The organism is bacterium (genome assembly GCA_021372535.1).
GTDB lineage: Bacteria > Latescibacterota > Latescibacteria > Latescibacterales > Latescibacteraceae > JAFGMP01.
Genome location: JAJFUH010000069.1, coordinates 1 through 41,335 on the forward strand (window position 1 = coordinate 1; position 41,335 = coordinate 41,335).

At 53.0% G+C, this 41,335-nt stretch carries 35 protein-coding genes; 13 read left to right on the forward strand and 22 right to left on the reverse strand.

Annotated features, from left to right (window positions below; all coding sequences use genetic code 11):
* Positions 1–428, reverse strand: a 428-nt coding sequence (locus tag LLG96_06995) for a CsgG/HfaB family protein (GenBank protein ID MCE5249951.1), incomplete at its 3' end; no start/stop codon positions are given.
* Positions 429–784: 356 nt separating this feature from the next.
* Between LLG96_06995 and LLG96_07000 the strand changes: the two genes are divergently transcribed.
* From LLG96_07000 to LLG96_07015, 4 genes are all read left to right on the forward strand, one after another.
* Complete coding sequence (locus tag LLG96_07000; protein MCE5249952.1) at positions 785–1,789, forward strand: methyltransferase; 1,005 nt, start codon at positions 785–787, stop codon at positions 1,787–1,789.
* A 404-nt stretch (positions 1,790–2,193) separates the two neighbouring features.
* Positions 2,194–3,036, forward strand: coding sequence for an alpha/beta hydrolase (locus LLG96_07005; protein ID MCE5249953.1), 843 nt, complete (start codon positions 2,194–2,196; stop codon positions 3,034–3,036).
* Positions 3,033–3,428, forward strand: a complete 396-nt coding sequence (locus tag LLG96_07010; GenBank protein ID MCE5249954.1) for a DUF4186 domain-containing protein — start codon at positions 3,033–3,035, stop codon at positions 3,426–3,428. The genes LLG96_07005 and LLG96_07010 overlap by 4 nt, the downstream gene beginning before the upstream one ends.
* A 181-nt stretch (positions 3,429–3,609) precedes the next feature.
* Positions 3,610–4,029 carry a secondary thiamine-phosphate synthase enzyme YjbQ gene (locus LLG96_07015; GenBank protein MCE5249955.1) on the forward strand — a complete coding sequence of 140 codons (420 nt, stop codon included), beginning with the start codon at positions 3,610–3,612 and terminating at the stop codon, positions 4,027–4,029.
* A 62-nt stretch (positions 4,030–4,091) separates the two neighbouring features.
* Here LLG96_07015 and LLG96_07020 read toward each other — a convergent pair whose 3' ends face one another.
* The 8 genes from LLG96_07020 to LLG96_07055 form a co-directional block, all read right to left on the reverse strand.
* The gene (locus LLG96_07020) at positions 4,092–4,712 is read right to left on the reverse strand and encodes a LysE family translocator (protein MCE5249956.1); all 621 of its coding nucleotides are present in this window, start codon (positions 4,710–4,712) and stop codon (positions 4,092–4,094) included.
* A 409-nt stretch (positions 4,713–5,121) separates the two neighbouring features.
* Positions 5,122–6,216 carry an exo-alpha-sialidase gene (locus LLG96_07025; protein MCE5249957.1) on the reverse strand — a complete coding sequence of 365 codons (1,095 nt, stop codon included), beginning with the start codon at positions 6,214–6,216 and terminating at the stop codon, positions 5,122–5,124.
* Positions 6,217–6,297: 81 nt separating this feature from the next.
* Positions 6,298–6,762: a DUF3795 domain-containing protein gene (locus LLG96_07030; protein MCE5249958.1), complete on the reverse strand. Its 465-nt coding sequence runs from the start codon at positions 6,760–6,762 to the stop codon at positions 6,298–6,300.
* A 102-nt stretch (positions 6,763–6,864) separates the two neighbouring features.
* Positions 6,865–7,872, reverse strand: a complete 1,008-nt coding sequence (locus tag LLG96_07035) for a Gfo/Idh/MocA family oxidoreductase (GenBank protein ID MCE5249959.1) — start codon at positions 7,870–7,872, stop codon at positions 6,865–6,867.
* Positions 7,873–8,092: 220 nt separating this feature from the next.
* A complete protein-coding gene (locus LLG96_07040; GenBank protein MCE5249960.1) occupies positions 8,093–9,271 on the reverse strand; it encodes an EFR1 family ferrodoxin in 1,179 nt (392 codons plus the stop codon).
* A gap of 136 nt (positions 9,272–9,407) precedes the next feature.
* Positions 9,408–9,920 (reverse strand): hypothetical protein, encoded by a 513-nt coding sequence (locus LLG96_07045; GenBank protein ID MCE5249961.1) that lies wholly within the window; start codon positions 9,918–9,920, stop codon positions 9,408–9,410.
* 288 nt (positions 9,921–10,208) lie between these two features.
* A complete protein-coding gene (locus tag LLG96_07050) occupies positions 10,209–11,459 on the reverse strand; it encodes a hypothetical protein (GenBank protein ID MCE5249962.1) in 1,251 nt (416 codons plus the stop codon).
* Positions 11,459–12,739 (reverse strand): hypothetical protein, encoded by a 1,281-nt coding sequence (locus LLG96_07055; protein ID MCE5249963.1) that lies wholly within the window; start codon positions 12,737–12,739, stop codon positions 11,459–11,461. Before LLG96_07055 ends, LLG96_07050 begins: the two co-directional genes overlap by 1 nt.
* A 600-nt stretch (positions 12,740–13,339) precedes the next feature.
* Here LLG96_07055 and LLG96_07060 point away from each other — a divergent pair.
* The 6 genes from LLG96_07060 (at position 13,340) to LLG96_07085 (ending at position 20,763) form a co-directional block, all read left to right on the forward strand.
* Positions 13,340–14,083 (forward strand): hypothetical protein, encoded by a 744-nt coding sequence (locus LLG96_07060; GenBank protein ID MCE5249964.1) that lies wholly within the window; start codon positions 13,340–13,342, stop codon positions 14,081–14,083.
* A 416-nt stretch (positions 14,084–14,499) separates the two neighbouring features.
* Positions 14,500–15,387 (forward strand): glycosyltransferase, encoded by an 888-nt coding sequence (locus LLG96_07065; protein MCE5249965.1) that lies wholly within the window; start codon positions 14,500–14,502, stop codon positions 15,385–15,387.
* Positions 15,384–16,322 (forward strand): NHL repeat-containing protein, encoded by a 939-nt coding sequence (locus tag LLG96_07070; GenBank protein ID MCE5249966.1) that lies wholly within the window; start codon positions 15,384–15,386, stop codon positions 16,320–16,322. Before LLG96_07065 ends, LLG96_07070 begins: the two co-directional genes overlap by 4 nt.
* A gap of 228 nt (positions 16,323–16,550) precedes the next feature.
* Complete coding sequence (locus LLG96_07075; protein MCE5249967.1) at positions 16,551–17,552, forward strand: Gfo/Idh/MocA family oxidoreductase; 1,002 nt, start codon at positions 16,551–16,553, stop codon at positions 17,550–17,552.
* Between the two features lie 262 nt (positions 17,553–17,814).
* Positions 17,815–18,516: a hypothetical protein gene (locus LLG96_07080; protein MCE5249968.1), complete on the forward strand. Its 702-nt coding sequence runs from the start codon at positions 17,815–17,817 to the stop codon at positions 18,514–18,516.
* Between the two features lie 108 nt (positions 18,517–18,624).
* A complete protein-coding gene (locus LLG96_07085) occupies positions 18,625–20,763 on the forward strand; it encodes a T9SS type A sorting domain-containing protein (GenBank protein ID MCE5249969.1) in 2,139 nt (712 codons plus the stop codon).
* 57 nt (positions 20,764–20,820) lie between these two features.
* On the opposite strand, the gene LLG96_07090 is transcribed toward LLG96_07085, so the two are convergent.
* The 5 genes from LLG96_07090 to LLG96_07110 all read right to left on the reverse strand — a co-directional run bounded on the left by LLG96_07090 (position 20,821) and on the right by LLG96_07110 (position 26,082).
* A complete protein-coding gene (locus LLG96_07090) occupies positions 20,821–21,405 on the reverse strand; it encodes a RidA family protein (GenBank protein MCE5249970.1) in 585 nt (194 codons plus the stop codon).
* A gap of 196 nt (positions 21,406–21,601) precedes the next feature.
* Positions 21,602–22,471, reverse strand: a complete 870-nt coding sequence (locus LLG96_07095; GenBank protein ID MCE5249971.1) for a metallophosphoesterase — start codon at positions 22,469–22,471, stop codon at positions 21,602–21,604.
* A gap of 185 nt (positions 22,472–22,656) precedes the next feature.
* Positions 22,657–25,044 carry a DUF4962 domain-containing protein gene (locus LLG96_07100; protein ID MCE5249972.1) on the reverse strand — a complete coding sequence of 796 codons (2,388 nt, stop codon included), beginning with the start codon at positions 25,042–25,044 and terminating at the stop codon, positions 22,657–22,659.
* A gap of 51 nt (positions 25,045–25,095) precedes the next feature.
* Entirely contained in the window at positions 25,096–25,293 is a 198-nt protein-coding gene (locus LLG96_07105) for a hypothetical protein (GenBank protein ID MCE5249973.1), read from the reverse strand.
* Between the two features lie 42 nt (positions 25,294–25,335).
* Positions 25,336–26,082 carry a hypothetical protein gene (locus tag LLG96_07110; protein MCE5249974.1) on the reverse strand — a complete coding sequence of 249 codons (747 nt, stop codon included), beginning with the start codon at positions 26,080–26,082 and terminating at the stop codon, positions 25,336–25,338.
* A gap of 132 nt (positions 26,083–26,214) precedes the next feature.
* On the opposite strand from LLG96_07110, the gene LLG96_07115 reads away from it, so the two are divergent.
* Together LLG96_07115 and LLG96_07120 are read left to right on the forward strand one after the other, a co-directional pair.
* The gene (locus LLG96_07115) at positions 26,215–26,478 is read left to right on the forward strand and encodes a hypothetical protein (protein MCE5249975.1); all 264 of its coding nucleotides are present in this window, start codon (positions 26,215–26,217) and stop codon (positions 26,476–26,478) included.
* A 230-nt stretch (positions 26,479–26,708) separates the two neighbouring features.
* Positions 26,709–27,680: a metallophosphoesterase gene (locus LLG96_07120; protein ID MCE5249976.1), complete on the forward strand. Its 972-nt coding sequence runs from the start codon at positions 26,709–26,711 to the stop codon at positions 27,678–27,680.
* A gap of 19 nt (positions 27,681–27,699) precedes the next feature.
* Here LLG96_07120 and LLG96_07125 read toward each other — a convergent pair whose 3' ends face one another.
* From LLG96_07125 to LLG96_07140, 4 genes are all read right to left on the reverse strand, one after another.
* Positions 27,700–28,908, reverse strand: coding sequence for a pentapeptide repeat-containing protein (locus LLG96_07125; protein ID MCE5249977.1), 1,209 nt, complete (start codon positions 28,906–28,908; stop codon positions 27,700–27,702).
* Positions 28,909–29,376: 468 nt separating this feature from the next.
* The gene (locus LLG96_07130) at positions 29,377–30,060 is read right to left on the reverse strand and encodes a hypothetical protein (GenBank protein MCE5249978.1); all 684 of its coding nucleotides are present in this window, start codon (positions 30,058–30,060) and stop codon (positions 29,377–29,379) included.
* A gap of 1 nt (position 30,061) precedes the next feature.
* The gene (locus LLG96_07135; protein ID MCE5249979.1) at positions 30,062–30,784 is read right to left on the reverse strand and encodes a DUF5058 family protein; all 723 of its coding nucleotides are present in this window, start codon (positions 30,782–30,784) and stop codon (positions 30,062–30,064) included.
* 60 nt (positions 30,785–30,844) lie between these two features.
* Entirely contained in the window at positions 30,845–32,467 is a 1,623-nt protein-coding gene (locus LLG96_07140; GenBank protein MCE5249980.1) for a neutral/alkaline non-lysosomal ceramidase N-terminal domain-containing protein, read from the reverse strand.
* Positions 32,468–32,620: 153 nt separating this feature from the next.
* On the opposite strand from LLG96_07140, the gene LLG96_07145 reads away from it, so the two are divergent.
* Positions 32,621–33,544: a hypothetical protein gene (locus tag LLG96_07145; protein ID MCE5249981.1), complete on the forward strand. Its 924-nt coding sequence runs from the start codon at positions 32,621–32,623 to the stop codon at positions 33,542–33,544.
* A 189-nt stretch (positions 33,545–33,733) separates the two neighbouring features.
* Here the strand turns inward: LLG96_07145 and LLG96_07150 are convergent, their stop codons facing one another.
* The 4 genes from LLG96_07150 to LLG96_07165 all read right to left on the reverse strand — a co-directional run.
* Positions 33,734–35,113 (reverse strand): DUF4861 domain-containing protein, encoded by a 1,380-nt coding sequence (locus LLG96_07150; GenBank protein MCE5249982.1) that lies wholly within the window; start codon positions 35,111–35,113, stop codon positions 33,734–33,736.
* A gap of 166 nt (positions 35,114–35,279) precedes the next feature.
* Complete coding sequence (locus tag LLG96_07155; GenBank protein MCE5249983.1) at positions 35,280–37,190, reverse strand: hypothetical protein; 1,911 nt, start codon at positions 37,188–37,190, stop codon at positions 35,280–35,282.
* A 101-nt stretch (positions 37,191–37,291) separates the two neighbouring features.
* Complete coding sequence (locus tag LLG96_07160) at positions 37,292–38,713, reverse strand: DUF362 domain-containing protein (GenBank protein MCE5249984.1); 1,422 nt, start codon at positions 38,711–38,713, stop codon at positions 37,292–37,294.
* A 108-nt stretch (positions 38,714–38,821) separates the two neighbouring features.
* A partial coding sequence (locus tag LLG96_07165; protein ID MCE5249985.1) for a hypothetical protein occupies positions 38,822–41,335 on the reverse strand: 2,514 nt, incomplete at its 5' end.

Genomic DNA, 41,335 nt, shown 5'->3' on the forward strand with positions numbered 1-41,335 from the left:
GTATTCGCCGTTTCGATATCGATGATGCGGGTATTGATCGTATAGGTTTCCCCGACAAGACCGACCGAGCCGATGATGATACGTTCGACTCCGAGCACCTTTCCGACCTCGACCGCGCATTCCTCGTCGGTGCAGCCGGTACCCTGAAACTGCATCTCATCGAGAATCTTGTCCATCTGCGACCGTTCTATAACCTTGTACGAGAATCCCGATTTTCTGCTGAACTCATCGGAGGTCGCGGCTCGTGTGATCTGCCCGCGCATGTACTCGGACAGCGATTTTGCCTCTGCCTCGGATATTCCGTTTGCGACAAGGTCGAGAGCGGCGATCGTGTAGAATTTCTGTTGTTGTGCATAGGAAATGCGAACGGGGAATCCGGCCACGATAAGCAGTATTATCAACAGGGAGGACAGCAGTTTTCGTACCATGAACGCACCTCCATATGAAATTTTTCAATTCCGGAGAATATTTTTCAAACCTTCAATTGTAAACATTCTTCTATAATTTTATCATAATACTGAATATTGTCAAGATAAAAACCGATGAGAATCCGATACAATGTGTGTATCACAAGTTTCGTTATTTACCGTTGTCTGAAAGCTGCTGCCGGGTGAAGCATGACGGCATGGTTTCACAGTGTTGCCCCGAAGTCGTTTCGGGGTCTGTCATCCGGACGTCACAAAAACTTCCCGGGCGCACAATAATTATTGACCGGAGCGGTTCAATGTGTATACTATTCACAATAGCAAAAGGTCTTTCATGATCGTTTCGATAAGGAGTGCCCGTGACATCCCGTGAACGTATGCGAAAAACGCTCGAATATGCCCGCCCCGACCGGGTTCCCCGTCAGCTCTGGCTGCTGCCGTATGCGACTGATCACTATCCCGGTGCGGTAGACCGTATCCACCACGATTTTCCCGATGATATCACCAATCCGCCGGAGGTTTATTCGACACCGCCCCATACCGAAGGGGATCCTTATACGCCGGGATTCTACCGTGACGAGTGGGGATGTGTTTTCGAAAACCATCAGCCCGGCTACATCGGCGAGGTCAAGGAGCCTCTTCTCAGGGACTGGAACGATACCGGAAAAATCCGCACGCCCGATGAGCTCCTCACGCTCGATGTCGCGGCGGTGAACGACTACTGCAGGAATACGGACACGTTTGTCATACCCGGCTGTTTCGCGCGGCCGTTCGAGCGCCTCCAGTTCATCCGCACAACGGAAAAGCTTTTCTGCGATCTTATGGATCAGCCCCCGGAACTGTTTGCCCTCATCGGCCGTATCCATGCATTCTACATCAAACAGCTCGAGCTCTGGGCAAAAACCGATGTGGATGCCCTTTTCTTCATGGACGACTGGGGAGCGCAGCGTTCCCTCCTCATTTCTCCCGATCTCTGGCGGTCGATTTTCAAGCCGCTCTACCGTGACTACATAACCATTGCCCACGATCACGGCAAGTACTGCTTCATGCACTCGGACGGCTATATTATCGACATCATCCCCGACCTGATAGGGCTCGGGCTCGATGCGCTCAATTCACAGATATTCTGCATGGGCGCGGACAAACTCGGCGAACGGTTCAGGGGAAAACTGACTTTCTGGGGAGAAATCGACCGTCAGCACATCCTTCCCTATGCTTCCCCGGACGAGGTTTCAGCGGCTGTCCGGAATGTCCGTGAAGCGCTCTATTGCGACGGCGGGGCGATCGCCCAGTGCGAGTTCGGCCCGGGAGCCCGTCCCGAAAACGTTTACCGTGTGTTCGAGACATGGAATGAACCGGGATGATGAAACCATATCGGAGAATGAACACTGACCATAATGATTCAAAAAACGGTTTACCACAAAGACACTAAGGCACAAAGAGATATATTGGATTATCAGCCCGATCTGTTCACAAAATTCAATAGAACGCGGATTTGCACGGATTTTATTTTTTTATAAATTTTTTAGGTGTTAATGTTTATTAATTGTAAATAATAGTATAAATAATATGTTATATAAATTTGTGTCTTTGTGTCTTCGTGGTTTAATATATTCATGAATATCCCGGGTCAGTACTGCCTTATGTAACGATTAATCGACAACATCAAAAAAGATATAAAAAAGCAAATCCGTAAAAAACCAGTATTCTCATGAAATTCAAGAACAGATGTATCGGTTGGGTTTTTTATTGATGCTCAAGAGGATGTATGGATATTAATCTGCACTCGTTCTGGCATATCACCCGCCTGATTGTGCTGGCGGGATTGATTTTTTACCTTGGATTATCGACATTCCTGTTCATGATCCAGTCCCGTCTGGTCTTTCAGCCCGTACGGGATATCGAGCGGACACCCGGCAGTGATGGTCTTGCGTATGAAGATGTGACGTTCGGGTCGAAGGACGGCATCCTGCTGACAGGCTGGTTCGTTCCCGCCGAACAGGAGCGGGGAGTGGTGATATTCTGCCATGGCAACGGGGGCAACATATCCCACCGCATCGAATCGATCAGGATTTTTCACGATCTCGGGCTGAGCACATTCATTTTCGACTACCGCGGATACGGTATGAGCGGCGGGAAACCGGGCGAGCGGGGTATATACGACGATGCCGAAGCCGCATGGCACTATCTCACCGAAAACCGTCATATATCCCCCGAAAGAATAATCTTCTTCGGCCGTTCCCTCGGCGGGGCGGCCGCTTCGTGGCTCGCCCGCGAGCATACGCCGAGGCTCGTTATCATCGAGTCCTCCTTCACCTCGATACCCGACCTGGGCGCGAACCTCCATCCCCTCATGCCCGTGCGGCTGCTCGCACGGTTCTCATTTCCAACTGTCCGGTACCTGAGTGAAGTGCGGTGCCCGGTGCTCGTCATCCACAGCAGCGAGGACGATCTCATACCGTTCAGCCACGGGCAGGCGCTGTTCGATGCGGCGCACGAACCGAAAGAATTTCTCGAAATTCACGGCACTCACAACGATGGTTTCCTTGTATCGGGACAGATATATATCGATGGATTACAGGGATTTATCTCACGGTATCTCGCGCCATGAAACCGTATAAAGAACATGGAAAGCACACTGTCGGCGATGCCCGCATCATCGGGGAAAAACTGGAGGCGCTGAAGCGGTCGTCCTTCCGGGCACGGTTCAGGTTGCGGACGCCGGATATCGGGTATGTCACCTCGCGGGGCATGGAAACCATCAGAAACCACGCCGTGGATTTCATCACGGCACGTATTGCTCCGGCGAACCCCGCGAACGACGGCAGGCAGACACCGATGAGAAACCACCCGGTGTTTATCGCACAGCATGCGACCGCCACCTGCTGCCGGGGATGCCTCGAAAAATGGCACAACATCCCGAAGGGGAGGGCTTTGAATGACGAGGAAATCGGATATATCGCCGATGTTATCATGGCGTGGATAAGGGCACAGACAGAATGATACTTTCTTCCGATAGAATATGATTCCTCTTCCTGCGGCATCCCCTTTTTTAAAGAGGGAGCGTTTTTGGGGACACTATTATCCCCCTTTCTTTTATAAGGGGGACACGGCGAAGCCGAGGGGGATCAAACATGCAAGCTGATTTAACTGGATAACCGGAATAAACAATCGAGGCGTCTATATGGCTGTAATCACTCACCATCTTGAATTTCCCACACGCGGCAACGCGGAAATCATCGACATCACCCCGGATATCGGCAAAGCGCTCGACGAGGCAGGGCTCAGGAACGGAATTGTCACCGTATTCGTCCCCGGAGCGACAGGCGCGCTGACCACGGTCGAGTACGAGCCGGGGCTTGTCGAGGACCTCACCGAGCTCTGGGAGCGCATCGTTCCCTCGAACCGGAGCTATCACCACGACCGGGCATGGGGCGACGGCAACGGGCATTCACACCTGCGGGCGTCCCTTCTTGGGCCATCGCTCACGATACCGTTTTCCGGGGGCGCGCTCACACTCGGGACATGGCAGCAGGTGATATTCGTCGATTTCGATGTCAGGTCACGGCGGAGGAAGCTTGTTTTGCAGTTCATGGGGGAGTGAAACGAGACAAGTAAAACGGCGGCGAGTATCATGAATCTGTGTCTTTATCCGTTTCAAGCTCTTCATCCGGCCCACAGTTTCACCGCATCAACGATGAATTTAACTCCGAACACGACGAGAAATACGCCACAGACCCCGAATACGATACGCTGGAAGGTGACACCGAGCAGGTTTCCCCCCTTGTACGAAACCGCCGAGAGAACATAAAGCCAGATGAAGTCGCATGACCAGTGGACGAAGGCGAACACGAGAACGCCCGCAATCCCGAAAGCCATCGCCTTCGACAGCAGCGCCGCGCCGACCGTGACCCACCACAGGAGGAAGTAGACATTGCCCATGCTGAACAGAATACCGGCGACAAGGGGGGCGTCGTTGCGTTTTTCCGGGCCGGAACCGGCTTTTTTCATGCTCCGGAGCATATCGCCACCCATGAGCAGGAGAAACAGCCCGCCAAGCGAGAAAATGGCCACTTTCACCGGCACCATGCTGAGTATATGCCCGACGCCGTAATACACGAGCACCATGAGCGGGAACTCCACGATACCGTGCCCGACCGCCACGAGCGCACCCGCATGGGGTGATTTCGTCCCCGTTCCGACCGTGACGGCAGTGATAGGGCCGGGCGCCATGACCCCGGAGAGCGAGATGATGACAGCCTGCATGAGAAACAGTATAAACGACATGTGATTTCCTTAAAAGCGTTGTGATATTGCTTCGGCGATTAAACAGTGATATCGGATGACGTCATGCCGAACTTGTTTCGGCATCTATTCCTGCTATTGGTATCATTATTTATCCGCCGGAGCAATAAATAACATTTACGTTGATATAAGCTGTCAAGGGTCGGCATGAAGTGCCGATTTACATGCCCTTGACAGCAATAAAACAACACATTTCCTCATGGGGCTCGTGAAAAATATATTTTTTCACAGCCCTCTTAATGTGGACGATCATTTACAGTATATTTTCCTCATTATCACCCAAAGTTATTATACAAAAAAAAGAGATATTGAAAAATTTCAATCCGCGAAAATCCGCCCAATCAGTGTAAATCCGCGTTCCATTCAGTTTTACATAGTATGTGCCGCCCGTTTATTTTATCGGCGTATCGGCTTTCAGCATCTCCGGATCGATCACGACATGTTTTATCGATTCGCGGCGGTATGTGTAGGTTATGTGGACACGACCATCCCTGTCCTGAATGACCGCGGGATAAGAATATTCCCCCGGCCCGTTTTCGAGCACGAGCACGGAGCTCCAGGAACGCCCGTCACGGGAGACAGCGACATTGAGCGGCGTTCTCGGCCCGCCCCATTTACCCTCGACCATGCCGGCGTGGTTGTATACGATCAGATGACGGCCGTCGTGGAGGGTAACGGCATCGATTCCGGAATTCGGATTGGGGATGACGGTCGATGACAGTTCGCTCCATGTTCTGCCCCCATCTTTGGACCATGTCGCGACAATGACGCCTTCCCGTGAACGGCAGAGCGCCTGCAGTACACCGCCGCCGTGGACAATAACGGCAGGCTGGATTGCGGAAAAACGGCCGCCGCTGTCGTCAACCGGCTCCGTGCGCTCCCATGTCCGGCCCAGGTCTCCGGTGAGCTCGAAATGAACCTTCCAGCCGCCATCTTCCGTGCTCGACGGGCATACAATATATCCCGTGGAGACCTGAACGGGTTTGTTCTTTATCGGCCCAAGAATATGGTCGGGGAGCTTCCGGGGCTGTGACCATGTTTTGCCGCCGTCCCCGGAAGTCATCAACATTCCCCACCAGCGGACGGGATCGGGGCCGACCTTGTAGAACAGCATGAGGGGGCCATGATCGGGCTTGAACAGCACGGGATTCCAGCAGGGAAATCGACTGCCATCCGCCTGTACGCCGCTGGCTACTTCAACCGGGCGGGTCCATGCGCCGTTTTCATACCGTGACAGCCAGATACCCACATCGGGATTTTTTTCCTCGGTGCCGCCGAACCATGCCGCGACAAGGCAGTCATCCGCCGAGACGATGGTGGAAGCATGACACTGCGGCGTCGGCCTCCTGTCGAGGGGATAGATGAGTCCGGATGTGACATATCCGGGCTGACCGGGGATGTCGAGAGGAGGAGTGTCATCGGCATATACGGTAACGCCCGCAATGATACCGGTAATAAACAGCAGGGGTAAATGCTTTACTTTCATGAAACGATACCTTCCGGGAATTCCATACCCGACAGATTGATATGAGGCGTAATGTATTCGGTGATGCCCTGACACGTTTTACTATTCGTCACCCTCGATCGGATACCGGAAATCGTTATAGCACAATCCCGTTGCGCACCGTTCTTCCTGCTCGGCGATCCACCGGTCGAGACCGATTGCGCGCTGACGGAATCCGTCCGATATGAGATTCGGGTATCTCCCGGCGAGCTCTTTTATACGGTCGCACGGGAATTCATCACAGGAGGAGCATACCTCGACCTTCCGCTCACGGGCGCAGGGACGGATGGTGCAGCCGGGATAACCGCATTCCCCTCGGCACCCGGGACACTTTTCTCCCATGTCGCTGAAATACCCGAGAGCCTTCCAGAATTCCCTGAATTCGGGAACATACTGATCGCCGAAGAATGTCCATCCGCTTTTGGCGAGCGTATCACGGAGCGCGTATGCCTGATTGGGAATCCGGGCAATGTTTGCGCACAGCTTGCAGTAGAGACCGCAATAGGTGACATATTTCAGGGTATCCATTGTTTCTCCTTTGTCAAAAAGCCGGATTCAGGCAGGACGCCGGGAAGGGGCAATTCATGAATTGCCCCTACTGCAATTTATCACTGTCCGTGTACATCCGTGTCAATCGAATCTTACAATTGTACCCGCTTCAGCCGATTCAAGGGCGCGGGTAATGACATTCAGATCGATGAATGCCTCCCTGAAGGTGCTGACCACCGGGCTTCCCGTCCGTATGGCGCGGCAGAAGTCCTCGTATTCGCCGACATATCCGCGTTCTTCGGTGCACTTTTCCGTGATGTCGGGCATGCCGGGCTTTTTCACCGCGACAGTGTCGCCATAATTGTCGACCAGCATCGTTCCGGCATCGCCGAATATGTAGATGGTGTTGACTTTGAGCCCCCGCGAGCTGTAAAACATGTTTATCTGCCCGGCAACACCGCCTGCGAATGTGCATTCGGCAGTCAGGGTATCGACTCTTCCCGCATCGGGATTCACGCTCCTCGACTGCGCCGATAACCGCGAGAATTCGCCGAACAGGAGTCGGAGCGCCGCGATGATATGGACTCCGCCATCGACAAGAAATCCGCCCGGATAGTCACGGTCGAAACGCCATGCGGTCGACATGTACTGCGTATTCGCGCCCGACGACACATCGGTGAAAAAATTCCAGATGGCCGCGTAGGGAGTCCCGATGGAGCCCCCGTCGAGCAGCGTTTTCGCGCGGCGGTAGAGCGCGCGGTACCGGAAGTTCTCGGCGACCATCATGACCAGCGGCGCATACCGCTCCTCGATGAGCAGCATCTTTTCGGCATCGGTTATGCTCGCTGCAAGGGGTTTCTCGATCATGACATGCCTGCCCGCCCTGAGGCAATCTTCGGCGACAACGCGGTTGAGCCCGAAGGGGAGAATAATCGAGACCGCTTCCACGTCCTTACGGTCGAGCAGCTCATGGTAATCGAGAACATACGGCACCCCGCCGACCATTTCGGCAAACGATTTCGCCTTAGGCCCGGTATGGTTGCATACGGCGGTGATTTTGAACATGCCGGGCATTTCACTGAGCGCGGGCCAGTGCAGCTCCCGGGCGGCGATACCGCAGCCGATGATGCCTAACCGAACCGGTTCCATATCGTATCCTTTCTTCGGAGTTATCATTATCAATGGTAATACCGTGCTGCATGCAAGCATGAACATATTTAGGGTGTTGTAATTGTAATAGATGCTGAAACGAGTTCAGCATGACAACCTGATCAAACACAGGTCGCCCTGAACTTGTTTCAGGGTCTATATCATCCTCAATGAACTTACGAATTTTATGTCGACGATGTGCTTCAGCATTGCATTCTTTTTATGACTGCGATTCACCATATTCTTTTATCCCCCGGCTGTGGACATGTTTTTTCATCAGGTCTCCGGCGCGGGTCTCCGGTTCGTTGTACCGGCGGTAGATATGCGTCAGCGTGGTATAAGTGAAAAATTTATTGATAAGGGGAATCCTGACAGCCGCGTTCAAAACCGCATAGAGCAGAAATATCGACACGAGAATATACGGGTAATCGAAAACCACGAACCGCGCGACACGGTTGTCGAGCGCCGTAATCCACGGGAATCTTCCGGCGAGTCCGTGTAAGATATAGAGCGATACCGGAATGCCTGTCACATAGTAGAGCACGACACAGAACGAATGGCTTGCCTCGACCGCCCGTTCGGGACAGAACGCCATACACCGCATGCAGCTTTCGCATGAAAATGTCCAGTACGGCATCTTCCGGTGCTTCCCCAGCATGTGTATCGCCCCCTCGGGACAGCGCTCGGCGCAGAGCCCGCAGCCTGTGCACTGGCTGTTTGCGAAAAAGAGCTTAGCCAGGGTGAATCGCCCCACGAGTATATAGAGTACCGAGACAGGCAGGAAAACGAGACCGAGCGCGAGATCGATGAAACTCCAAAAACAGCGGCCATGCGCGAGAATCTGTCCGGTAAAACGTGACAGTTTTTTCCGCGCACGGTCGATGATCACGCGGGCGTTTTTTGTGCTGAGCCCCCAGTGGAGCGCCAGCCAGCTCGATGGCATGTCGAGACCGGTCACTCCCCGCACGGAATACCCTTTCAGCGCCAGTATAAGCGCAAGGAGGTATCCCGCAGTTCCTTCCATACCGGGGAGACACACCGGGCCGACCTTAATTCCCGCCCGTGTTACCACGATGAGGGCATGTGTCCCCTTCCTCGACGGAAGACGGAGCCCGAACCGTATCACCCTCCACGGCGCCGTGAAACCGTGGGCGGGAAACGCCAGACCTGCGAGGTTTTCCGGCCCGTTCCCGATTTCTTCGCCGGGGTCCGCCTGCGCCAGGGGGATCACCGATGCCTCGGCGCCATCGTTCGCAAGGTCTTCGGCAATCCAGGTTGCAGCGCGGTACGAATTGCCCGTCCCGCTCCAGAAATATATCGCTGCCGACCGATACCCGTGAAAAGGCATAGTATCATGAGTCGCGGCAGACATGCTGTCCACTGTGGTCTCACGATTCATTTAATGTCCCTCGTAATAGTTTGTTATTTCTTATGATGCGTTATTTTTGTATCAAATCATGTCTTCGTACATTCGCTTTAATCGAAAAAATTACCCGCAGTTTGCTGCGGGGTAGTTTATCGTTCCCGCCGAATCATCAGAACACCATGTCGACCAGCACGATGAGTGCAGCCTGTACTACCCACCCGGCGAAGCAGACAGTTACAGCTCTGAGCGTACTCGTATAATCGAGCGCCTGACGGACTGCGACGACCATGGCGGTGAGCATCCACACCATGACGATGAGGTTGACCACACCGCGGATGACCGGCACGATGCCGAAGATACGGAGTATCCCCGGAGAGCTCGAAAAGCTGATTGTTCTCAGGAGCTTACCATGGTCGGTGTGCGTCTGCGGTTCGGGAAATATCTTCGTTCCGACGAAATACGTTATATACGCCCAGATGAACCAGCCGGTAAGCGATGCGAGTATGGAAACCAGCAGGGCCGTGACACTGGTTATTCCACGGTAACCGACTCCCGCGGCGAGGCTCGAAAGCGCGACAACTCCCATTGCCTGGGTCATCGCGCCCCTGTCGGCCTCGACTTCCTCGTAAAGCGTGACATCGAGCCGCGCAGCGCGTATCATGCGGTCGGTGAATCGGGACATGGGGCTCCTTCCATATGGGTTATATAACGGCAAACATACATGCGTTTCTTTTCAAAAAAGATGCCGAAACGAGTTCGGCATGACCGTCATCCTGAACTCGTTTCAGGATATAATCGTCCATACCATGCATAATCATGTATGCCGTGCTGTATATCAAACCCCGGACCTGTTTGTTCGTGTATTTGATATAGTCTAAAACACGAGGCGCCTTTTTCCAATAAAAAAAACGGGAGCGGATTCGTTTTCCACCCCCGTTTTCTGGAAGTACCTTATGCTGACCGCGTCCCCTTACGGCTGTCTGACTTCGCCGCCGGCGCCGGGTTTCTGGATGATGGCCTCGCCCTTGATATTGAGCCTGCCAGAGGGACCATACACCCAGATATAGGAATTACGCAGATTTTCCGCCATGAGAATCTTGCCTTCTTTGTCGCTGCAGATCACACCCATCTGTGTGGTATTGGTCGGCCAGCCGAGGCAGTCGATCGATCCGGTCATGGTGTCGTAGCAGAGCAGCCACGAGTTGTCGTAGTCGCGGCCTCCGAGCATGTAGAGCCTGCCATCGCCGCCGTACGTGAGCGAGCGGAGATTCCAGTACTGGAACGCCTTGCCCTTGTTGATGACCGTCGAGGTGGACGGGTAGAACTTGAAGAGGAAGCCGTCCACGCTCGTACCGCACCAGAAACCGCCGTCCGTCGCCTTTATCGCCGAGACGATCGTGTTCTCGTAAATGGGATCGTCGTCCATACCCTTCTGCGTGGGAACCAGCGCTCCGGTGAACACCGGCTTCTCGTCACCATACGCGAGCCTGAATATCCGGCCGCCGTCGGACCTGATATAGGTGGAGTAGTACACCGTGCCCGCATCGTCGATCATGAGCACTTTCGGCACGCCGCGCCAGGACACCCTGCCGAGGTCCTTGACACGCCAGGGTGTCTTGACCTCTCCGAAGTCCTTGATGTTTTTGGAGGTATAATCATAGGCGAACAGGTGCCCCGCCGGGTATGTGACGCCGTAAATGCGGGTGTGAGGGATATCGACCGCAATGCAGTTGATGCCCTGTTTTTGAGCGATGATGCCGTAATCGACGAATGCCTTCGTTTTCGGATTGTAGGTGAAAAGATGGCCCCCTTCGTAGGTGTTCTTTGCATCGTCGAAAACCTCGTCGTATGTGGAGGTGCAGCCGACGAGCTCGCCGTTCGGGCCGAGCGCCATGTCTTTGACCTTTGGCTGGCCGGAAAGTTTTCCGGTGACATCGAGGACATGCTCGCTCACCTCGCCGTCCGTGCGGAAGAGGTGACATGCCTTTCCACCCCATGTCGCCTCGGTGCTTCCGTACACCCAGCCGTCATCCATGAGAATCATGTCGGTCACTGCGCTCTCGCCGCCGTGGATAGGCCCTTTCGGACCGTTGGAAATAAGATAATGCCTTAAAATTGCCTTTTCGCCAATATCGCCCATTCTCTGGGCGAAGACGCCGGTGACCATGACGCCCAAGGCAAGCACAGTCAGAATGAATACTATACGGGTACTGGTTTTCATTACTTCAATCCCTCCAGGCTCTTGGGTGGATCATACCGAACGAGGAAATTCCCTCTGATTTCTTTGCCGTCCTTATCCTTGATTCGTCTTCCGTCCTTCTGTATATAAGAATAAACCTGGAAATATACCGAGTGGCTTTTTGCTACGACAGCGCCATAACAGCCGTCCACATCGAGCTTTCCGGGCCAGTAGAATTGTTTGGTCTTGAGATCGAAGATGGTGAGAATCGGCATGCCGGACAGGGTGACTCCATGTCCGCCTGCAATAAAGTACAGCCGTCCCCATTCCTCGTCAAGCGCCATATTCGGGGTATATACATTCTCTTTGGGAACCTGGACAACATGGCCGTACTCCTCGACCTTGTTGGTTTGGGGATCGTAACTCCAGACGAACCCCTCGGCGGATATCCCATAGATTACATTCTTCGACGAAACCACCGATGCCCGGAGTCCGGGAATTTTCATGTCGAGATCGGTGAATGTTTCGGTGTCGGGATCGAATTTTGTGAGACCCTGAAATTCGTTTGCGAAATAACTTATTCCGTTATGGTCGGTAATCATTTCGCGGATACCGAAACGGCCGTTGGTTTCATACCGTTTCAACTCCATCGTCTTGTAATTCAAACGCCAGAATCTGCCGCGGTCGACAGCGAAACCGAGTACGGTATCGCGCTTTTCATCGAGATATACCGCGACCTGTCCGCCGTACGGTGTCGGGAGTCCGAAATAGTCTATGTCATCGTTTTTCGGATCATATCTGATAATTGCCCCGCCGGCGTAACTCTTGGGATAAAAAGCGTTGGTGAATTCGTGGTCATACGATGCGCCCATGTATCCGGCAGTCCAGATGAAGCCCTTGGAATCGGACTGGAGATTCGAATGAATCTTCCCGTGGCCGGGAGTTTCCGCATTTGAAAAGAGAACGCTTGCCCGGTCGAGCTCGAATTTAAGCGTTACCTTGTCCGTTTTCGGATCGTACACATTGATTGTTGTGTTGCCGTATCCCCATGGACGATCATATTTGTCATCGAAAATGCCGCCGCTGCGGTCTGTCCCCCAGTGATCGCCGCCGGTGAACCAGATTCGTCCCTGCGGATCCTCGCATATCTTGTTCCAGCAGGACTCCTGAACACTGCGTCCTTTCCAGATCAGGCCTTCGGCCGGATACATTTTGGGATAAACCTGTTTGATGTCGCTTTTCGGCTGTCCCAGCACGGTCAGCGGTACCGAAAGAACAACCACTGCAAGCAGCGTTATCATGCTGCTTTTCTCATGAATCATAACATGCCCCCTCCTTAATACTGTACGGGTACAAGATAACGAAATTATCGATAATACTTTCCGGTTATTTAATCATTAAAACGTATGGCAGAGCGATGTCAATACCGGGTCCCCAGTTCACTTCGTTCCCGGGAATGACGATATTCGTATAATAAATTTGAGATCGTGAGCTGATCGAATAACCTGATAATACATTATACTTTTCAGTCATAAATCTGTATCATAAGAAAAATTCAATTTTATCTTCGTACAGGCTCTCTGCCGATTCACCGTTATGTAACAGCAGGAGCGGTTTATTCCGGCGAAAATCGTTGTTTTGAAACAATATTTCAACCACACTCGAAATCATCTTTAAAACTATCAAGAAAAAAAAGGTAACGCAAGGAAAATTATAGAATTACTAAGTTAATAAATATGAACGTTTGATATACTGTTCTTGTTGACACTTTTATAAATTGTTTTAAAATGTTGACTTTACCCTGTAAATATGCTATAAATTCTTCGCTTTATGCTGAGTAATCGTCGCCGGGCGGGTATAAAGACACCTTTTCACCGCCTGTCTACAATCCTTTATCTGCAATCGGCGCTGTCGGAGATTCCATGCGATATTCCGCTTTTTCTGTGAGTTTACTTCTGTTTGTTGCCGTGCTGCCGGTCTGTCCTCTCTTTATACACTCTGCTGCCGCTTCCGATGATCCGTACGGTCCCCGGTTTGAATTCGGCGGCGGGATACAGTATGCCCAGGGAAAAAATGTTCCCCAGTGGAGCACCAAGACCTATCGGATGGGCACCATTAACACTGCCGCCCGTATTTTCCGGGGGCTTGCTCTCCAGGGTGGGTTCAATGCGAGCCTCGGCGAGGATATAAGCTTCAAATCACTGGCGTATGATAATGATATGATTCTTGAAAAGCCCGTTGACTCATTTTATGAAAATTTCTGGGCCGGTCTCCGCTATGAGCTGCCGATGGAAAAAATCAAGCCCGATTTCATGAAAATCAAGACCGTATACGGTTCGATCGGGATTTCCCGCGCGCGGTACAGCATGACGAGTACGCAGTGGGTAAGAAAAGGCGTCCGTGAAACGGATCAGCCCGAAACGAAATACCATGTCGCCGATATGAGCGGCCCCTACGCGGCTCTGGGCGCACGGTGGCGTCTCAACACCGATATCACCGGAGACACCGGTTCATGGCTCAGTTCCTACGGTGTCGATGCGGGAGTGAAATATATCCGCTATACATCGTGTTCCCCGGCTCATGATGCCATAATGAAACCATCGCCCGATGAATCGGTCATAGAAATGTATATCGTCTTATTTCTGAAAATACGGTGGTTCGAATGACATGATACTGTTATTGGCGAAAAAACACATTCGCATGGTGCGTTCCCGTACAGGACTTTCTCATGATCCCGAAATGGATTCCCGACTTATACCGTACAATAAAATGGTTCATCCGGTAAATGTGCTGTACGTAAAATGCCCGTCGTTTCTCAGAAGGCAGGATATACATATCACGATTTTTTCTTAAATGCATTGTTTTACAATGTATTCCATCATCCTTTAATTCCCTCTCCCATGCAGGGGAGAGGGGTCAACTTTCAGCGTCCATTTAGCGGCTCTCCCTCGCCCGCGCGAAGCGGGGGAGAGGGAGTCAGGTGGGTGAGGGTAAAAAAACAAGCTGATAATTTATGAATCGTTCAGGTACTCATTATTCGGATGACCCAATAAATTTATGACACCCTAACCCGGCAGGTATCATGAACCTTTCGGTTATAATTCCCGCATACGGCCGCCCCGGTCTCCTCATTCGATGCCTTCGCTCCCTGTGCAGGGAAATGCAGGGAACTCCCGATTACACGGTCTGCGTCGTCGATGACGGCAGCGGTCTCGATGAATCCTGTATAAGGGATTCAGCGGAAGCGGATTACCCGCTCGTATGGCATTCCTTTCCCTCGAACAAGGGACGAAGTGCAGCCCGGAACGAAGGAATCGGGAAAACGAACGGAGACATCGTGGTTTTTCTCGATTCGGATATGGAAGCAAAGCCCGGATTTCTGATCGCTCATGCCCTGCGCCATGAGAAAAATCCCCATGCCGCGGTAATCGGTAATATCATCTGGTCCGAAGGCGGCGGTTTTCGTGCCTATATCGGCTCACGGGGAGTCCATAAACTTACATTCGGTGAACCGGTTCCACCCTGGTATTTTGTGACCGGCAATGCTTCGGTCCGGCGGTCCGACCTTCCGTCCGGGAAGGTGTTCGACGAAAAACTTCCCGGCTGGGGCGGAGAAGACCTCGACCTCGGTTTACGGCTTCATAAGGCGGGAATAGGCTTTGTTCATGCGCCGGAAGCGGTCGCATACCATCATTTCGAGGGTACCCTTGCAGGTCATATCCGTCGAATGGCGATGTACGGCGAGCATGCACTGCCGGTGCTCATAGCCCGTCACCCCGAACTCTACCGGATTGTCCGGTTGGACACGCTGGATAGAACCGCCGGACGATTCGCGGTAAACGGCGCGGTATATTACCCCCTCTTCCTGGCAACCCGTATGCTCGATTTTTTACCGCTGCCCACGAAACTCTATGATTATCTTACGTTTGCCGCATATGCACGAGGATGGTTGAAGGGGAGAAGGTCATGAAAAAGATTGCGGCGCTCATCGCTCTGGTAATTGTCGTTTCCTGTGCCGCGCCCGTAGTTGAAAAATCCCCGGAAACGGCTGCGCCGCCGCCGCCTCCTCCTGTGACAACCGGAGCGGTAAAGCTTGTCTATGAGGGCGCTCTCGGCAAACCGGGAGAGATACGGGCGCCGTGGGGGATATCGTTCGGCGTGGACGGCACCCTCTATGTCTGCGACCGCGGCAAATCGTCCGTTGTCCGCCTCGACAGCGAAGGGGCGATCATATCGCGGTTCGACAGTTTCACCAACCGGACGGAACGGCTCTACGCCCCGGTCGATGTCTGCTCCTCGGGCGGCATCGAGGTGTATACGATAGACGCATCGGATTCACGGGTGCTCAGGTTCGACCGTAACCTCAAGAACGGCTTCACCATTTACAGGGGCGGAAGCGACGACAACAAGCTCTTCGGTTCGTTCAGCGGGCTTGCTTATGACAAAATTTCGGGCGATCTCTACATAACCGACCGTGAAACCGGGGCGGTGATACGGATGGACATGCTCGGCGGCTCGATACGAACGCTCGGCGCATTCGGCTCGGAACGGACAAGCCTCCGTCTTCCCGCCGGTCTCGACATCGATTCCAACGGCGTCCTCTACATTGCCGATACGGGAAACCATGCTGTGGCGGTGATGAAAAACTTCGGCGCCAGAATCACGTATATCGGCGGAGCGGTGCTCGAAGCGCCGGTTGACGCCGCCGTTCTTCCCGGTGGAACCGTTGCGGTCGCTGACCTGAGAGGGATCGTGATTCTATCACCGGCAGGAGCCGCGGAAGCGATTGCTGGATTCGGCATCGACCGCGAGATGACGCCGCGTTCGGTGGCATTCAGCAACGGCAAGCTCTATGTGAGCGACGGTACTTCCGCTTCGATCCTGGTGTACCGGCTGGAACAGTGAAAAGCGCGCCGGGACGATGATGTTCAGAAATATTTTCTATGTAGTTGTTTTTTATTAACTCACCCCCTCGGTCCCCCTCTCTTGGAAATAGAGGGGGATGACCACCCGAGTCTCTTCCTCTTCTCTTGGTAAGAGAAGGGGTCAGGGGGTGAGTTCGGGTGAAGGGATGGGATAAAGCTGGAATAAATCGATAGGCGTTTTATCTTTTATTTTCAAGGAGGATATACCATGAAGGTCATCAGGCTTATGTTGTTGCTCTCGGTTGCGGTGCTCATGCTGTGCGCCGTTGTATCGCCGGTTTCCGCGCAGGCACAGGGAAAAGTATTCCGTATCGGCATGATCGGTCTCGACACATCGCATGTCATCGCTTTTGCCAAGACCCTCAACGATCCCAAGAATAACTACGGCTGCCGTGTAGTGGCAGGATATCCCGGCGGCTCGCCCGATGTCGAAAGCTCCGCCAGCCGTATCGAGGGATTTACCAAACAGCTCCGCGACGAGTCCGGCGTCGAGATCGTGAACTCCATCGAGGAGCTTGTCTCCAAAGTCGACGGCGTCCTTCTTGAGAGTGTGGACGGCCGTCCCCATCTCGCGCAGATCAAGCCGGTGTTCGCCGCCAAAAAGCCCGTCTTCATCGATAAGCCCATGGCGGGCAGCCTCGCCGATGTCATCGAGATTTTCCGTCTGGCAAAGGAAAGCGGCGTGCCCTGCTGGTCGAGCTCTTCGCTCCGGTATTCGCCGGGCATCGTACGTATGCGGAACGACGAGACGATCGGGCAGGTTCTCGGCTGTGACGCCTTCAGCCCGTGCTCGCTCGAGGAGCATCATCCCGACCTCTACTGGTACGGCGTCCACGGTGTCGAGATACTGTTCACCATCATGGGAACGGGATGCGAAACGGTCAGCCGTGTCCAGACCAAGGATACCGAATTCGTCGTCGGCACATGGAAGGACGGCCGCATCGGGACATTCAGAGGTCTCCGGGGCGGGAAAACGGATTACGGCGCTTTCGTATTCGGCTCGAAAGGCATGGGACCGAGCGGGTCATACGGCGGCTACGAACCGCTTGTCGAGGAGATAGTGAAGTTCTTCAAAACGGGAGTGATCCCCGTTCAGCCGGAAGAAACCATCGAGATTTTCGCGTTCATGAGCGCTGCCGATGAATCGAAAGCCCGCGGCGGCGCCCCGGTGTCGCTTCAGTCGGTGATCGATAAGGCGAAGAAGCGGTAAACGTCTCCATGACAATGTAAGAATCATTCCATTCATATCCGAATATTCGGGAAATACTATTGGCAATACCGCACTCTTTCCGGTTGATGATTTTAATGTATATGCGGTCACATCGGATGGTGACAGCACTTATCTCGCCGTATACAGGACAGATGAAGGTGCATCGGGAAAGACGAAAGTATATAAATTCCCGGAAAAAAACGGACCTGTACTATCATGGATTCATGGTTCTGGTTCTAACGGCTTCAAACCGACCGGCGACATGTGTGTAACAGGATCATTTGTTATCGTTTGTAACAGCAATGGAACGAACAATGAGGTGTATAGATATCCAAAGAAAGGGGAAGGTGCTACTGCGGTCTTAAACTCTATTGAGCTGACCTCAAAGAAAGTTACGGCCCTTTCCTCTTATTCAGCCGCATATTCCGATTCGTTTTACATTTCAGCCATCAAAATAAATAGAGGAAGTGTAAAACTCTATAAAGGAATATCTACACAAGTAGAATATAGTGAACTGAAAAACTGTGACGCAGTACAGGCAAGCGAAGTTACCGCGTTGGCATGCGATGGCACCAATATTATATTTGCTGCGAAAGTAGGTAGCAACACGAAACTGTACAGTTTCACTGAGGCTGATACTTCTCTTGTCCTTCGTCAGACATGGAACAGTGCAGAAGCAACAGCAATGACGTTTTTCTATACTACACTCATGACAGCGGTAAAATCTACAAGTACCGGAAATACAACCATCTACCGGGGTCCGTATACCGATCCCGATTCCGGAAGTGAGAGTCTCGGAGCTACTGAAATACTGTCGCTTGCCGGATATAGAGGCACAGGCGACTTCTGTTATTCAATAAAAAATGTATCGTCAGATGGTGACAAACAAATGTATTTTACCGATACGAGCAGTAACCTTTTAAAGGATACGCTTTATTATTCACGTTGGTGGAGAGAGTATTAAGATGAGTAATAGAGGGGTGGAAATATCCACCCCTCTCGATTATAGTCTTCATATGAATTTTTTGGTGTGATTGCAGAGAAAGTATTACAATATCTCAAATGGTGAAAAATGAAAACACAATTCAAAATATATTCATTAGTGTTGTTTTTACTTATTATAAACGCAGCCAATTGTTTTTCAGGAGATTGGGTAACATATAAAACGTTTATCGACACCGTTACTGCAATAGAGCAAAAAAATGATACATTCTGGCTTGGTTCAAAACACGGTCTTGCTGCGTATGATCAAAAAACAGGCATTACCGTTGGATATCCATGGGAAAACAACATTCAAAACAACTGTGTGAACGGCATAGCAATTGACAGAAACGGAGTTACATGGGCAGCGACCGATAAGGGAATATTTTATCGGAGTGGCGCATATATGGTTTCAGCAGGCGAAAAGGAATTTGGAAAAATACTTGCCGTGGATGTCGAAAAGAATAATAACATATGGTTCATTTCATCGAATAATGTAATTTTTTATGACAGGGATTCATGGCATGTTTTTACAGCAAGCATCGATTTTCCCGTCGGATCGCTTATCACACTTGTGATAGATGATACCGATACAATCTGGATAGGTACGAAAAAGAATGGAATTATGAGTTATAACGGTTCCTCATGGACAATCTATGATATGTATAAACCCGATATCGTGTGCAGCACAGTAGATATAAAAAACCGTGTCTGGTTTGGCGATTACCATGGTATGGCATATTCATATGATGGGAACAATTGGAATAGCATACAGGTAGTAAGTCCTCTATGGTATATGTATTCGCTCGATGTCGATAAAAATGACATTATCTGGGCAGGCTCTAATAAGGGACTCTATCGTTCTGAAAATGGTGCAAATACTGTTTACACGGAAGATAACGGTCTCGAAATCACACGATGTAACATCGTAAAAATAGATGAAATCGATAACGAATCTGTATGTATTGTTGGGATCAGAGGATTAACGAAGTATAACGGAATCGATTTTTCAACAGTTTTTCCGAATGTTGGTCCTTTGGAAAATAATGTGTATTCAATCGCGATCGATCACAATAATGTCAAATGGTTCGGACATAATACGGACAATATTACGTGTTTTGAAGACGTTTCTTGGTCAGGATTTAAGCACCATACAATCAGCATGATCGGAGAACATATTGCTGTCGATTCACACAATACCAAATGGCTTTCTGCAGAGACCGGTGTTGTCCTTTCTTTCAATGATAGTACGTTTACAGAATATAATATATCTGCTTATGATGAGGCTGGCCAGAGAATGAATCCCAAATATCCATTGTATGTAAGTTCCATCGTAACAGATAATGACAGTAATGTATGGATGTTTGCAGATGGTACGAATGATTATGAATATAAAGCAAATATTTTTGGTTACAATGGAGAAAACATATATGTTTGTTCGCCTTATCTCTACCTAGTACCTGTTTTCAATTTGGCCATAGATTCAAAGAATCAATTATGGAAATCATTGCACAATACCAGCCCACCATATGGATACTATATCACATGTCCCTCAACAATAATACAAAGTCCTTTTAATGAACGTTCCATTCTATCTTTTGATCATTATGATAGTATATGGATATATTCTATTTATGGTATAGCTGAATTCGACAGTGTATTTTGGATTGTTTATAATGAAGATAATTCAGGTCTCACAAGTAATGTTGTATATTCCATGGCATTTGATCAAAACAACACCAAATGGATCGGCACCGATGCCGGTGTCTGCCGCTTCGACGGCGAAACCTGGACAACGTTCAACACTCAGAACAGCGGCCTCTGCGATAATAAAGTCAACGCCATCGCGGTCGAAAAGAATAACACCATCTGGTTCGGTACCGACAACGGAGTCTCCCAATACACCGGGGAAGTAATCATCACTTCAGTGGACGAAAACAAAACAACGCCCGTATCTCTCCCTATCATCCGCTCCTACCCAAACCCCTTCAACCCCTCGACGACCATCGAATTCTTTCTTCCTGATACCGGGTTCACAACGCTCATCATCTACAATATTGCCGGACAGAAAGTCCGTGTAATTGCTACGGAACGCATGACCAGCGGAATTCACCGTCTCCATTGGGACGGCAAGGACGACTCCGGCAGCTCTGTCTCGGCGGGTATCTACTTCGCCCGGCTGACATGTGGCGGGCAGGTGGCTACGGGGAAAATGGTGATGGTGAAGTGAAACCGGGACTTTTGAAATCACCGAAAATCCCGGTTTCTAGTGCGGCTTTTTGAAAATCTATTTCACCACGGCAATGGCGTTGGCTTCGACAAGCTGTTCGGGACCGAAGAGGTTGTCGACCGATATGACCGTCATAGCCTGGAGGCCCTTCGGGAAAAACTTCCCGATGACTCCGGCGGCGTTGTTGAATTCGGCTTTGTTCTTTCCGGCCCGTTCGTCCACGAAAATCTGGAGGAATGTGACATCGTCCATGGTGGCGTTGTAGCTGGCGAGCACTTTCTGGATGTTACCAAGCGCCGTGTCGAGCTGCTGCTCGAAATTCCTTCCGGTTTCGAGGTCGGTTTTCGGCATGCCCTTTTCGTCGAGGTTCGTGTCATAGGGCTGCTGGCCGGATACGAAGATCATGTTACCGGTTTTCACTCCCTGGGCATGCGACCACTCTTTTTCGAGCGCGCCGCCGAATCCGAATTTCTGCGGGACAAACGATTTCGCGTACTGCTCTATGGCGTTCTGCGCTTCCTCACGGGAGACTCTGCGGGCGATCTCCTCTATTTTTGCCTCGTTCGGCCCGCACCCCGAAATCACTGCCAGTGAACATACGAACGAGACGAGTACAGCTCCTGTAAATAAATGACGTTTCATGGAATGCCCCTCCTTTGAGACATTAACGGTGAATGGTACAGTAACGGTGAATCGGAAAAACATTTTCAGAGCACAATTATTTATAAACCATGATTGGTTGCATCAAAATACGGTGACTTTCTTGTAACTATCAAACTATTTTTACAAAAGCGGTTTATTATTGCCAAATAAAATGTGGCGGTGACTGGACGGCATGTTACAGCTCGACACGCTCGGGGATGGCGTCACGGTGATAAAATTCGTCTTTCAGCGTGCCTTCGTACAGTTTCACAACCCGGAGACCGGGATTGTTGTCGAATGAATTGCAGATCGCGTTCGTATTGATGAGCCGCACTGTCTTATATGCGCGTTCGGGGATTGTCGTGTGACGGTGCCCGGAGAAGACCGCCCTGACATTGCCTTTGACAAATGCTTCGAGGTAGAGCGCACGGCTGACCTGAGTGATGGCATGATACCCGTCTTCCTCGTCGATGGAGTTATCGAAAAACGGGTGATGCATGAAAACGATGGTTCCATATCTGTTTTTTTTCGATTTTTCGGCAAACTCCGCTTCCATCCAGTCGCCCTGGGCCCCTTCATCCTCCATGACAAAATCGGGCGTTTTCATGAGCGTGCTGTTCAGAACCATGAACTTCCACCCGCCTTTTGTGAATGAATACCAGTCGGGACCGTAAATCTTCCGGTAGACGGCGATTCCTTCGTGCGAGGGTCCCTGATTACCGAGAAAATCGTGGTTGCCCGACACGTTGTAACAGGGAATCGAGCGGTCGAGCAGCCCCATGAGCCGCTTGTACTCCGCAACCTGCTTCTCGTGGGCGGGAATATTGGTCATATCGCCGCAGACCACGACGAATGCCGGGCGCGGGCGCATTTTATTGATGCGCGATATGACGTTTTCCATTATCGTTGTTTCCTGCGTAAACTCGTTTCCGTCATCACCTCCGGCGATCATCCCGATCTGGGTATCGGCCATCTGGATGAAATAAAACGGCTTGAATCCGCATCCGTACAGACCCGCCGCAGCCGCTGTAGGAAGCATCATGGACAGAAAAACTCTTCGTTTCATGAAATACATGCTCCTCTCACTACAGTAATACCCTCACCCTCGATCCCTCTCCCGTAAACAGGAGAGGGAAGAGAAAAAATATATCATACATTCGATCATGTAACTATTAGTTATTTCAAAGGTTTTTAATACAATATTATTGCGGTTATATTCTTTTGTATGAGTCATACTTACGGTACCGCCTTTTACTTTTCGAGTCCGAGTTCCTCGACCGCACCGCTGTCGCGTTTCACCCGCATTTTTATCGCTCCCCTGCTTTCGAGTCCATACGCCCGGAGCAGAGCGCTGTCATCGGTGGGCAGCAGCGCGGTGCACTCGCCGTCCGCCAGTTTCACTCTGAGCCCATAGCCGCCGCTGACCGGCTCCAGAACCGCTTCATCGGGCGCTCTATCCCCGATTTTGTGCGGACGGTAGATGGTGACGAATTCCAGCCGGTCCTTCTTTTCCGGAGTCGTTGCGGTCAGGTGCCATTCACGGAGCGTGATGCGCGGCCTCGGATTCGGATCGTACTGGTCGGTCTGGGTGAAGGTCAGCCCTGACGGCGCGAGGAAATCGATGTCGCACACTACATCGTCGTTCGTCACCCGTATCCTGTGCTGGTCTGTCACATCGATCTTGTTGACCGCATGGAGCCAGTATTCGTACGAGGACGGCTCTCCGGGGTCGAGACGGTCGTAGACGATCACGAGGTCGGGCTTGACAAAGAGAACGGCCCTGGTGAAGTGCTCGGTTCTGCCGACAACGATATCCATGGCGGGCGTCGTTTTAAAAGCGGTGATCTCGCCTTTCGCCTTCGAGGAGCGCTTCGGCTGATCCTTGCCGTTTATCCTGATGCAGTTGACCGAGCGTGTGCTCCACATCCAGTTCGTGTGGTGCTCGCTGCCGTAGCTGTCGCGCCTCCCCGACCGTATGAGCAGACGTTTGCCGTACGCCCACAGGAGAAACGAGTTGTTCGCCTCGTAACCGTGCGACTGGGTGCCGAGCGGGCTCGATTTGAACACGACCTGGACATCCGCGCCGGCATCGGTCAGGGTGGTGTTGAGCATGGCCTGGCCGGTTCCCATGAACAGGCGTGAGGACGGAAGATCGTCGGGCGCTTTCGATTCGACGCCGGGCAGCGCGCCGCGGATGAATCCGATATAGCCCCCGGCAGGCTTCGGCCCGCCGTTCCGCTCGACCCACCATTCCCAGTGACCGTTGCGGGCCTGTGCTGCAAATGTGGTCATGAGTGATGTGAAGCTGGCGGAAGTGAGCGTGGCGGTCAGGTCGCCGAATCCGCCTCCCACCTTGCCTGGCGGCATAAGATAGAGGGCGTAGTAGCCGACCTTCGAATAGTACGGTTTCTCGAAGGCGTTGATACCGAGCGCCTCGCGCATGACATCGGCCCACCAGGTGAAGCGCTCCTGATAGCTCTGCCAGTATGCCGAGCCCTCGTGCCAGCCGCCGTCATCGTCGCTCCACACGGGGTAGACGTTGAAAAAAACGCTGGCGGCGAACCAGACCCAGTCTTCGGCGCCCTCGACCTCGCCGCAGAATGCGATGCCGACCTCTCCGAGAAAGTGCCATGCGCGGTTGGAATGGCTGCTGTAAGGTTTCCAGAGGTGACGGGGGTAGAGATTGCGATACATCTCGTCGCCGCGGATTTTCATGACACGGCGGCAGGCCTGTTTCTCGTCCTCGGTCAGCAGGTCGTTCACAAACGTGTATGTCCTTGAAAAATAATACGCATAGGGCATACCTGCCTCATCGTTGTACCGGAAACCGGTGCTGCCGACCGGGTCCCATGTCGCGCACGACAGAAGGATACGTTTCGCCTCCATGCCGTACCGTTCAGGTCCGCCGAGCAGACGGGTGAATGCGAGGGTCGCGGCACCATCGAGCGCGGCGATGACCTTCATGCGGTTGCCCCACCATATCTCACGCCACGGGTCGCTGTTGGTCACAGTGCCTTCCGGGTATTTCGGCGGTTCCTCGACGGATGGCGGGCTTGCGAGAATCTTCTCGCACTGTTCGACGAGAGCCTCGTAGTTTTCCTTCAATTCGCCGTGAGCGAGGGTTTTGAGCCGGTCAATGTTTTCGGGGCGTACGAACAGGCGCGGATGAGTTTCCGGGATACGGGCGATGAGCTCTTCCCGTGACGGCATCGGCATGACAGCGGCATCCGCCGGGATGGTGAATGTGCGTGTCACGCTCCAGCCGGTGGTCGTTCGGCCGTCCCCGCCCGTGCCGCGGTAGCGCCATGCCCAGGTTCCGGGCTTGAATGTGCGGGAAGGGCAGTGCACATTGAAAACGAGGCCGTCCGCACGGTACTCGACCTTTGCAAAAGTCGTGTCGGCGGCGCATTCGAGCTCCCAGGTCATGCCCTCCATGGGACGCCAGGTGAAACTCGGGGGATTGACCTGCGATACGGAACCGGAAACCGGTCGATAACCCCATTCATCTTCACCGGCCGGGGTCTCATCGAGACGGATGGGCTGAGAAAAAGCCAGACCGGACATGAGCATGAACAGAATGCAGTACATCACGAAAGCTGAGGCCGGTTTGGGCTTGTGCAGGGTAAGAGACATAATCATCAGGATTTCCGCAATTCGTCAAATCGTGATAAAAACGATTGTGAAAGAGATTCATAAAGCATTGAGCACCCTGACCATGAATATCTTGCTGTCCATATCCTCCATCGGGTCTTTCAGCGGAAATATCCCCATAATCCGTGCCTCTTCATACAGCTCATCGAATACGGCCAGATTCCGCTCAAAATCCGGAGGAGAATTTTTTGTAAGGATTTTCTCGAAAATATCAACCAGCCGGGTGTTTTTAATCATGACCGCAAAATCTCCCGTTTACCGAACGATCCACCTTAAGAGTCACTTGTTTCCGATGGCTTTCCGTTTTGCCAGCTCGGCCTCGTAATCGCGGCGGGTTGGGACCGAAGCGGAATCGACCCGCACAAAATCTGCTTTCCCGGGTGTCAGGTCGAACACGTACAGTACATCGTCATATATGACCGGCAGCAGGAGACCCGATCTTCCGTTATCATAATGCACATGAAACCTGCCCCCGGATTCCGCTTTGGTGTATACGTTTATTGATTGAGGCTCACGGACGAATGAGCCGCTGCGGTTTTCGAGGGTGACATATTTACGGCTGTCGGGGTCGTACATCGAAACCATAAAATAGACCGAATCGCCCCGGATAGTCCACAGCATGGTTTTCATATCCTCGATCCGTTTCCATGCGCCGGTCAATCCTTTACTCGAATCCGCCCGAATAAATGGAGTGCCGAACGCAATAACCGCAGTGGTGTCGGTAACATCATCGAGGAGCAGGAAATTCCGTTCTTTTTTTTCGCTGCCGTTCTCCCGGAACTCTATAAACGTGTTAACCTGTATGTTGAACGTCGAGTACCGGTATTCCCTGTAACCGATCGGGTCGCTCACAATCCTCACAGACCGCATGGAAGCGCTGTCGTCGAATGTGTAATAGAAACCTCGGCGCTCCCAGCTACCGATAATGGCGTGGGCCTTATCGGGAGTTTTTCCCGTATCCTGCGCTGAAATAAGCGCCGCAGCCGCAGTTCCGAGTATGTAAATGACCAGGATAATCCGTTTCATGACAATCGCTCCGTGATGGTCATACCAATGCACGTAAATAATGGCCTGAAACGCCGGTTGTCAATGTTGAAGATTCACCCTGATACTTTCCTTTGCTTGCCCAAAGGAAAGTTTCCAAAGGAAAGGGCACCCGTGAAAAGCCTTTTTCCCCATTCACCGCCCGTTTTTCGGGAATGGGTGAACTCACGAGCCTTCGGCTCGCTCGGACAGCACCCATTCTTTTTCCGAAAACCGGTTGTGAACAGGGGGCTTTTCAACGGATTTATGAATTCTCAGGCGGTTTCCCTTTTCTGTTTTCTTACATACACCCTGCACCTGCCTTTTTCCGAAATTCGACTGCGGGGACTGATTGACATGACGGGGATATTTCTCTATACTGAAAACGGACGGTGTTAATATAAGCTGTTCACAGAATTGAATAGAACGAGGATTTATGCGGATTTGTTTTATGTATTTTCCCGGATTCGAAAAACTAATAATTACCGAAGACAATCTGCATACTTTCTTTTTTATATTGTTATTCCGGTGTCTTTACGGTAAAATGATTTCAGATAAAAACCGAATATTCATTCATCTTTCGAACGATACATTCTGTGCTCAAACCCGGAATCAAGGAGATAACGAGCATGAAACGACGGAGCTTTATTCAGATGGCGGGAGCAGCCGGACTCGCGGGCGTTTCCTCATCCTGCGCAAACCGTGCGGCAAAGGCGCGGTTCAGTTTCGTTCACTTTTCCGATGTCCATATCGAGCCGGAACGGGGTGCGAAGGAAGGTTTCCTCGCCGCAATCGCGAAAATGAACAGCCTCAGGCCCGATTTCGCCATAAGCGGCGGTGACCTGATCATGGATGCGCTCGGCGCCGACGAAACCCGCGCGGTCACCCTTTACGATCTCTACATCGAGTGCTGCAAATCGTTTGACATGCCGCTCCATAATACCATCGGAAACCACGAAATCTTCGGGATTTACGACCCCGACAAGGTTCCCGAAAACCATCCCCTGTGGGGGAAGGAGATGTTCAAAAAACGTCTCGGCAACGGGAGCACCTACCGGAGCTTCGACCACAACGGCGTCCACTTCGTGCTCCTCGATTCCATGGGCTACGAAAAGAGGACGGACAAGCCGGGCTACGAGTACTTCGGGCAGATCGGCGCGGAGCAGATGTCATGGCTGGAAAAGGACCTGAGCGGCATCCCCGCCGGAACGCCGGTCATTGCCGTCTCACACATCCCCTTTTTCACCTACTACAGCCAGATTACGGACGGGCCGCTCCGGCCGAACAGCCGGGGGGGCGTCATAACCGACGGCAAGGAGCTGTACGATCTCCTCACCCGTCACCGCCTCATCGGGTACCTCGAAGGGCACATTCATGTCAATGAAATCTATACGTACAAGGGAGCCCGGTTTGTCGATACCGGAGCGGTGTGCGGCGCATGGTGGCAGGGACCCCGTGACGGGCACCCGGAGGGATTCAATCTCGTCCATGTGTACGACGACCGCATCGAGACTGAGTACATGACCTACGGCTGGGATGCATCGAAGTACAAACCGGTCACCCTCAACCGCGAGCTCTTCCCGTTTGCACAAATGACATGAGGGGACGGATTAACGGGGATTATGCGCTCCTGCGGGTGAATTTTGCGCCGAGCACGGCGATGAGGTAACCGAGCCACATATATCCGATTATGTTCTCAAATGTATGCCAGAGAGCCGCCCCAAAAGTGTTCGGCTCGACCGATGCCAAGCCGAGTGTTGTCATGGTAACAGCGCTGAAATAGTACGGATACCAACATGGAGGCTCACCAACAGAATAGGTGATATATAAAAAATCAGTTTTTGAGAAAATAAATCCGAAAAAGACTATAATCACAAGCGACCAGAGAAATACAAGGGACGCCGACCGCCCGCAGTTCGAGGTGACCAGCCAGAAAGGATACATAACTTTGTGTTTTAATTCGAATTGATCGAGATACTGCTCGTCGAGGAGGTCGCGGTACAGAATCGGGTCAGAATCGAGTTTGACATTTTTGAGTTCGGCACCATCGAACAAAGTTAGCCTGTCCGGTGGTTTATCGTCAGCTTTTTTAAGTATCATCTTGACCAGCCACCAATAGTATTTAATTATATCCTTGACCCGCCGCCATGATTTGAATGAGAAAGATGCGTAGTTTAAATTGGCTCCTTCAAGAAGTGCATGTCTTAGGTTGGAATGCTCAAGATTTGCATACATCAGGTTGGCATGTTCAAGATTTGCTTCATTTAGGTTGGCATATTCAAGACTCGCTAAACTCAAGTCGGCATGCTCAAAACTCGCTCTACTCAGGTTGGCATACTCAAGATTCGCTTCCCATAGGTTGGCATGCTCAAGTTGCGCTAAACACAGGTTGGCGCCCTCAAGATGCGCTCCAACTAGGTTGGCGCCCTCAAGATACGCTAAACTCAAGTCGGCATGCTCAAGAGATGTTCTAACCAATGTGGCATACTTAAACAACGTTCCAGCTAGGTTGGAATGCTCAAGATGCGCTCCTCCTAGGTTGGAATGCTCAAGATGAACATAACGCAAGTCGGCATTTTGTAATGTAAGTTCTGATAAATTGATACCGCGAAGCTCACGAAAATTTTTTATTTCACTGACACCAGAAAAGTCTCTCCACGCATGCGTTTCACCATTCACCTCTACACTGAGGTTTTCCCAATCAACAGCATGGCCCTTCTCATCAGACTGTAACTGCCTGATGATTTCCTCTCTGAATGCCTTCCCGGCCGGTGTTTTCCACCGATCTCTCAGTTCATCGACTGTCAGTTTACCCTGTTCGTCCGGCATGACCATATCCTTTCAAACGCCCGGCGTTGAATGCCGGGCTCCGGTACATGATCCCCCTCGGCTTCGCCGTATCCCCCTTATGAAAGAAAGGGGGAGCCGCCCCACTTGTGCCTTTATGCACGGCATTGAAATGCCGAGCTATTATCGAAAAGTCCCTGAAGGGACTCATTGAACCGCTGATGAGCCGGGTGAGTGCCGTAGGCACTTTACGGTAATAGCCCGGGGATTCATCCCCGGGTGGTTCTTCTGCCTTGTGCCTTTTGCCTTGTGCCTTTATGCACAGCATTGAAATGCCATGCTATTATCGAAAAGTCCCTGACGGGGACTCATTGAAACCGCTGATGAGCCGGGTGAGTGCTGTAGGCACTTTACGGTAATAGCCCGGGGATTCATCCCCGGGTGGTTCTTCTGCCTTCTGCCTTCTGCCTTCTGCCTTTTGCCTTTTGCCTTTTGCCTTGTGCCTGTTTTCTACGCTTTTATCCATCCCCTCTTATACATGAACCGCGCGGTAAGCACCGAGACCACGACGAGCGGGAAAATCGCGTACGATGTGGGGACTTTCGGAAACAGGAACGCGATGATGACCCCGAGGGTCACCGGCGCGATGCCGAGACGGGCGTTCTTGAAGATGTACATGCCCGCGACCGAGCCGAGCAGGGCGGGAAGCACATGATTGAGCGCCACTGTTGTCGATGTCCCGGCGGTGTTGAGCTTTCCGAGGAACGGCAGGAAGACGAGCACTCCGACTGTGAGGATGAGCTGGCTTGCGATGAGCGAACCCGCGACTCCGAGGGTGGAGACGATCTCCGATTCAGGCGTGCCCTCCTTTGTGCCGACAACCTGCTGAGTGGTGACCGATATGGGGAGCCTGAGGTTCACGAGGTTCCCGGTGAGGAATGACATGTACGTTCCGCCGAACCCGATGAGCGAGAAATAGATGATGGGTTCGAGGATGCTGAACACGATGGCGAACGACCATATGCCGATGAGCGCCTGGACGAGCGAGCCGAGCGGCGGCATGAGGCCGTGAAAAAACCACAGGTACGCCCCCGGAAAAAACAGGCATACGCAGGCGGTGAGTATGGTGTAACGGCCGGTTTTCCCTATCGGCTGTATGAACTGTTCCTGAAAAATCTGCTGTTTCGAGTCCATGTCATCCTCCCGTCCCGTGCCAGTGATGAGCGATTCCCACCGCGGTCATGCCGATGAGTATGGAGACCGAGAGCGCCCACTCCTTGAGCCATGACTGCCGGGCATAGCGTATGAGCACCTGGAAAATCACCATGCAGACGAAGCCGGTCAGCAGCGCGATCAGGGGGAGTCCGCCGCGCGCTATGGGCTGTCCCCAGAGGAATCCGAACGCCCCGAAGAACGCCGCGCTGTTCATGAGCGTCATCCAGCCCTCGTCGTTTCCGGCCAGCCTGTCCTTGATTTTTTTGAGGCTCGGGGTAAAGAGCGCCACAAAGAGGAGACAGAATATGAATCCCATGGACATGGTCCACACCGCCGCGGCATAAACCTGGCCGTCGAACGCGGCGGTGCTGTCTTTGAGCCCCATGGCCGTTGCGGCGACCTCGACCGCGAAGAGCTCGTAGATCACCGAGCCGATGACCGAAAGACGCATCCAGGGGAACGGTACCCCGAGCTTGGGAATGAGCACCGCGACGCCGACGAGGAGCGCGATTGAGGGCACGATTGCGGAGATGATGCCCGTACGGAGCGCCTGCACCATCTGCGCGCGGGGAAGGCCGATACGGTCTCCCGCCCTGAACGAAATCCTGATAAACCGCGCGGTCTGGAAAAGCACCACGACGATGATAGCGGTGCAGGCCACCCACATTCCAAAACCGTTGGCAATTGACAGATAGTTGTCCATACCGCCTCTTTTCTTGTTGATTTATAAAAAATTGCTGTTTTTACTCATCGTTTCCTTTAATCAGAATCCCACGGCAATGTCGATCAGGGTCGAGACGATCGCTTTCTGGCCGCCCTCTTTCACCACCGAGGCGTTGTACTCGTATCCTCCGCGACCGAGCTCTTTATCGGAGAGCACATAACTCGCGTAGCCGTTGCACAGGCCCATGAACATCACCCACTGGTACGGCGATTTCTGCTTGAAATCCTTGCCGATTTCGCAGAAGACCTCCGCGGATGACCCGGCGAAGAGAACCTCACCGACCCTGATGGCGCTCATGCGCAGGGGCGTATCGGGCACGGGCGATGTGTCCTTCGCCAGCTCGTCGTATTTCGGGTCGAATCCGAGGAGCCCTAGATACCGTTTTCCCGGCACCTTCGTGATTTTCTGGGATGCCTGCACCGGCCCGGAGACTTCCGCCGTGATGCCGTTCGCCACCCGCATGACCTCCTCACCGACCATCATCGCGAGCACATCTGCTCCTCCCGTCCGGGCGTCGAACTCCTTCTTCTCCTCGTATATGGGATTCACATCGCCGGCGGCGCCGGAAAGGAAGGGAGCGACGATATCGCCTCCCCATTTCCGCTCGATGTACTGGGAGCAGATGCCGCACCAGTCGCCGGTGAGCTGTTCGGACATCATGCTTGTCCCGTGGCAGCCGAAATTGTACATGACCGCGATCGTCTTGCCCGATTTCGTGTCGATGCGCACGACACCCACATCACGGTCGGTGGGGCCGTCCGGATTGACGCCGAGCCAGATTTTCCCCTGAGGATCGAGGGCGCGGCGGTTGATGCCGATGGATGACGAACCCCTGCCGTACCCGATGACAGCGGGGGCATACCGTTTCCGGGCTTCGCCAACGACCTTGACGATGTTGTTTTTCAGTTCCTCCGTGTACCGTTTCTGCTGTTCCTCGTAGGGGTTTTTGCCGAGCCAGGACGCATCGAGGGCATTCGGGTCGGGAGGCTCGTAGAGCGCCGGGCCGCCGTGGGTATGGCTGGCGTTGAGGATGATGTGATCCTTCGCGATGGGATATGCACGGGCGATACGGTCGGTGACATCGTTCCAGAAGCTCTCGGTGAGGACACAGATATCGACCGTGATCAGCGCGGCTTCGGTTCCCCCCGATTCGAAAACGACCGCCCGCGCATAGAGATCGTCATGCACACCGGTGAAAGGTCCCTGACGGACGTAGAATCCCGCGAGCGGAATCGGCTCGGCAGGCGATGTTTTGATTTTTGCCGCTCCCGCCCTGAGCGGCGATTCTGCGTGAACGTTCGAAGAAGGCATGATGCACGCTCCCAGCATGAATATTACCGTTATGAACATTCTCATCGGCGCACCTCCGGTCTGAAAAATGTGAAACAGTGCTGCAAGCCTGTCGATATAATCGGAATACGTTATTATGTCACTTACACCGGAGGAATGCAAGCGTTTATGGTATTTTCGGTTCCCATTTCCGGAATTCAGCGTCAGGGTGATGTATTTCTGAGCGTGTCCGGCAGTTTCGGCTCTCTTTTCGTTCATCGTACTGTCCGTCAGTGTACATGAACTGTTCGCTGCCGGACGGAACCGTCGATGCTTTTCTCTTCCGTACATCCGTGATTCATCGGGACCTGTCGAATCATACCGCTCTGGCATCGGGAATCCGCCGGGTGGTGCTGTTTTGGAGTGGTCTGCCGTTTTTTGGCACGGATTTACCAGTTTCATGGAGTACGTACCGGCCGGTTATTGTCATGATATTCACTGTTTTTTCTATGTGATTACCGGATGGATAGAACCGGGGGAACTGCCATGAAGGTGAAGATCGTACTATTGTGTCTGTCGTTTCTTATGCTTTTTTTGCCGCGTGTGTCCGCGGACAATCCGTGTGACAGATTCAATGATTTCTGCTTCGACACATGGCCCGATCCGAGTCCGGCAAAAGGGAGTATAATGTTTGAAATCGGGACGTTTCTGGATTACAGTATACTGATGGACAAACGCAACCCGAAATCGTTCAATGTGGATTTCCGTTTTTACGATCCTTCCACGGGAGTGAAAAACGACGGGCGACTCCGTATCAGTTACTATCAGACGGGAGAGGAGGCGCAGAATGCGTTATACGGCCTGTTGATGTCCTGTGAATCACCGTTTCTCCCTCCTCTCCGTCACAAGCCCGATTTTGCGCCGGGAGATGTCGCATTCGCGGGATTTTCCAATGCTCCCGGTCACTTATACGGTGTTTATTATTGTATCGGCAATGTGGTTGTCCGGGGAGTCGGTGAAGAAGCAGACATCAAGGCGCTTGCCCTCACTGTCGAAGCGATCGTGAAAAACACCCCTCCGGCGGCACCGGACAATCCTCCCGGATTCATCATATCGGATGAATTCATACGGGCGTTCAAATACCCTCGGCTCTCCGCGTCAGCCGTTGAAGACACACCTGCGGAGACTCCGCGGGTCTTCACTCTCTGCCAGAACGTCCCGAATCCGTTCAATCCCTCGACGGTTATCGGGTACGAACTGTATGAATCCGCCAACGTTCGCCTGGCTGTGCACGATACCGCAGGACGTGTGGTGCGGGTGCTCGAAAATTGCATGCGGGACGCGGGACACCACGAGGTCGTCTGGGATGGCAGGGACAATAGTGACCGGTGCGCCGCCTCGGGAGTCTACATCTGCCGCATCGGGGCGGGAGGGACATATAAAGCGCGGAAGATGACTCTCGTACGGTGAGAGAAAGCGGAGAAAATGCTTCCGGATGTTTGATCCGGATTATGCGTGAAAACGATTCGCTGCAAAGGCACCGGGCAGGGGTAATTCATGCATTACCCCTGCAATGGCGCATCCGTCAAATTAAAAAAAACAAATCCGCGAAAATCCGCGTTCTATCAAATTCTGTGAATGTCTCCGGCCAATCCGGGTTTACTGCGCTTTCCGCTCGACTCCCGCGACAGTAACCGTAACGGGGTTGTTGTATTCCTGCGCCGTCTTGAGAACATATGCCCTGAACTCCTCGGGAGTTTTGAGGACGCTCCCTTCGCTCCATGCGCCGAAAATCATGTATTCGTAGGTGAGATCGCCGGTCACCGGTACTGCGAACGTGTGATTCCCGCCGCGGGCTTTGACAAACCGGTACTCGGGCTTATACTTATCCTTCACCACGAGGGCGGTACCCACATAATCGACATGTACTTTACGGAGTCCCTCCGTGTCGTCCGGGTCGGATATTTCGTCATCGCCGCCGGTGATGACAATATTCCCCTTCTGGTATGAATCGAACTCGCCCTGGTTTTTCCTGATGCCGCAGCCGAACATGGTCAGCGGTTCCTCAGGGAGGAACTTCGCGTACTTGACCAGACAGGTCGCATAGTTCTGGTTCGTATACACCGTGTAGTTCTGTTCGAGTTCATAGGTTCCGCCGCCGGTGTTCCAGTTCATGGTTTTCACCCGCACCATGCTCCGTACGGGACCGTTCACGACCACTTCGAACGCATACCGGGTGTCGTTGAACTGCCCTTCGTTCCAGCCATCCGGCGAGAATTTATCGCCCCTGACCGGCGCAAAACGGGGTCTCGATACCGAATCGGGCTGCGCGGGCACCTCGAAAAGACAGATTCCCCCGGCGCCGAACGTGTCGGCAACTCTCATGATATCGGAGCCGTAATCGTACGGCACGTTGTAACCGTCGAGATTCTTCATATACAGCTCGTTGGACATGAGCACACTCTTCCGCTTGCCGAACATGTCGCAGTCGGTGGCATACCAGAGCTTCCATCCGATATTCGCGGATTCCCAGAAGGGGATGAGGTGATGGCAGTAGCTGCCGATGGCCGCATGGGTGCCGTGCGCGTTCCATCCCCGCTGCGAGAAGCCGATATAGAGGTACATCGTCCTGGTCTCGCGCGCCTTGATGTCGGTCTCGAAGCACAGCTCGTCCCAGATGCCGTCCCTGTCGAGGTCGTCGAGCTGATGGAAAATCTGGTGACCGTTGGTTTCCGCGCGCATCTGATGGCCGCCGAACTTTGCGAGGACCTCCTTCGATGGCTCCGGACTGGAAGGGAGAGCCGGATCCACCACGGTTACCCACATCTCGTGGAGGTTTTGCAGGGGCAGCTCGCTCCGTTTGATGACAACGGGGTAGTTGGCACGGTCGAGGTTCAGCGTATTGACCAGCCGGAACTCGATGCGGATTGCCGGCGCAAAATCGCCCTCGGTATACCATTCCTTTCCGGCCGCATACAACGGCGATGTCACGATTACAAACATGACTGAAAACATCAGAAAGTGCAATTTGTGTAACACGGCCATCTCTCCTGATTGGGGCGTTTTATTTGAATTTTGATAGTGCACAATGAAACCAAAATACTATAACAATGCAGTGTAATGCAACAGCTTCAGTGGCTTTTTCAATAGCTGCATTGTATGTAAATATCGTCACATTTTCAGTGGAACAGGGAATTGCTCCCCTCTACCTCGGCCCATACACCACATCCTCTCCTCCGACCTCGAGCGCACCCAGATCGGGCGCTTTCCCTTTATACCCGTCGTTGATGTTCGGCAGGAGGCACCCCGCATCGATCGCCGGTGAGCCGGGAGCGAGCCGGAAGTCGAACTGTTTGGCGAAGTATATCTTTTCGATCATCGAAAGATCGGGCATCGGGACATTCCGGAAGCTTTTATAATCGACAAGGACACCGTGCTTCTCGAATCCGGTGGCGTCGGAAAACTCCGCAAGGGTGTTCCATGAGCCTCCAGTGGTATCCTTAAGCTCGAAATCACGGCCGTTGCGTGCCTGTTTCCATGTGAACTGGGGTTTGTCACCGGGATTGGGTCCCCAGCCATTGTAGTCAAGGGTGGTATAGCTTGTATACGAGGTGTTCCGGAACAGCGGGCGGTCGGGATTGCCTGTGCCGATGAAAAGATTGTTCCTGCAGTGTACGTTGGAAAAAGGCGGATTGATCCATTCGCCGAAAAGGGTGTTATGGTAGACATAAATCCCGGCGGGGTAGATGTTGAACTTGAAGAAGCTCCCCGCGAGTACGTTGTAGACGATGTTCCGGATGAAATATGCCGGGCCGCCGAAAATGGGCTGGGCTGAAAGTCCCTGCTGGCCTGAGTTGATGCCGCGGTTGTTGAAAACCCGGATATTGTGGGTACTGCTGTCGGCCTCGATGAGGTCGTCGGCCATGACATGCAGATCGTTGTTGTAGAAGTCGTTGGAACAGGCTTGCCAGTCCTCGCGATGGGCTTCGCCCTGCTCGGTTATGTCGATAGCGTCGTGGAAGTATGCGATATAGTTATGACAGACCGCATGTCCCTGCCCGTTGATGTCTATGGCGATGAAGGACTGGAGGTCGGACAGCCCGACCTTGTACCGCGTCCACGGGCCGGTCCACCCGCGGAGTACATCCTGCCTCTCGCGTCCGAGAATGACATTGTCGGCGATGTAGAAGTTACGGCTGCCGGGGAACTGGGCGTTGATGGCGCAGCCCACGTTCTCGAATTTGCATTTCCGCACCACGAGGCCGTCACAGCCCTCGGTGTACCGCAGCCCGGCGAGGATGCCGATCTCGCAGTTTTTGATGGTCAGTCCCTCGAAATAAATGTTGTCGGCGAACATGACATCGAACAGACGATACACGCCATCGCCGTCGAGGATAACCTCGCCGTCCCCTGCCGCGCGGATGACGATGGGCTGGTCGGGAGTGCCGCTCTTTGTCAGCTGGTAGCAGCCGTGGAAGTGCATCCACATCGGCTCGTAGTAGCGGCGACGGTCGGAGAGGTAGGTACCGGCGTGCACGAGGATGATATCGCCCGGCTCGATGTCCGCCGGCTGCCAGAGTCCGCCTCCCGGCCCGTAGAAGGCGCTCATGATGCCGGTGTAGGAGGGTTCCTGCTTCTCGCCCTCGTAGCCGGGAGGATAGACATGACGTACGCGGCCGGTCGACGAGGCGCGCGGTTCCACGCGGGTGGTCAGCACCGCGGTACGCACCGCGGTGCCGGTGACACCTTCCGGATCGGTCATCGTGAACTGACACTCGTACGTACCTCCCGGTTTGAGCCCGAAGATGCTCCCCGCGAACATGTTCGGCGCGGTAAAATCGATGCCCGCCGGTTTATGCACGATCCGTTCGTACTGGAGACGGAGGAGCGGCAGCGCTTCACGCCATTCAGCCGTCCCCTGCTCACGGAATCTGACCGCAACAGCGGCGGTACGGTTATCGTCGCCATCGATGTACCACTCGAATCCGGCGCACTGAAGCGTCGGCGGCTCGACGATGAACCTGCCGGCTGTGACCGCATCCTCAGCGGCAGCAGGCGGAGGAACGATGGTGAGCAGAAAGGTGAGCAGTGCTAAGAACGGTGTCGTGTGTGCCATGGTATACCTCACTCGATGAATAGAGGATGATAACTGATATTCCCCATATTTAAAAAAAAGAGGGGAGTTGACAAATCCGTATTGTGCGAGTTCATACAAGATCAGAAGAACCGCAAAGGCTTCATTCCATATACCGGAGCCCCCATACGCGCCCGGGCAAGTGTGCGGTAATCGATCTTTTCCACACCCTTATTTGAGAGTTCATAAAGGGGAATCTTATCGATATCGTTCTCGCCGAAACCCCGCTCGTGAGTGGTTCGGAGATAGGGAAGTTCACGGGGGTCATGCCCCATTAACCATGCGGTAACCGAATCGCACGCCACCATGTTTCGCGAGATGGTTACGAAGTTATTGAGCCGGAGCGCGCCGTCCTGCTCACCGGCGATACCCTCAACCATATTGATATAGGGATTTGAGTTGCTGATGACATCCATGATCCGCTGATCCCATTGTTCCTCCCAGAAGAGAAACGGGCCGGGTTTATACTCCCCGCGTTTGTAGGCATCGTAACCGCCCGCGGCAAAGTATTTCTTCGCGTCATCGGTGATATCCCAGTGTTTGTACCCCATAATGGCATGCCGGATGTATTGCAGTTCCACATGCTTCTGGTAGTTGGGATTGAAAATCTTATTTTTCGGCTGGATATCCATGGCGTTCTTCAATGTCCATGTCCCGCCGGCGCCCCATTCTCCCCTGCCGTAATCGCCATCGCCCCAGGTATTGCAGATATGCATGTATCCGACCGGCATCATCCCCTGGTGATTCTTGATGCACAGGGTGGTAAAGCAGCAGGTGTTGACCCGGGTCTTGGCCATGTTGATGAGCGTGGTGTCCTTCTGCTTGATGAGGCTGATGAAGGGAACTTTCAACATGATGTTCCCCTCAGGATAGTCGATCCAGGTCACCTCGGATTTCTCATATTCGTGCCATGACTTGTATTTCGCCTCGATAAAGAACACCCCGTGCTGGTCGAGGAGTTCGCATACGCCGGACTGCACGAAATTTTCGTGGGACGCCGCGCCGTTCGCGCCCACCACGATGTTAGTGTTGCCCAGTTCCTTAAGCCCGTCGGCAAAACCGCAGACAAAGCCGGGGTGGGTGGATGCGCTGTTATTGATGCTCCGCTCTGCAGCATTGAATCCGCCCACGAAATTCGGCTTGATATAGGTTGTACCGCCTTTATTTGCTCCTTTACGGAACATGAGCTGCGACACATCGTATCCCGCGCGCTGGAACTCCTCCAGCATCGCCGGCAGCTTGTTTTTTTCGTCGTAGGTTCCGGCGACATTGGTCTTGATGATGAATACCGCGTCCGGATTATCCAGAATCTCTTCACGGAGTACGGGAGGTGTGTTTTCCGCCTTGTGCTGTTCCGCATATTTAAGGGCGTCGCGGATAAGTTTCTGCCCGGGATCGAACCGTTCCTTTGCCTTGTCGATATCCCGTTGAGCTGCAAAGGCGTTACCGGCGAAAACCGGCAGGCCGGGGAAGAGCTTGAGAAATTGACGGCGATTGGTTTTCATTTTTTCCCCTTCAGACGGGCTTCGTGACCCGTTTTCATTGATTTTGTGTAAAAGCTGTACATCCTGTAATATATAAAATACGTTTATTGACGGATCGCAGATACAGCATCATTTCGGCGATTCCAGCAGGTTCAGGAACAGCTTCTTGGCGACCGCGGACTGCGGACTGTCCGAAGCCAGTTCCGGTATAATGTCCAGCGTACTCAGGAATATCTGTCCGTTTCCGTAGCGTATCCGGGTCAGGGCGCTCCCGATCTCCTTACGCCCCTGGGAGGCGAAACCGACTATCAACTCCGTTCCCAGAAAGTCGATGTTGACAGCCCAGGGATTTCCGCTGTAAAACACCTGATATTCCCAGTTCATGGACTGCGCCTGGGGAAGACCGTTCAGGTAGGTGCTTTTACCGACAAAGAACCGTCCTTCGTTTCCCCAGTGCACGGTATTCACATACCGGAGAGCCTGATCGTCCAGTCTCTGTGCCCAGCGGTCGGCCTGGTCGAGAACGATCAGAGTCGCCCCGTTGGACACTTTTTCCATAAGATCGCTGTAATACCGCTGGTTTGTGTTTTTCCTGTCCTGCCCGCCGATGATGATATAATCCGGGTCGGTGACCGCAGGATCATAGTCGGGGAGGGTGATTCCCCGGGACTCCTTCAGAAAGGCGTTGACGACTCCCGAAGTATCGATAACCGCGCCCTTTCCCTGTAAACCGGGCCCGGAGCGATAATCCACGACAAATATCCTGTCGGAACCGGAGACCCTGACCTGATTATTCATTTTAATCGCGGCATTGACCGAATAATATCCCGGCTTCGTCATCGCGGGCAACTGCACACCCTCCGCGAGAAGCTGTCCGAACTCTTCCCCTCCCGATACCTGGACCGCGAAGGTTTTGGTAAAGATTACACGCCCGTCCGGATCGAGGAGTTCGATTTCCAGAACTCCCTTGCCTTTCAGATCCAGTTCGTTGACAATAAAGAAATCGGCGATGGATGTAGCCCCCGCCGGGAGAACCGTCGCGCGCACTTTCACCGCGACATACAGCGGCTGGGAATAATAGGCGATAATGGAAGGGTCGCCGGTGGGATTGCGATACTGGTCCACGAGGTCGGTATGAGTCATTGCATCGGACGCCCATGCGTTGAGATTGTAGGCATCCACCACATTGCTGATGCGGACGTTCTCAAGATTACGGCCGTGATAGTAGTGCATGTTTTTCCCGAGCGCCAGAGTCAGATCGTCCACCGTGGGGAAGGCGCTGCGGAATCCGCTCTCATCGAGAAACCGGTCGTATGAGTTGAAAAAGTCCATGCGCAGCGTTTCCTGCCAGCCGGTGGCGCCCGTACGATCCAGCTCTTCCTTGATCTTCTGGAGCCGGATCATGGTGCCGAACGCTCCTTCCTCGCCCAGCCAGATCAGTTCGCCCTTGTCGTAGCCATGAACGGAGTCGCCCGGGGCTACCTGCCCGCGCAGAAAGAACCACGGATTCCGGTAGTAATCATCCATCCATCCGCCGGTGGGGATAAAATGATGGTGGTTGAACCAGCCGTAATAGTGCAGGCTGTCGTCCATCGGCCGCATATGGAGTTTGAAGGGGTCCGGGCCATAAGTGTCGGTGAATTTCTTGTGACGGTTCCGGTCGCTGTTGTAGATAATGAGGCGGGTCGGATCGAGCGCATGGACCATTTTCATGTTCCGAATGTCGTCCTCGCTCGCTTCGGTGCTGGTTTCCTCCTTCAGGAGCGTGATGAACCACGAGGGCTTGGAGCGGTCTCGCAGGATCATTCTCCTGAGTTTTTCACTCCGCCATACGGCCGCTTTTTCATCCGGATGGTCGTTGCAGCGGTATCCCCCGGGGTCCGCATGGGTCAGGATGCCGTATTCGTCGCAGATATCGGTTGCCGCGGGCTGAGCCATGCACTGGTTCATGATGAAGGTATTGAATCCCATTTTAAGGAGCAGTTCCACATTCCGCTGTGCCATCTCCGGGGTGGGGAACATCCCGTTCTTCGGCCAGTATCCGCGCTGCATGGGGCCGAAGACAAACACACGCTTCCCGTTCAGGTAGAACCGTTCGTCGCCGTCCTTCTTCCCGATCTCGAACCAGCGAAACCCGAACCGTCGATCCATTGAATCCATGATCACGCCGTCGTCGCTCGTGAATTGAACCGCGGCGATGTAGAGATGAGGATCTCTGATGTTCCATGCTTTCGCCTTTGGGACCTTCACCGAAAGGGATTCTACCGTGCTTCCGGTCGGGATGGACAACGGCAGGGTCTTTTTCCAGAGGACAGCGGAAGGATTCTTCCACTCGTGGACGACGACCGTCATTTTCCCTTTCCGTGCCGCGCCGGTGAGGTTCTTCAGGGTGACGAACACCTCCGCTTCCGTAACTTTTGGCGTGTTCTGCACATAGATGTCATCCACCCATACGCCGTCGGTCGCCCGGAGATACACTTTTCCGGTGATGCCGCCGAAACCGTGGTAGGCCGGAACCCAATTCTTCCCCCAGCGGTACATATCGTTGTTGCTCCAGTCGAAGTTGCCCACCGGATCGGTTACCCGCACATCGAGGGTGTTCTCCCCGTCGAACCGTACCGCATTGGTGACATCCACCTCGAA

What these genes read in the sequence shown, in the direction of transcription:
- LLG96_07005 (MCE5249953.1), top strand. Translation starts at nt 2,194, where the DNA reads ATGGATATTAATCTGCACTCGTTCTGGCATATCACCCGCCTGATTGTG.
- LLG96_07010 (MCE5249954.1), top strand. Translation starts at nt 3,033, where the DNA reads ATGAAACCGTATAAAGAACATGGAAAGCACACTGTCGGCGATGCCCGC.
- LLG96_07015 (MCE5249955.1), top strand. Translation starts at nt 3,610, where the DNA reads ATGGCTGTAATCACTCACCATCTTGAATTTCCCACACGCGGCAACGCG.
- LLG96_07020 (MCE5249956.1), bottom strand. Translation starts at nt 4,712, where the DNA reads ATGTCGTTTATACTGTTTCTCATGCAGGCTGTCATCATCTCGCTCTCC.
- LLG96_07025 (MCE5249957.1), bottom strand. Translation starts at nt 6,216, where the DNA reads ATGAAAGTAAAGCATTTACCCCTGCTGTTTATTACCGGTATCATTGCG.
- LLG96_07030 (MCE5249958.1), bottom strand. Translation starts at nt 6,762, where the DNA reads ATGGATACCCTGAAATATGTCACCTATTGCGGTCTCTACTGCAAGCTG.
- LLG96_07035 (MCE5249959.1), bottom strand. Translation starts at nt 7,872, where the DNA reads ATGGAACCGGTTCGGTTAGGCATCATCGGCTGCGGTATCGCCGCCCGG.
- LLG96_07040 (MCE5249960.1), bottom strand. Translation starts at nt 9,271, where the DNA reads ATGAATCGTGAGACCACAGTGGACAGCATGTCTGCCGCGACTCATGAT.
- LLG96_07045 (MCE5249961.1), bottom strand. Translation starts at nt 9,920, where the DNA reads ATGTCCCGATTCACCGACCGCATGATACGCGCTGCGCGGCTCGATGTC.
- LLG96_07050 (MCE5249962.1), bottom strand. Translation starts at nt 11,459, where the DNA reads ATGAAAACCAGTACCCGTATAGTATTCATTCTGACTGTGCTTGCCTTG.
- LLG96_07055 (MCE5249963.1), bottom strand. Translation starts at nt 12,739, where the DNA reads ATGATTCATGAGAAAAGCAGCATGATAACGCTGCTTGCAGTGGTTGTT.
- LLG96_07060 (MCE5249964.1), top strand. Translation starts at nt 13,340, where the DNA reads ATGCGATATTCCGCTTTTTCTGTGAGTTTACTTCTGTTTGTTGCCGTG.
- LLG96_07065 (MCE5249965.1), top strand. Translation starts at nt 14,500, where the DNA reads ATGAACCTTTCGGTTATAATTCCCGCATACGGCCGCCCCGGTCTCCTC.
- LLG96_07070 (MCE5249966.1), top strand. Translation starts at nt 15,384, where the DNA reads ATGAAAAAGATTGCGGCGCTCATCGCTCTGGTAATTGTCGTTTCCTGT.
- LLG96_07075 (MCE5249967.1), top strand. Translation starts at nt 16,551, where the DNA reads ATGAAGGTCATCAGGCTTATGTTGTTGCTCTCGGTTGCGGTGCTCATG.
- LLG96_07080 (MCE5249968.1), top strand. Translation starts at nt 17,815, where the DNA reads ATGTGTGTAACAGGATCATTTGTTATCGTTTGTAACAGCAATGGAACG.
- LLG96_07085 (MCE5249969.1), top strand. Translation starts at nt 18,625, where the DNA reads ATGAAAACACAATTCAAAATATATTCATTAGTGTTGTTTTTACTTATT.
- LLG96_07090 (MCE5249970.1), bottom strand. Translation starts at nt 21,405, where the DNA reads ATGAAACGTCATTTATTTACAGGAGCTGTACTCGTCTCGTTCGTATGT.
- LLG96_07095 (MCE5249971.1), bottom strand. Translation starts at nt 22,471, where the DNA reads ATGAAACGAAGAGTTTTTCTGTCCATGATGCTTCCTACAGCGGCTGCG.
- LLG96_07100 (MCE5249972.1), bottom strand. Translation starts at nt 25,044, where the DNA reads ATGATTATGTCTCTTACCCTGCACAAGCCCAAACCGGCCTCAGCTTTC.
- LLG96_07105 (MCE5249973.1), bottom strand. Translation starts at nt 25,293, where the DNA reads ATGATTAAAAACACCCGGCTGGTTGATATTTTCGAGAAAATCCTTACA.
- LLG96_07110 (MCE5249974.1), bottom strand. Translation starts at nt 26,082, where the DNA reads ATGAAACGGATTATCCTGGTCATTTACATACTCGGAACTGCGGCTGCG.
- LLG96_07120 (MCE5249976.1), top strand. Translation starts at nt 26,709, where the DNA reads ATGAAACGACGGAGCTTTATTCAGATGGCGGGAGCAGCCGGACTCGCG.
- LLG96_07125 (MCE5249977.1), bottom strand. Translation starts at nt 28,908, where the DNA reads ATGCCGGACGAACAGGGTAAACTGACAGTCGATGAACTGAGAGATCGG.
- LLG96_07130 (MCE5249978.1), bottom strand. Translation starts at nt 30,060, where the DNA reads ATGGACTCGAAACAGCAGATTTTTCAGGAACAGTTCATACAGCCGATA.
- LLG96_07135 (MCE5249979.1), bottom strand. Translation starts at nt 30,784, where the DNA reads ATGGACAACTATCTGTCAATTGCCAACGGTTTTGGAATGTGGGTGGCC.
- LLG96_07140 (MCE5249980.1), bottom strand. Translation starts at nt 32,467, where the DNA reads ATGCCAGAGCGGTATGATTCGACAGGTCCCGATGAATCACGGATGTAC.
- LLG96_07145 (MCE5249981.1), top strand. Translation starts at nt 32,621, where the DNA reads ATGAAGGTGAAGATCGTACTATTGTGTCTGTCGTTTCTTATGCTTTTT.
- LLG96_07155 (MCE5249983.1), bottom strand. Translation starts at nt 37,190, where the DNA reads ATGGCACACACGACACCGTTCTTAGCACTGCTCACCTTTCTGCTCACC.
- LLG96_07160 (MCE5249984.1), bottom strand. Translation starts at nt 38,713, where the DNA reads ATGAAAACCAATCGCCGTCAATTTCTCAAGCTCTTCCCCGGCCTGCCG.